Source organism: Kitasatospora sp. NPDC038210 (genome assembly GCF_055600605.1).
The window spans coordinates 114893-170190 of the sequence record NZ_JBVJYK010000009.1 but is presented as its reverse complement, the minus strand read 5'-3'; the positions used below and the strand labels follow the sequence as shown (position 1 = coordinate 170190).

Sequence of the window (55298 nt, the reverse complement as noted above, 5' to 3'; positions counted from 1 at the left end):
AGGTACTGGGCGAAGCGGTCGTTGCCCGGCGAGTGCACGTACACCACCTGGACGCGGTTGCCGCTGCTGCCGTCACCGTCGCAGAGGACCTTGGACCCGGCGGGCGCGGTGGGCGCGGCCGGCGCGGCGTCCGCGGCGGCGCTGCCGGAGCCTCCGAGCAGCGTCTTCTGGGTGGCGTCCAGGACGGGCGCGCCGCCCTTCAGCAGGTCGGCGGCGGCCGGCGGCTGGGCGCCGGCCGACGGGGTGAGCGCGGGCGCCTGCGCGGCCGGGGCCGCGACCGGGGCGACGTCCTGACGGATGTCCACGCCCTTGGGCGGCACGTCCGGGCCGTGGCTGCACTGGGTGCTGCCGGTGACCTCCAGGGTGCCGCCGCAGCGGTCGCTGCTGGGCAGGCTCAGTCCGGCGTAGACCAGTCCGCGGTCGGGCTCGTCCTTGGGTATCGCCTTGAGCGGCGCGGCCTTCTGGTCGCGCTTCGGGGCGGGCGCCTGGGTGGCGCCCTCGGCGGTGCCGGTCTCGCCCGGCCCGCCGTCGTCGCCGACCAGTCCGGCCTGCGACCCCGAGTTGTCGACCGCGTCCGCCGCGGCCGTGACGGCGCTGTTCGCGCCCGTCGGCTCCAGCGCGGTGCGGATGCCGAGCGTCCCCGCCACCAGTCCGGCCGCCACTACTGCGGCGACCAGGACGCTCCTGCGGGTGAGCCTGCGGCGCTTGCGCCGACGAAGCTCGCTGCTCCGGTGTCCCATCGCGTTCCTTTCCTCGTGCGACGACCCGCGCCCTGTGGTGAAGAGGGGCTCGGGCCTTCCGACACTCAGGAGAGCCAGTGGGACTGGTGGGAATAACAGAAACCTCTTGCGAATTTCTTCGACCAGTTCGACCGGGCCGTCGGCTCGGCGCGGTGGCATGCGAAGCACCGGGCGCGGGCCCGGCCGGCGGCGGGGATCGTCCGGTGCGGGTCAGGAGCCGGGGAGCACGCCCGGGGCGTGTGACGGTCGACACATGACGTGCGGCGGGTGACGGCCGGCGTGACGGCCGGTGTGTGACCCGCGGTGTGACGGCCGGTCACCCCGACACGGGATCAGGCCGCGGCCTTCACGGGCCCCGGGCCGAAGGACGCCGCGACCGCGGCGGCGCCGCAGCCGCCGTGCAGCCGGGCCAGGGCGCCCGCCAGGACGACGCGGTCCCCGGTGAGCCAGAGCCGCAGGGCCGCGGAGAGCGCGGCGCTGGCCGACCCGGCGAGCGGCCCGCCGGTACGGGCGAGCCGCTCGCCGAGCAGCGGCAGCAGGTCCGCGACCGGCGCGGGAAGCCACAGGGTCAGGGCGAAGGGCGCGGGCCGGGCCAGGACGCGCTGCAGCGGCAGGACGGACGCGTCGTCGTGCAGGGCGGGGACGATCTCCAGCAGGCCGTCCACCGCCACGTCGGACACGTCACCGCCGTGCCCGCGCGCCAGCTCGCGCAGCAGCGCCCGCTCGGCCGCGGTGATCCGGACGGTCAGCATGACCTCGTCGCAGTCCATGGTCCCGGTCCCCTGTCGTGGAGTTCGTGGAGTGGAGTACTGGCGTACTGGGAAGTTCGTGGAAACCCGTGTGCGGTGGTGCCGTGCCGTTGTCGTGTCAGTTCCGTGCCGACAACAGGGTTCCTGCCCCGATCCGGCCGCCCGACACCGGCTCGATCAATCCGTAATGGCCGTCATAGCGGCGGTAGAGCACCCGGACCCGGTCGTCGCCGGGCCCGGTGTAGCCCACGAAGGGGCGGCCGCCGAGCCAGAGCCGGCGGGCCGCCTCGGCGAGTTCGAGCCGCGGCAGGGGCCGGCTGCCCGCGGCCCACGCCTCCACGGCACCGCTCGACGGGCAGCGGTGCACCAGGCCGTCCTTTCCGGTCGTCACGTCCGCGAAGAGGTGGAACCGCCGGTCCAGCGCGAGCAGTTCGCGCGCGGCCTGCCCGGGGGTGCGGCGGGCGAGCAGCACGGTCTTGTGCCGGGCGATCCGCCGCCGGGCCAGCGGGCGCTCGACGTACTGCGGCCGGTAGGCGCTCTCGTACGTGACGGCGAAGCCGATGTCGCCCTGCTCGCGCAGCCGGACGGCCCGCCCCGCGAGCGTCCCCAGCACCAGGTCGACGGCTTCCCGGGCCGTTCCGGTGGCCAGCTGCACCCGCAGCGGCCCGGCGTCGTCGAGTCGGACGTCCGCCTGCGCGAGCGCGGGCCGGCTGATCGACCGGTCGCGCGTCCGGGTGAGCCGCAGCCGCAGCGCGCGGGCTCCGGGACCGAGCGCGGCGGCCGTGTCCAGCGCCCGGGCCCTGGCGTACTCGGCGTCCTCGCGCGGCAGCTCGCCGCGGATCTCCACCCGGACGTCGAGTGCGGGCCGGTGGCGCAAACGGGTCATCAGGCTCCTCCTTCTCCGCCACCATGCTGGCCCTCGCACGACCCCGCGGCGAGGGTCCAAAGACCCTGCGGCCGGGCCCCGTCGGGGACCTTCCGACCCGGGCCATCCGCGCAGGTCAGCCCGGATCTCCGGACGGGCCCGGACGACACGGTGGGATCGGCCGTTGGAGTGATCCCCGCGCGTTCGGCGCAACGCCCGTGGAACCGGCGCGTTTGCCATGGCGAGCGCCCTGGTGCGCGCGGGGTCCGCGCTGGCCGGGCCCCGAGCCGCGGTCGGCCCGCCGGTGCCCACCCGCACCGCCCGGCGCCTGCCCCTCTGTGGAAGGTTGTGTCATGACCCTGCTGACCGAGTCCCGGAAGCGGATCGTCCCCCCGAGAAACGCGCCCCGCCCCTCCCCCCTGGCCCGGTCCGCCGTCCCGCCGCTCGCCCCCGGCGCGCTCCCCGGCCTCGGACACGCCGCCGCCCTGCTCCGCGACCCGCTCGGCTTCCTCGGCTCGCTCTCCCCCCACGGCGGCGTGGTCCGCATCCGCCTCGGTCCGCGGACCGTCTGCGTGGTCACCGACGCCCGGCTGGTCCACACCCTGCTGGTCGCCCTCGCCCACGACTGCCCGCGCGGCGCCGTCCAGGACACCCTCAAGACGGCCTTCGGCGACGGCCTGCTGATGTCCGAGGGCCAGGCCCACCGCGACCGGCGCCGGATCATCCAGCCCGCCTTCGGCCCGGACCGGATGGGCGAGTACCTGGCCGTGATGCACCGCGTCACCGAGGAGCGGGCCGCGTGCTGGCACCCCGGCCAGGTCCTGGACGTGGCCAAGGAGATGAACCACCTGGCGCTGGAGATCGTCACCCGCTCGCTGTTCGGCGCCCGGCTCAGCGAGGACGCCACCCTGGCCTTCCACCGGGCGCTGCCGGACATGGTGAAGGGCCAGATCGTCCAGTCCCTCTACCCGACCCCGTCCCTCGCCCGGCTGCCGCTGCCCGTCAACCGGCGCTTCGACGCCGCCGTGCGGGTGCTCAACCAGGTCGTCGACCAGGCCGTCAACGGCCCCACCGAGAGCCCGGGTCCGGACGAGGGACCCGGCCCTTCGCAGGAGGGACCCGGCACCCTGCCCGCCCTGCTGCGCGCCGCGACCGACCCGGCCACCGGCTGTCCGCTCACCGAGGCCGACGTCCGCTCCGAGGCGATCACCATGTTCGGCGCGGGCACCGAGACCGTTTCCACCACCCTCACCTGGCTGCTCGACGAACTGCTGCGCCACCCCGAGGTGGAGGCGCGCGTCCTGGCCGAGCTGGACGAGCACCTGCCCGCCGGCGCCGTCCCCACGCCCGCGGCGCTGGCCCGGCTCACGTACACCAGGAGCGTCACCCAGGAGGTGGTGCGCCTGCACGCGCCCAACGCCTTCCTGATGCGCACCGCACGCGTCCCGGTCGAGCTCGGCCCGTACCGGATCCCGGCCGGCACCGAGCTGCTGTACAGCCTCACCGCGCTGCACCGCGACCCGGTGCGCTACCCAGAGCCGCTCGCCTTCCGCCCCGAGCGCTGGCAGGACGGCGGCGGCGCCGGCCGGCCGTCCTTCCTGCCCTTCGGCGCGGGCAAGCACAAGTGCATCGGGGAGGCCTTCGCCTGGGCGGAACTGACCGTCGCGGCGGCCGCGATCCTGCGCCGCTGGCGGCCGGTGGCCGTGCCGAACTCACGGGCCCGGGAGGTGGTGTGGACGACGGTCCAGGCGCAGGGGCTGCGCGTCCGACTGGCGCCGCGCGAGCAGCGGGCGGGCGGCTCCCGGCGGGCGGCCCGCGGGGAGCGGACGGCGGACGGCCGGGATGCGGTGGCCTCCTGCGACGAACCTGCGACAGCGGGCCGCTGTCCGTTCACCGGAGCCCCTGTGGCGAGCCCGGTGAGCCGCCCGCCCGGCGAGCTGCACGCCGCCGCACGACGACACGACGACTGGGCGGTCCGCCACGGCCTGCTCACTCCCGCGCAGCTGCCCGGCTACCGCGCCTACGCCCTGCAGGAGCTGATCGGCCAGGCCTTCCCCCGTACCCGGGGCACCGAACTCGACCTGCTGCTGGACATGCTGGGCTGGTTCACCATCCTGGACGACCGCTTCGACGGCACCCCCGGACGCCGCCCCGCCGAGGCGCACGCCCTCGTGGACCCGCTGATCTCCGTCCTCGACGGCGGCGACACCCCGCCGCAGTCCCGACTCCTCGACTCCTGGCGGGAACTGTGGGACCGCCAGAGCGCCTCGATGTCGCCCGCCTGGCGCGCCCGGGCGGCCCGCGAGTGGCGGGAGTGCCTGGCCACCTTCCCCGCCGAGGCCGAGCACCGCGCCCGCGGCACCGTGCCCGCCCACGGCCTCGGCCTGGCGGACACCATGCGGCTGCGCCGACACGGCAGCTGCCTCTACCCGTTCATGAACATACTGGAACGGGTCCACGGCGCCGAGGCCCCCGCCGCCCTGCACGCGGATCCCGCACTGCACCGCCTGCGCGCCCACACCGCCGACGCCGCCACCCTGATCAACGACCTCTACTCGCTGGAGCGGGAGGAACGGCAGACCGCGGCCGCCTTCAACACCGTGCTCACCCTGCAGCGGGCCCGCGGCTGCACCCGCAGCCGGGCCGTCCGCGCCGTGCGGGACCGGGTGGCGGTGCTGCGCCGGGAGAGCGAGGTGCTGCGCCGCGACCTGCAGCGCCGCCACCCGGCCGGGCGCTGGTACCTGGACGGGACCCGGGAGCTCGTCGCGGGCGTGCAGGCCTGGAGCAGCACCAGCGGCCGTTACCTGGCCCCGGACGACGGGCGGCGCCGCTGAGCAACCGGGACGGGCGGCCCCGCTGAGCAGTCGGCGCGCCCGGCCGCGCCGGGCCGGCCGCCCCGGCCGCGCTACTTCCGACCGCCGAGCGCGAACAGCAGCAGCACGAAGCCGGCGAACAGGTGCGTGGCGAAGATGTAGATGCCCGCGCGGATGAGCATCGCCTTGCGGCGCCTCTTCTCGTCGCTGGTGCCGTCGCTCGTGCTGTCGCTCATGGTGGGTGGTTCTCCTCGGATCTGTCGGACGGGCCGGGCGCGGCTCAGCGGAGCTGCCGACCACCGGACGCGCGCAGCTCGGTGAGCAGCGCGCCCTGGTCGGTGATCAGCTCGGTGAGGATCCTGCGCGCCGCGCGCAGCAGGTCGGCGACGTCCGGGGTGCTGAGCGCGTACACCACGGTGTTGCCCTCGCGGGTGGCCGTGACGAGCTGGGTGCGGCGCAGCACCGCGAGCTGCTGGGAGAGGTTCGACGGTTCGACCTCGATCTCCGCCAGCAGCTCGCGCACCGGCCGGGGTCCGTCCTGGAGCAGTTCCAGGACCCGGATCCGTACGGGGTGGCCGAGGGTGCGGAAGAACTCCGCCTTGGCCTGGTACAGCGGGACCGGCATCGTCCGCGCGCCTCCCTCGGGGCCGGATCGGGTCCGGCTCGGTGGTCGTCCTGGCCGGGCGGTCCGTGCCGCGGCCGGTAGCATCATCGCGGACAGATGAAGACTTCTTCAAGTCGTCACAGCTTGACGACTCCCGGTCACCGCGCGCACGGGCGGCCCACCCCGCACCGGCGCCCGCGCCGGGGCATGCCGACGCCGAGCCCGGGACGCTGCCAACTCCCGGGCTCGGCAGTCACGGTGACGAGCCGTCAGCAGACTACAGGCACATCGACCGTGACCGGGGCCGGTCCTCGCCACATCGCCTCGACGGAGAAGGATGCGTGCACGGTCGAGCCGCACGGCACCGTCGCGGTGATCCCGTCGACGCGCACCGTGCTGACCGTGAAGACGGTGCGCCCGTTCACCGCGCCGAGCGAGTTGCCGCCGGCCACGTCGGCCGACAGCCGGGTGAGCAGCTCCTGCGGCGCCGGCGGCCACGGGGTACCCGGGGACGGCGGGCCGGCCAGCCCGATCTGCCCGTAGAGCACGACGCTGTCGCCGGTGACGTCGGCGCAGACCTTGGTGGACAGGCCGGCCTGGAGGCCGGACCACCCGCAGGTGGTGACGGTGCCGGTGGTGGCGGGGGCGGCAACAGGGGCGGCGGCCGTCTGGGTCGCGGCGAGTGCGGGCACGGGCGTCGCGAACAGGGCGACGGCGCCGGCGGCGCCCGCCGTGATCCTGGCGATGCGGTTCATGGGCTGCTCCTTGGGAGACGAGGACGGTCAGAGACAGGTGGCGTGGTACATATGACATTTCATAGGCCCACAGACAGAAACTCTGCCATGCGATTCCTATGCCCAAGCGCGTTTCACCCTTGGAACTGCCGCCTCGACCGAAACCAGACCTTCGATGGCGCGATCCCCCTCGGACGGGCGAACACCCATAACCCGCCGGGCAACGCCCGCGTTGACCCCAGGTGAACCGACTCCGCACCGCCGCCGCAGCCGTCCTCGCCACCGTCGCCCTGCTGGCCGCCGCCCCGCCGCCCGCGGCACTCCTGGGCGCCGAGATCCGTCGGCTCCCCACCGACGAACGCGTCCTCGCACTGACCTTCAACGCCGCCTGGAACGAGACCGGGCTCGACGCCGTCCTCGCCGTCCTGCGCGACCGCGGCGTCCCGGCCGCGTTCTTCCCCACCGGCGACTTCGCCGACCGCCACCCCGGGGCGGTCCGCGCCATCGCCGCCGCCGGGCACGGCCTCGGCAACCACTCCTACAGCCACCCGCACTTCTCCGCCCTCACCGCCGACCGGGCCCGCTCCGAGGTCCGGCGGGCCGACACCGCGATCCGCCGCGCGGCCGGGACGGAACCGCTGCCGTTCTTCCGCTTCCCGTACAGCGAGACCACCCCGCAGGGCATCACCACCGTCAACGAACTCGGCTACGCCGACCTGGAGTTCACCACTGACACCAACGGCTACCTGGGCCCCGGCCACGGGATGACGGCGGACCGCGCGGTCGAACGCGCCCTCGCCGCGCTCACCCCGGGCGCCGTCCTCCAGCTCCACGTCGGCGCCACCGACGAGGGCGGGCCGGACACCTGCCTCGACGCCGAAGCGCTCCCGCGCATCATCGACGGAGCACTGGCTCGCGGCTACCGCATCATCGACCTGCGGACGCTGCTCGACCGGTGAGCCGCGCCGGCGGGCGGGCCGGGCGTCGGAGCACCGGCGCCGCCGCCCGTAGTCCGTCCCGACGGTCAGCCGAGCGAGGCACGCAGGGCGTCGACCCGGGAGACGGCGGCGGTGAAGGCGCGGCGGTCGAGCCGGCCGTCGTCGAGGGCGGCGGCCAGGGCCACGGCGGCGTCCTCGGCCTGCTGCGGGTCACGGGCGGAGCAGAGCATCAGGTCCATCCCGGCCTCGGCGGCGGCCACCGCCCGGTCCCCGGTGTCCCCGTACGGGGCGAGCGCGCCGGCCTCCATGGCGTCGGTGACGGTCACGCCGTCGAAGCCGAGCCGCACGCGGAGCTCGCCCTGGATGACGGCGGGCGACAGCCCGGCCGGGCGCTCCGGGTCCAGCGCCGGGTACACCGCCCAGGAGGCCATCACCAGCCGCACGCCCGCCGCGATGGCGGACCGGTAGGGGGCCTCGTCGTGGGCCCGGATCCGCGCCACCGGGGCGGTGAGGGTGACCGGGCCCTCGTCGGTGTTGGCCCCGCGGACGGCGGCGCCGAGGCCCGGGAAGTGCTTGGCGGTCGCGGCCACGCCGAGACCCTGCTGGGCGGCGAGGAAGGCGGTGCCCAACTCGGCCACCGTGGAAGGGTCCTGGCTGTAGGAGCGCTCGGCGTGGTCGATGAAGTTGTCCGGGGTGTCGTAGACGTCGAGCACCGGGGCGAGGTTGACGTTGAGGCCGGCGTCGGCCAGGTTCCGGGCGGCTCCGATCCCGGATTCGACCGCGGCGGCCGGCGGGTTCGCAGCCGACCCGGTGCGGCGGGCGGACAGTTCGGGCGCGCCCGGCAGCCGACGGACCTTGCCGCCCTCCTGGTCGGTCATCAGCAGCAGGGCGCGCGGCTTCGGTGCCTCGGCAGCGGCCTGCTTCAACGCGGTGACGGCCTCGGACAGTTGCTCCGGGCCGGTGATGTTCTCACCGAACAGGATGACCCCGGCCGCCCGGCCCTCCCGGATCGTCTGCAGCACCCCGGGCGGTGGCGTCGGCCCCGCGTACGAGAGCACGATCCGCCGTCCGGCGAGCACCCGCGAGTCCTCCTGGTCCTGGGTGGCCACGGCGACGGTCCTCTCCGGGTGGGTGCTGCCGGCCACGGAAGCCGATCCGACCGGTACGGGGCCGAGCGCGGCCCCCAGGGCCGTCAGCACCACTCCGAACCGGGCGGCTCGTCGGAAGGCGGCCATCACGTCTCCTGGATCGATGGGAGTGACTGGAGCGATGCAGCGTCGGAGCGATGCAGCGTCGGGAGCGGTTCGGTCGACGGCGGACCACGGCCCGTCAGCGTACCCGGGCCCGACCCGCCGGTTCCCTCCCCGCACCAGCTTCGTCCGGTACTCCGATCGGCGCTACACCGCAGGGCCATAGGGTGGACGCGTGTTCGACCGACTGGAGATCAGGATCCTGCCGCCGGGCCGGCGCCTCACCGCCGAGCTGCGGGTCCGCGTCAACGACGAGGACCTGGTGGCCGAGGCGGCCGGGCCCGACGGCCAGGGGCCCCGGGCCGGTCTGCTGTTCCCCGACGGCCGCCCGAGCCCGCTGCACGCGACCGGTGAGCCGCGCCGCGTCCGCCTGGGCGAACCGGAGTGCACCGGCGGGTGCTGCGGTTACCTCTCGGCCGAGGTGCAGTGCTTCGGGAACGTCGTCCGCTGGTCCGCCTGGGAGGTGCCGGACCAGCAGTCCCGCCCGCCGGAGTTCGACTTCGAGGCGGAGCAGTACGACGCCGAACTCGCCCGTGCCGCGGCCGACCCCTGGTGGCACGACGCCCGGCCCGCCGCGGCGAGGGCCGTCACGACCGACGGAGCTGCGCCGGGAGCGTGAGGGCGGGCAGGCCCTCCGGCTTCCCCTCGTAGTCCACCCGGGTGTCCTCGGGGTACCGGGCGCACTCCGCGCCGGCGCTGAGGTGGAGGTAGCCGTTCGCGTAGTCCACGGTGGCGGAGACACTGGCCGGGACCGCGACGGCGGACCCCGCGGACACGGCGCCACCCGGCTTCGGCGGCTCCAGGACGAGCCGGACGCGGTCGGGCTCCCGGGACGCGGTGACCGTCCACCCCTGGTCGTTCAGCGTTCGCTCCGCGCTCCGGACGGCGGCCTCCGCCTGCTCGGCGGTGAACCCCCGGACGCTGAAGCCCGCGTGGATCGCGGCGGTGCGGGGTTCGGGCGGAGCGGAGTCGTCGATGCCGTCGAGGGCGTGGGCGAACCCCCGGCGGTGGCAGTCGTAGACGTCGGCCTCGACGGCCGGGGTGACCTGCGGGTCGAGCTCCGGAGCCGGCGACAGGCCGAACGCGTCGTAGGCGGCCAGGAGCCGGCCGTTCACCTGCGTCGCGGTGGCGGCCGGATCGGCCGTCGGGTACGGCTCGCCCTCCCAGGCCCGGCGGAGGCTCTCCCCGCCTGACACCACCCCGAACACCAGGGTGGTCGCCAGGCCGAGGCCGATGAACAGGTAGGCCGCGTTGCGAGCGCGTCGAGGGGTCGGGGATCCGTTCTCCATGATCGCCATGGTGCCCGGAGCCGGCCGGCCGGCGCCTGAGTAGCCCTCCGCTTCCGCTCTGAGTACGCGTACTCGTTTGCCCGCCCGGCGCCGGGCGGGCGTCCGGGCCGCCCGCTCACCCCGACCGGCGGAGCAGCCGGCCGAGGACGGCGACGCCCTCGGTGATCTCGGGCGGTGAGCCCGCCGCGTAGCCGAGGACCAGACCGGGCGGGTACGGCAGCCGGGTGTGCCAGGACAGCGGCTGGACCTTCACGCCCAGGGCCAGCGCGGCGGTGGCCAACTCGGTGTCGGTGCAGCCGGGTTCCTCCGGCAGGGTGAGCATCAGGTGGAGACCGGCCGCCGCGCCGTGGACGGTGGCGCCGGGGAGGTGGGTGCGGATGGCGGCGATCATGGCGTCCCGGCGGCGCCGGTGGCGGCGGCGCAGCAGCCGCAGGTGGCGGTCGAGTTCGCCGGATTCCATCAGCCGGGCGAGGACGAGCTGCGGCAGCACCGGGTTGCCGAGGTCGGCGAAGCGTTTGGCGTCGAGGACGGCGTCCCGGAGGCGGGCGGGCACCAGCAGCCACCCGGTGCGCAGGGCGGGGGCGAGCAGTTTGGAGATGCTGCCCGCGTAGCAGACCCGGTCCGGCAGCGCGGCCCGCAGCGCCGGGACGGGCGGGCGGTCGTAGCGGTGTTCGGCGTCGTAGTCGTCCTCGATGACCAGGCCGCCCTCGGCCGCCCAGCGCAGCAGTTCCCGGCGGCGGTCGCCGCCGAGGACGACACCGGTCGGGTACTGGTGGGCGGGGGTGAGCAGGACGGCCGGCGCTCCGGTGGCGCGCAGGGCGTCGACCCGGATGCCCTCGGCGTCGACCGGCACGGGCGGGGTGGCGGCGAGCCAGTGGGCGAGGTGCTGCCGGGCGCCGAGCGAGCCGGGGTCCTCGACGGCGACCTCGGTGATGCCCGTCCGCCCGAGGGCGCGGCCGAGCAGGGCGAGGGCCTGGGCCGTGCCGGCGACGACCAGCACCTCGTCGGGGTCGGCGCGGATGCCCCGGTTGCGGGCGAGCCAGTGGGCGACGGCCCGGCGCAGCGCCGGGGTGCCGCGGACGTCACCGTAGCCGAGGTCGGGCGCGGCGAGGCCGTCGAGGACGGCGCGTTCGGCGCGCAGCCAGGCGGCGCGGGGGAAGGCGGCGAGGTCGGGCACGCCGGGGGTGAGATCGATCCGGGCGGGGGTGCCCCGCAGCAGGTCGAACACCTCGGGGTCGGGGTCGTCCCGGAAGAGGGCGGGCGCCGTCGGCGCCGGAGGGCGGAGCGGTTGCGGGACGGGCACGGCGGGCGGGGCCGGGGCGGCGACCACGACGGTGCCGCCCCGGCCCCGTCCGGCGATCTGCCCCTCCTCGGCGAGGCGGCGGTAGGCGTCGGTCACCACGCCGCGGGAGACGCCGAGTTCGACCGCCAGCACCCGGCTGGCGGGCAGTCGGCTGCCGGTCGGGAGCCGGCCGTCGGCGACGGCCTCGCGCAGTCGGCGGGCGAGCCAGTCGGTGAGGCCGCCCGACGGGGCGTCGGCGGTGTCGAGCTGCAGGAAGTCGGCACCGGTCTCCCGAGGGCCTCCGGGCTCTTTGGACCTGCCGGTCGAGGCGGTTTTGGACCTGTTCACCGGACCATGATGGCGCGAGGGTGGTGACCATGACCACGGAAACGGCCCGGCCGACACACCGGAACGAGAACGAGAACGACAGCACGACCTACGTCCACGGCTACTCGGACACCGAGGCGCGGCGCCTCGGGGACCAGGCCGACACCCTGGCCGAGTTGCTGCACGCGGGCACGGCGTACCCGGCGGGCAGCCGGGTGCTGGAGGCGGGCTGCGGGGTGGGGGCGCAGACGGTGCACCTGCTGGCCGCCGGCCCGGGGATGCTGCTGACCGCGATGGACCTCTCCGCGGACTCGCTGGCGCAGGCCCGCGACCGGGTCGCGGCGCAGGCACCGGACGCGGACGTCAGCTGGCACCACGGCGACCTGCACCGGATGCCGTTCCCGGACGGCGCGTTCGACCACGTCTTCCTCTGCTTCGTGCTGGAGCACCTGCCCGACCCGGCGGCCGGGCTGGCCGCACTGCGGCGGGTGCTGCGGCCGGGCGGGACGATCACGGTGATCGAGGGCGACCACGGCTCGGCCTTCTTCCACCCGCGGAGCCCGGCCGCCGGCCGCACGATCGACCACCTGGTCCGCCTCCAGGCCGCGGCGGGCGGCGACGGTCTGCTCGGCCGCCGCCTGCACCCGCTGCTGACGGCGGCCGGGTTCACGGACGTGACGGTGCGCCCGCGGACGGTCTACGCCGACGGCGGCCGCCCCGAGCTGGCGGAGGCCTTCACGCTGCGCACCTTCGTCGCCATGGTCGAGGCGGTCCGGGCGGAGGCGCTGGCCGCCGGGCTGACCACGGCGGAGGACTTCGACCGGGGCATCGCGGACCTGCGCCGCGCGGCCGAGCCGGGCGGGACCTTCCACTACACCTTCTTCAAGGCGGTCGCGGTCAACCCGTGAGGATCCGTCAGTCCGGACTGTCCCCGAGGGTCGCCAGCAGGGTGCGCATGGCGTCGACCAGCGCGGCCGTGCGGGCGTCGTCCAGTCCCTCCAGGAGGCCGAACTCGGTGGCGAGGTGGTCGGGCAGGGCGCGGTCGATCAGGGCGTGGCCCTCGGGCGTGAGGGCGACCTCGCGGCTGCGGCCGTCCTGGTCGCTGCGGGTCCGGGTGACCAGGCCGCGGGCCTCCAGCCGGTCCAGGCGCTGGGTGATGGCGCCGGAGGTGACCATGGAGGACTGCATCAGGCCGGTGGGGGTGAGGCGGTAGGGCGGGCCGCTGCGCTTGAGGGTGGCGAGGACGTCGAAGGAGGCGGCGTCCAGGCCGTGTTCAGCGAAGGTGCGGTTGAGCGCCGCGTCCACCAGGCGGTACAGGCGCTTGAGCCGGCCGAACACCTCCATCGGGGAGACGTCCAGGTCGGGACGCTCGGCGGCCCACTGCGCGACTACGCGGTCCACATGATCTGCCACGGCACCAGGGTAGGCGATCGGACCCCGGTCCCTTAGCGATGAGGTAACTGTGAGCCACGTCACCCACGGGCGACGGTGAAGAATGTCTTAGCGCTGAGATACATTGGCTTAGTGCTAAGACATCGCCTCGCCATCGTGCTGGTGACGGCCCTCGCCCCCGCCGTCTGGGGGACGACGTACCTCGTCACCACCGAGCTGCTGCCGCCCCACCGCCCCCTGCTCGCCGCCGTCATCCGCTGTCTGCCCGCCGGGCTGCTGCTGATCGCCCTCACCCGCCGACTGCCGAAGGGCAGCTGGTGGTGGCGCTCCCTGGTCCTCGGCGCGCTCAACATCGGAGCGTTCCAGGCCCTGCTCTTCATCGCCGCCTACCGCCTGCCCGGCGGCATCGCCGCCACCGTCGGCGCCGTCCAGCCGCTGCTGACCGCCGGCCTCTCGGCCGCCGTCCTCGGCGACCGGCTCACCCTGCGCACCGTGCTGTCCGGCATCGCAGGCGTGGCGGGCGTGAGCCTGCTGGTCCTGCGGGCCGGCGCCGAACTCGACGCGCTCGGGGTCACCGCCGCGCTCGGCGGCGCCGCGGTCATGGCCGCCGGCGTCGTGCTCTCCAAGCGCTGGGTGTCGCCCGCCCCGCTGCTCGCCACCACCGGCTGGCAGCTCACCGCCGGCGGCCTGCTGCTGGTACCGCTCACGCTGCTCACCGAAGGCGCGCCGCCGACCCACTACACCGCCGCCAACGTGCTCGGCTACGCCTACCTGTGCCTGATCGGCGCGGCCCTCACCTACGCGCTCTGGTTCCGCGGGCTCCGCTCGCTGCCGCCGACCTCGCTCTCCTTCCTCTCCCTGCTCAGCCCGGTGGTCGCGACCCTGATCGGCTGGCTGGCGCTCGGACAGAACCTCAGCCCGCTGCAGGCGCTCGGCGCCCTGGTCGTGCTCGGTTCGCTCGTCGTCGCCCAGACCCGGCGGACCGGCGCCACCGCCGGGTCGACGCCGGTGGCCCGCTCGGCCGCCGCGCCGCCGGTGCGCGAGAACGTCTGACCCTCCCGGTCGGAGTCCCGCGCGTCCCGGGATCCCCACCGGTGCCCCGGACCCGGCGCCCCCGGGCCTGCGTCCCCGATCTCCCGTTCCCGATCCCGCATCCCGCGTTCCCGATCCCGCATCACGCATCCGGTCCGGACCCGGTCCGGCCCCCGTCCGAGGAGAACTCCCCATGCGCATCACCGTGTTCGGCGCCACCGGAAACGTCGGCAGCCGGGTCGTGGCCGAGGCGATCGCCCGCGGCCACGAGGTCACCGCCGTCGTACGGGACCCGGCCAAGCCGCACGGCCTGCCCTCCGCCGTCACCCTCGCCGTCGCGGACGCCCGCAACCCCCAGGACGTCACCCGGGTGACCGCGGGGCAGGACGCGGTGATCACCGCCACCCGCCCGGTGCCCGGCAGCGAGCACGAACTGGCCGTCGCCACCGAGGGGCTGCTGGCCGGCCTCGCCGGCACCGGCGTACGACTGCTGGCCGTCGGCGGCGCGGGCAACCTCGTCGTCCCGGGCACCGACGGCACGACCCTCGTCGAGACCCCCGGCTTCCCCGCCGAGATCCGGCCGATCGCGCTGGCCTGCGGCGAGCAGTTCGACCTCTACCTCGCGGCCGACGCCGACGTCGACTGGACGTACCTCAGCCCGGCCGCGCTGCTCGAACCGGGCGTGCGCACCGGCCGGTTCCGGCTCGGCCGGGACGAGCTGCTGCTCGACGCCGACGGCAACTCGGCGATCTCCATGGAGGACCTCGCCGTCGCCCTCCTCGACGAGGTCGAGACGCCCGCCCACCGCCGCGCCCGGTTCACCGCCGCCTACTGACGGCCGGCGGCGGCCTCCACGGGGGTGGGGCCGCCGCGGGCCACCCCCGCCCGGAACTGGAGCCTTCCTCCGGGCGGGGGTGTAGCCAGCACCACCCCGAAGACGGCAGCACGGGTGATCGATCGTCAGGCCCGGCTCGGACAGGATCATTCCCGTGACGAACACCGCATCGACGAACACCGCATCGACGAGCCTCGCCCCGACCGCCGCCGCACCGGCCGCCACCTCCCCGGCCCGCACCGCTCCGGCCGCCACCAGGCCCCGCACCCGCCGTGCCGCGCTGGCCATGGCCGCCGCCCTGCTGACCGGCCTCGCCGTTCCCGCCACCGCCAGTGCCGACACCGCCCGCGATCCGGGCGACGCGGACCCCGCACCCGCCCGCTACACCCACCAGACGCTGAACTGGCAGCCCTGCGCCACGCAGCCCGCCCTGGACTGCGCCACCATGAGCGCCCCGCGCGACTGGCACCACCCCGGTGTCGGGGCCGACCTCACCATCGCCGTCTCCCGGCACAAGGCGACCGCCGACCCGGCCGAGCGCAAGGGCACCCTGCTGATGGCGGCCGGCGGCCCCGGCGGCTCGGGCCTGCTGCGCCCGGCCGGACTGGCCACGGCCGCCCCGGCCGTCGGCGCCGCGTACGACATCGTCGGCTTCGACCAGCGCGGGGTCGGCGCGAGCACCAAGGCCGTGTGCCAGACCCCGGAGGAGTTCCAGGAGTTCCTGGCCGGCGACTACCGCGACCAGTCCCCCGCCGCGGTCGACCACGTGATCGCCGAATCCACCAAGCTGGCCGCCGATTGCCAGGAGCGCAGCGGCGACCTGATCCCCTACCTCACCACCGAGCAGACCGCCCACGACATCGACCTGTTCCGCTCCCTGCTCGGCGAGCGCAAGCTCAGCTACTACGGCCCGTCCTACGCCACGATGATCGGCGCCTACTACGGGACGCTCTTCCCGCACCGGGTCGAGCGGATGGTGCTGGACAGCAACATCGGTTTCGACGGCACCTGGGAGAAGTTCCAGCTCGGCCAGCCCATGAGCTTCCAGCGCCGCTTCGACGAGGACTTCGTGCCCTGGCTGGCGACCCAGGACGCCACGTACCACTGGGGCACCACGCCGGAGCAGGTGCGGGCGCACTGGGAGCAGCGGCGGGCCGCGCTGCACGACTCCCCCATCGTCGAGGGCTCGCTGACGATCGGCCCCAACCAGCTGGACAACATCGCGATCTCGGCGATCTACTCGGCGTCCCACTTCCCCGACCTCGCCCGCCTGCTGGCCGTCCTCGACAACTGGCAGACCACCGACGCCGCCACCCGGGCAGCGATCGCGACCACGTTCAACAGCTACCTCAGCCCGGACTTCCTCGCCGAGTACTTCTCGGTGACCTGCAACGACACCGCGTGGACCAGGGACATGGACACCTGGGTGCGGCTCGGCGCCGAGAACACCGCCCGCTGGCCGCTGGTCGGCGCCCGGACGCTGGCCTTCAGTGCGGTCTGCGCCGCCTGGCCGGTCGCCCCGGCGCCCAAGGTCAAGGTCACCGGCGCCCACCTGCCGACCACGCTGATGCTCAACTCGGTGCACGACCCGGCGACGTACTACGAGGCGGCGCTCGGCGCCCACCGTGCGCTGCGCGGCTCGAAGCTGGTCACCGTCACCGGGAACGGCGACCACGGCCAGTACCCCGGGACCAACTCCTGCGTCACCGACGTGGTCGAGCGCTACCTGCTGGACGACAAGGCGCCCGCGCACGACCTCACCTGCGCCTCGCCGCAGGCGGGTTGACCGCCCGGGTCAGTTCCGGGGCTTGGCGCCCAGCCGGGCGCGGAGCCAGCCGAGGCCGACGGCCATCGCGGCGAAGCCTCCGACGGCGAGCTTGATGCCGGCCTTGGCGACGAGCCAGCCGATCCCCGGGACGGCCCACCCCAGCCAGTGGAACACGGCCAGCAGCACCGCCGCACCGCACAGCGCGGCCAGGACGGTGACCACGACGGCGGCGGCCCGCGACAGCTCCTGCGGGCCGTCCGCGTCGGAAGCGGACGCCGGAACCGGGCTCGACGTCGCGCCGTCCGTACCGTCGCCGGGCTCGTTCACCATGTCGTTCGTACCCCCCTCAGCCATGGGGTGATGATACGACTTCAGCGCCGGACGTGGTGGGTGTCCCCGAGGTGCTCGCCGGTCTCGTCGTCGGGGAAGCTGACGGCCAGGGTGACGCGGTACTCGTGGACGTCGTCGCGGTGCCCCGGCACCCGGGCCCAGGCCAGCGAGTGCACCTCGGCGCCGGGGGCCTGGCGGCACCAGGCGGCCGCCTCCTCCAGGGCGCGGGCGGCCGACAGTCCGGTGCACACCACGGCGGTGTACGCGGCGACCGCGACGTCCCCGCCGGAACGGCAGGTCCGCGACACGGCCCGGACGGCGGCGGCGGCCTGGGTCAGGTCACGGGCCAGGTCGTCCACCACCCGAGGGGGCGCCGGCAGGACGACTGCTCCCTCGGCGACGGTCTCCGGCAGGTTCGGGCTCACGGTCTGGACCTCCATCCGCATCATCACGCGGCACAGCATGCCGGGCGGTGATTCCTGGCATGCCCACTTTCACCAGAACGTCACCCGTCCAGGGGCGAGTTGGGAGGGCGCCCTGGTGTCCGGGGGCCCGTCCTGCTAGGGGAGGCCGACCGGGGCACCGGGCGTTCCGGCAGGTCAGGGAGGTCGGGGGCGGGCGCCGCCGGGGAGCCCGGAACACCGCGCACGTACCACCCCCGTGCTCCGAACCGCCGGTCCGGCGCCCGGGGCGTCCGTCCCACTGCCGTTGGGCCCTTGGTCAACTCCCGGTACCGGAAGGGGAGATGCCGCCGAACGCGAGTGACGCGACCGACGGCCACGGGACCGCCCCGGGGTACGGTCCGCGGCATGCCCCGCGGACCCGGGAGCGGCGCACCCCCGCTGAAGTGCCGGGTCAACCCCTCGGAGGGCCTCGGGCCGCCTCCCGGTCACCCTGTCCCTGTCAGATCGTCGTGATACTAATCGTGCGGTGGCGGGCCCCGTATCAGGTGGACGGGCACGATGACGACAGCTCAACCGTTCCGGGATCGTCCGGGCGGTGACGGGGAGGGGAATCGGATGACGGCGAGGTTCGGCAGCAGCCAGGGCGGGCGGAAGCTCCGGGTCGGCAAGCGGGTCACGGGGACGGCGGCGGCCTTCGCCGCGCTCGCCGCGCTGACCGGCTCTCAGGTGACGGGAATCGGGCTCGCCCCCGGCGCGGCCGCGGACACCGGCCCGACGAGCGGTGCCAGCGCCCCGGACGCCGACCACCAGGGCACCGGCTCGCCGTTCGGCACCCCCGCGCCCGGCACCGGCATTCCGGCCGACGGCGGCGGCACCCTCCAGCTCCCGCAGCCGCCCGGCACGCTGCCGGGCGCGCCCGACGCCGGCCTGTTCGCGGCCACCGGGCCCGCCCTGCCCGCCACGGTGCTCGCCGCCTACCGCCAGACCGAGGCCTCGCTGGCGCAGCGCTCCCCCGGCTGCCACCTGCCCTGGCAGCTGCTGGCGGCGATCGGCCAGGTCGAGTCCGGCCAGGCCAACGGCGGCCAGGTGGACGCCTCCGGCACGACGCTGACCCCGATCCTCGGCCCGGCGCTGGACGGCAACGGCTTCGCCGCGATAGCCGACACCGACGGCGGCCGCTACGACGGCGACTCCCGCTGGGACCGCGCCGTCGGACCGATGCAGTTCATACCGTCCACCTGGGCCACCTCGGGCGTGGACGCCAACGGCGACGGCAAGGCCGACCCGAACAACGTCTTCGACGCCGCCGAGGCCGCCGGGCGCTACCTGTGCGCGGGCGGCCGCGACCTCTCCGACCCGGCGCAGCTCGACCGCGCGGTGCTCAGCTACAACAACTCGGGCGAGTACCTGCGGACCGTCCGCAACTGGATGGCCCACTACGGCAGCGGCACGGTGACGACCGTCCCGAACAGCCCCGGATCCTCGATACCCTCGCCCTCGCTGCCCTCGCCATTCCTCCCGGTCCTCGGCGGCCCGACGGTCGGCGGCGGATCGGGCACCGGCGCGACCGGCACCACGCCCGCCCCGGCTCCGACCCAGCAGCCGACCACGCCGACCACGCCGGTGACGCCCACCCCGGACCCGTCGCCGACGGCGCAGCCGACGCCCACCACGACGCCGACGCCCACCGGCTCGCCCTCGCCGACCGCGACGCCGACGACCACCCCGACCGGCACCCCGACGGCGACGCCCACGGGCACCCCGACCGGCACGCCCACGGCCTGCCCGGACCCGACGGCCACCGCCACCCCGACCGGTACGCCCACGGGCACGCCCACCGGGACGCCGACGGCGACGCCCACCCCGACGGGTTCCCCGTCCCCCACCGCCACGCCCACGGGCACGCCGACGGCGACGCCGACCGGCCTCCCCGGCTGCCCGACCCCGGCGCCGACCGCGACGGGCACCCCGAGCGCGGCGCCCAGCACCACCCCCAGCGCCTCGTTCTCGCCCTCGGCGGCCCCGAAGAAGTGACCTGACGTCGTGCCCTGACGACGCGCCCGACGGGGGCGCGGTTCCCGCTGCGGAACCGCGCCCCCGTCGTGTCCGGTCCGGTCGTGTCCGGCCCTGTCGTGTGTCCCGTCGGGCAGGTCGGGCGGGCGCACGGGTCGGGTGGACGCACGGGTCGGGTGCGTACCCGCGGGAGCATCAGAGGTGCTTGACCAGCTCCGGCATCAGGTCCTGGAAGGTCCGCCCGGTGGCGGGCTGACCGATCGCGGTCATCTGCCAACCCGTCCCCGTGCGCTGCACCTTGGCCATGATCTGCGCGGTGTACGGGCCGCCGCCGGTGAGGGTGTAGCGCGCCAGCTCGGCGCCGGTGGTCTCGTCCACCAGCCGGCAGAAGGCCGCCTCGACCTCCTGGAAGGTCTGCCCGGTGAAGGAGTTGACGGTGAAGAGGATCTGGTCGACCTCGGCCGACACCGTCGACAGGTTGACCGTGATCGACTCGTCGTCGGTCGCGTTCCCGGAGCCGCCGACCAGGTTGTCCCCGCTGTGCCGCACCGAGCTGTCGTTGCTGGTGAGGTGCTGGAAGAAGACCACGTCGACCGGACGCCCCTGGGCGAACAGCACCGCCGAGGCGTCCAGTCGATCTCCCGGCCTGCGGCGAGCAGCTTGGCGAGGAAGCCCTTGCGTTCCGCCGCCTTCCAGCCCAGCCCCATCCGGACCAGGCTCAGCTGACCACCGCCCGGCTTCTCCAGGCTGATCTTCTGTCCCTTGGCCAGCGAAACGCTCATCGCGCCCTCCTCGTTCTGCCACCGCCGCGTGCCGCGAATCTACAGCACTGTAGAAAGTTTGTGATCATCCGACGGCGTCCTGGGAGCACCCCTACCCCGCACGCCCCCGCGCCTCACCCCCGGCACCAGTCCGCACACCGAGGAAGCAGCAACCAGAGGCCCTGCGTCCGGCATCCGGCATCCGGCATCCGGCACCCCGCTCAGCCGCCGGACCGGGAACGCCGTCACCCGGCGCCGCGCTCCAGGCGCACCAACGCGTCCACCGCGACGCCACCCGCACCCCCGCCCTTGTGCCCGGACCCGCCGCCGACCGTACGGTGCACGCGCTCGGCGCGGACGGTGCGCAGTCCGAGGTCGGCGAGGTCCGCCAGGACGTCCTCCGGGGTGAAGAGCACGGCCGGGTCCTGCGGCCCGCCGACGCCCTCGGTGAGGTTGCTCAGGTCATGCCCGACGACCAGCAGGGTGCCGCCGGGTGCGAGCGCTTCGGCGGCGCGGCGCAGCGCCGTGCGGCGGTCCCCGGCGGGCAGCTGGAGGTAGGCGACCAGGACGAGGTCGTAGCCGCCGACGGGGGCCTCGACGGCGCGGGCGTCGCCGTGACGCCAGGTGAGCCGGTCGGCGACCTCGTCGGGCAGGTCGGCGGTGAGCCGTTCGGCCCGCTCCAGCGCGACGGCGGAGAAGTCCAGTCCGGTGACCTCCCAGCCCTGGGCGGCCAGCCAGATGGCGTTGCGGCCCTCGCCGGCGGCCAGGTCGAGGGCGTGGCCGGGGGTGCGGCCGGTCAGTTCGCGGACCACCCACTGGTTGGGTGCCGTGCCCCACACCAGCTCGCTCGCGGCGTAGCGGTCGTCCCAGTCCTGGCTGTCCATCGCGCGTCCTCCGTTCGGGGCCTGCCGGTACGGGTCAACCTACCGGGCGGCCGCAACCCGGGCCGGGGGGCGTCCGGCGGGCGGACACCCTTGACAGCACACAGTGGTCCAGCCCGATCCGTTGGATCGTGACGCGGCCGGGCCGCCCGCGCGCGGGCCGCGGGACGGCAAGCTTCGCTGACGATCCACCAGTTCGACGGAGAGTCGGCGGGCGGACGGTCCGTGTGGGCCGTCCGCCCGCCCGGATTCTCCCGATGCCCGGGAGCACCGGAGCCGGCCCGCCCCCGGAGGGGATCAGCCCTTGAGGTTCAGCGACGGGAAGAGGTCCTCGAACGGCTGGGTGGTCACCGAGACGCTGCGGGCGAACGGGTCGTCGAAGTCCCAGATCATGAACAGCAGGAAGGCGATCAGCACGCTGAAGCAGAGCGCCAGCGTCAACTCCCGTGGTGTGCGCCGGATCTGCAGGGCGAACAGCATGCCGACGGTCACCACCGCACCGCCGATCAGCCCGAACCAGACGATCCCCGGCATCGTCGAGCCGGCGTTCTGACCACGCGCCTGGCGGGCCTCGGAGGCCTGGCTGATCCGGTCCATGATCGGCTGGTAGGCCTGGGACTCCAGGTCGGAGGCCGGCGGCCGGGTGGCGACGTCGGTCTGCAGCTTCTGCAGCAACTGGTCGCCCTTCTCGGAGATCCCGCCGTTCTCGCGCATGTAGTCCCACTCGGTGTTCACCACGTACGTGACGTAGGCGTCCACGTCGGCCCGGACCTGGTCGCGGAACTCGACCGGGTAGACCACCGCCCGGTCGCTCACCTCGCGCAGGGACTGCGCCTCGCGGAACAGGTCGTCCTGGGCGACGCCGCGCGCCTCCCAGACGCCCGCGATGGCGAGGCCCAGGACGATCGCGTAGACCACCCCGATCATCATCGTGATGTACTCGATGACGTCCGGGGTCTCGTCGGTGTTCTCCTCTGCGGCGCCCACCCGGCGGTTCCTCAGCAGGACCACCGCCACCACGACGGCACAGGCCGACGCCATGGCGATGGTCAACGCCACCCACTCGGACATGGGAACTCCCTTCTCTGGCTTGGCTTGTGACGGAACGAAAAAGGTCTGGGGAAGCCCCGGGCCGACGGACGTCGCAGGGTCGGACGGCGGGCGGCGGGGCCGCGACCGGTCAGGACCGGCCCGAACCGCCTCGGCCCTGGCCTCGACCCGGGCGGAGGGCCGCAGCCGCGAGCACACCGGGCACCATGATCAGCAGCAGCGTGGTGGTCATCGGGGCGCCGTGGTGGCGCTGCGGCATCGCCACCGGCAGCGCCGCCGGGGCGCGGAACGCCGGTCGCGGCGTGGGGGCCGGCCACGGCGCGCTCGGGCGTGCCGGGCTCGACGGGGCGGGGCTCGGGGCCGCCGGGACCGGGGCCGCGGGAACGGCGGGCGGCGGCGGAGCGGCAGGCGCGGGCGGCGGCGGGGCCGGGGCGGGCGGCGGCGGAGCGGCAGGCGCGGGCGCGGGTGGCGGCGGCGCGGGGGGCGACGGCGGGGTCGGCGTGGGGGTGGGTGTCGCGGTCGGCGACGGCGTCGGCGTGGGGGTCGGCGTCGGCGTACGCGTTGGCGTGGGGGTCGGCGTGGGGGTCGGACACGGGTGCGAGTGCCAGTCGTGCCGGCCGTGCCCGTCGTGATCGCCGCGCTCGGACTGCCCGTCGTCCCCCTCGTCCTCCGGCCGCCCGTGCTCCGGCCGGACTCCCGCCGGGGAGGAGGGCGCCGCCGGACGGGGCGTGGCCCGGGGCGTGCGGCACGGATGGTGTCCGGCCGGCGGCTTGTGGTCGTCGTGGTGTCCGGTGCCGGCGTTCGGGGCGACGCTGACGCCGACCTGGACGTCCACGCCCACCCCGACGCCCACGCTCCCGCCCGGCCCCACCGACACCGACACGTCGGTCCGGGTGCAGACGCAGGTGTCGACGGACGTGCCGTGCGGGTGCCCTCCGTGGCGCTCGGCCCCGGACGCGGTCGCGCCGGTCACCAGTGCGCACATCGCGACCACGCCGACCGCGGCACCGACCAGCCGCGCCCGCCGCCCGGAGGCCGCCGCCCCACCGCCGTGCAGCGGTATCCGTCGTAACTGCCGACGCTGGGACATGGGCTCCACGCACCTCTCGGATCACCTGGGGACGGAACGGGCGGAACGCATCGGGACCGGACCGGTAGGGTCCCGGCCGGCGGATCGCCGTAGGACCGGCGGAACGGCCGGCAGCGGTCACTCCCCGATCGGAAGTCGATCGGGCACGACCAGAAACGATCGGACGCGATCAGCCGGACGGCCCGCCTTCCGGGGGGCGGGCCGTCCGTCATCAGGTCAAACGATCATCGAGCCCGGCCGGTTACGGCCCGCGCCCGTTGTTGTGCGCGATCAGTGGCGGCGGTGCGCGATCTCCACGTTCTCCAGCACGCCGACGGCGTCCGGCACCAGGATCGCGGCCGAGTAGTAGGCGCTGACCAGGTACGAGATGATCGCCTTCTCGTCGATCCCCATGAAGCGGACCGAGAGCGACGGCTGGTACTCGTCCGGGATGCCGGTCTGGTGCAGACCGATCACGCCCTGGTTGTCCTCACCGGTACGGATCACGAGGATCGAGCTCGTGTTCTCCTTGGTGATCGGGATCTTGTTGCACGGCAGGATCGGTACCCCGCGCCAGGCCGGCACCTGCTGCCCGCCGAGGTCGACGTGGGTGGGGTACAGACCGCGGGCGTTGAACTCGCGACCGATCGCGGCGATGGTCCGCGGGTGGGCCAGCAGGTAGTCGGGGTCACGGCGGCGGTTGAGCAGCTCGTCCAGGTCGTCCGGGGTGGGCGGCCCCGAGTGGGTCTGGATCCGCTGGTCGAAGTCGGCGTTGTTGAGCAGGCCGAACTCCGGGTTGTTGACGATCTCGTGCTCCTGCCGCTCGCGCAGGGCCTCGATGGTCAGCCGCAGCTGGTGCTCGGTCTGGTTCATCGGCTGGTTGTACAGGTCCGCGACCCGGGTGTGGATCTTCAGGACGGTCTGCGCGACGCTCAGCTCGTACTCGCGCGGCCTCAGCTCGTAGTCCACGAAGGCGCCGGGGAGCTCGAACTCGCCGTGGTGGCCGGCCGACATGGCGATCTCGGCCTCGCCGCGCTCGTTCTGCGCCTGCAGCGGCAGGGCCAGGAACGCCTGCAGGTGCTCCTGGAGGCTCGGCGCGTTGTCCCGGATGGCGACGAAGTCCGCCCGGGACAGGGTGAGGGCGACACCGGAGGTGGCGGTCTTGGCGGTGAAGTCCCAGGCGGCGTCCGGGTTCAGCAGCGCGTCGTCGCCGAAGCGGTCGCCGTCCGCGGCCACGCCGATCTCGGTCTCGTCGCCGTACTTGCCGGTGCCCACCAGGTTGACCCTGCCGTGCGCGATCAGGAAGATCCGGTCGGCCGCCTCGCCCTGGGTGGTGAGCACCTCGCCGGGGCCGAAGTCCCGCTGCTGGCAGCGGTCGGCGAGGGCGGTGAGCACGTCCTCGTCCTCGTAGCCGCGCAGCAGGGCCAGCTCGCCCAGCTCGGCCGGGATCACCCGGACCTGGGAGCCGGTCTTGATGAACTCCACCACGCCGTTGCCCACGGCGTAGGTGAGCCGGCGGTTGACCCGGTACGCGCCACCGGCGGCCTGCACCCAGGGGAGCACCTTGAGCAGCCAGCGGGAGGTGATCTCCTGCATCTGCGGTGCGGACTTGGTCGTGGTGGCAAGGTTGCGGGCAGCGGCCGTCGCAAGGCTCTGCTGCTTGACCTGCTCTGTCTCCGGGCTCGTGTCCACGGGCATCGGCAGGGTCTCCATTCCTGTGGTCGGGTCACGCGGCCAGGGCCATACGAACCGCCCTGGGGCACATGCCGTGACGGATCATCAGATCCGTAGACTGGTGGGGGCGTTGGCGAAGTATCGCGAGTGAGGCCACCGTCCGGCGGCGACCCCTCCGGAACCCTAGATCACCAGGACCCGGCCGAGCCCGTACGGACGCCCAGTACCCCCCGATAGGGTGAATCTCGCGCGGTCCGCCCTCATCGCGCCGAGGACCGTAGGAACATCCGTTCACCCCGGCGGTTCCCCGCTCCGCCAACGACTCCCCCGTCCCGCCCACGACCCCGCAGGCCGGCTCGGAGCCCACCGCCCGGCGTCAACCCGGCACACCGGTGGACCTGCTCCGGGGCTTCTGCGGCCGGTGCCGTACGGGGTCGAACCGAACCGCCCGGCCCACCCGGGCCGTCCGGGCGCCGGGCCCGCCACCGCCGTACGGAAGAGCCCGTCATGTGCCGACACGGGGGGCCGGCACCTGACGACGGTACGGGGATGCGCAGCAACCAGGGAGGGACGCCGGGGCCGGTCGGGGTCGCTCGTGATCAGGCGCAGGCGACCCTGGTGCCGGGGACGTCGACGATGCCCGAGTTGTTGTTCAGTCCCCCGTTGTACTCGTAGTACAGGTAGGAGTAGAAGTCGATCCGGGTGGCGTCGCCGCAGGCCGAGTCGGGGGCGATGGCGTAGGTGACCGTGAAGGTGCTGCTCGCGCCCGGTCCGAGCGGCACGTCGTACCGGGCGATGCCGCCGTGGACGTTGTCGCTGCAGCCGTTGGTCTGGGTGCCGCAGGCCGTCTCGGTGAACCTGAGACCGGTCTCCAGGCTGGTCCCGTAGGTCTCCTGGACGCTCTGGTAGACGAACTGGATGGGGGTGTCGTACGGGTTGCTGAGCGTCAGGGTGAGCGTGAACTCGCCGCCCCGGACGGTCGTCTGCCGGTCGGAGACGACCGTGAGGGGCAGCGGGGAGTCGGCCCGGGCGGGAGCGGCGGAGAGGAGCAGACCGACGACGAGGGCCGGGCACGCGACGAGCGCGGCGCGGATCTGATGTGTTCTGCGCATGACCATGGAGCGTAGGCCGGGGCACCGCCGGGGTTGCCCGCCTCTGCCCGGTTCCGTACCGACGCAGGAGCGGCGAGCGGACGCGGCGGACCGGTCCGTGCGGTCACGGCCCCGCCCGGACGTCCGGGGGCCTATGCTTCGCGCCGCCCGGCCCGGCCACCGGCCCCGGCGCCTCACCTCTCCACCGGTCCCCGGCTCCTCCGCTCCCCCGTCACCGGCCGCCGCCTCCGGCCGCGTTCAGGCCGACGGCGGCAGGATGTCGCAGAGCGCCGCGAGCGCCGCCGGGTAGGCGTGGTCGGGCGGAGTGGCGTAGCCGACCACCAGTCCGTCGACGACGGGCATGGCCGCCGGGCCGACCGCCGGGTGCCGGAATTCGGCGAGGCCGTCGACGGCCAGGCCCCGGTAGGCGGCGGCCTTGAGCACCGAGCGCTCGGTGCCCGGCTCCAGCCGCAGCACGGCGTGCAGGCCGGCCGCGATGCCGGACACCTCGACGTGCGGGGCTCTCGCCGCCAACGCGGCCACCAGCTGGTCGCGGCGGTCGCGGTAGCGGCGGCGCATCCGGCGCACGTGCCGGTCGTAGCCGCCGGAGTCGATGAACTCGGCGAGGGTCAGCTGGTCCAGCGCGCTGGCCCAGCCCTCGCGCTCGCCCTTGGCGGCGAGCACCCGGTCGACCACGTGGTCCGGCAGCACCATCCAGCCGAGGCGCAGCGCGGGGCTGAGGCTCTTGCTGGCGCTGCCGAGGTAGACCACCCGCTCGGGGTCGAGGCCCTGGACGGCGCCGACCGGCTGGCGGTCGTAGCGGAACTCGCCGTCGTAGTCGTCCTCCAGGACGAGCCCGCCGCGGCCGCGCGCCCAGTCGATCACCGCGGCGCGGCGGCCCGGGTGCAGCGGGCCGCCGGTGGGGAACTGGTGGGCGGGGGTGAGCAGGGCCGTGCGGACGTCCCCGTTCTGCGTCAACTCGTCGACGAGGGCGCCCTGTTCGTCGATCGGCAAGGGGACGGCCGCCACCCCGGCGGTGGCCAGCAGCCCGCGGTGGAAGCCCAGTCCGTACGCCTCGACGGCCAGCGGGCCGTTCTCGGCGGGCGGCAGGACGGGCCGCGCGCCGTCGAAGAGCAGTCGCAGGGCGTGGGCGAAGCCGGAGCAGATCACGATCCGGTCCGGGTCGGTGCGCACCCCCCGGGCGCGGGCCAGGTAGTCGGCGAGGACGGTGCGCAGCTCGCGCCGACCGTGCGGATCGCCGGGCCCGAAGGCCTCGTTGGGCGCGGCGGTGAGGGCCCGGCGGGCGGCGGCCAGCCAGGCGGTGCGGGGGAAGGAGGCGGCGTCGGGCTGGCCCTGGCGCAGGTCGTGCCGGGGCCCGGGGCGGCGCGAGGGCCGGCGGGCCCGGGTGGCGGGGACGGGCTCGGCCCGTTCGGCGACGGCGGTGCCGGATCCCTGACGGGCGGTCAGCCAGCCCTCGGCGACGAGTTCGGCGTAGGCCTCGGCGGCCGTGTTGCGGGCGAGGCCGAGGTCGGCGGCGAGGGTCCGGTAGGGCGGCAGCCGGGTGCCGGGCGCCAGTCTGCCGCTGCGGATCGCCTCGCGCAGGGCCGCCATCAGCGCGGCGCGGCGGCCGCCGGTGGCGGGGAGGTCGAGGTGCAGGTCGCTGCCGGTCGGGTGGGCGGGCTCGGAGAGGTGCGTGCCCCGCGTGTCCGTCATGTTCACGCACCCTACCCGGCGCCCCGCTCCCGCCCCGCGGCCGGTCGGCCCGGGGCCCTCCGGCCCCGGTTCCACCGGGTCCGGAGCCACCGACGTCCGGCAGTTCCCTACCTAGGGGACGACGGTCACCGGCCAGCGGCCCGCCTTCACCAGTCGGACGGCCACCGATCCGATCACCTTGTGCCCGGCCTGCTCGGAGACGCCGACCACCACGGCGTCGGCGCGCAGCTCGTCGGCGAGCTTGGCCAGGCCGCCGTACGCGTCGCCGCGCAGGGTCAGGAACCGCCAGTCCACCTTCCACACCTCGCGCACCCGCAGCTCGGCCTCGCGCAGGGCTGTCAGCAGTTCCTCGGCGACCTCCTGGGTGGTCTCCTCCACCGCGGCCCCGGCCAGGGCGGTCGCGGCGGCGAGGATCGGCTGGATGTAGGCCACCGCGAGGACGGCGCCCTGCCGGCGGGCCAGTCCGGCGGCGTAGGCGGTGGCGCGCCAGGAGGAGTCGGAGCCGTCCAGTCCCGCCAGGATCACCTTGGGCCCGTCGGTCCCCAGCTCGAACCCCTGCGGTGCGGCCGCGGCCTCGTGCTCCCCGGCTCCGAACGGTCCGGCCGATCCGAACGGTCCACCTGATCCGGCCGGCCCGGTCGGCACCGCGGCCCAGCCCGTCCCTCCCGCACCGGCGTCCGCAGCCCCCGCGTCCGCCGCACCCGTTGCATCGCTCTCTTTGCTCATGGCCACGAGGCTAGGCGCGGCACCGTGCGTGAGCGCCGGGGGCACTCCGGGTGAGCCGTGTGGTGCGGGCCACCCGGGGCGGCGGCGGGCACGGCGGATCCGGCACCGGCGGCGGGCGGGCCGTCACGCGCTGTCGACGATGTGCGCGGCCTCACAGCACTTTCGCTGTGGCCCGGGCCACTTCACCGGGGGGTTTGATCTTGGAAATGGGTGCAAATCGGTCCAAATCGGCACAATTCCTTGATCCTTACTTCCGGTAACAGGCCTCTGACGTGCCCAAACCTTCGAATCCTTGAATCGGCCCCGACCGGACCCGTAACTTCGAACCCGTTGCACCGAGCGATCCGCTCCGGACGGGCCCCACCGCCCGCCCACCGAGCAGGAACGGTGCCGAACCACGCGAGTGACGTGTCCCCGAAACCACCGGCCTTCCGAGGGCCTGGTTCCGCGTGCTCGCAACCCTCCGAAAGGAACTCCATGACCTTCCGTAACGAGACCGCCGCTGCCACCACCACTGCCACCCCGAAGCGCCGCAACCGCGTCCGGATGGCTCTGATGGCCGGGGCGCTCACCGCCCTGCCCGTGGCCGGCCTCGTCACGGCCACCAGCGCCTCCGCCGCTCCGGCCGGCGTCTGGGACAAGGTCGCCGCCTGTGAGGCCACCGGCAACTGGGCCATCAACTCCGGCAACGGCTTCTACGGCGGCCTGCAGTTCACCTCCAGCACCTGGGCGGCCTTCGGCGGCACCTCCTTCGCCCCGCGCGCCGACCTGGCGACCAAGGACCAGCAGATCTCCATCGGCGAGAAGGTCCTCGCCGCCCAGGGCCCGGGCGCCTGGCCGATCTGCTCCGTCAAGGCCGGTCTGGGCAAGTAAGACCACCACGCTGCCGCCGCATCCCCCACGGGACGCGGCGGCTTCGTCGTCCCCGCGCCACGGCGGGGTCCGTGTGCCGCCCCCGGGAAGCCGATGCTCCCCGGCAGCGGAACCGGCTGACGCCCGCGCCGGCCGGCCCCGTCAGGCGGGCCGGGCCGGGAGCGGCAGCGGGAGGGCGGGCAGCCCGTCGAGGCTGGTCCCGACGAGCGGCTTGCGCTCGCAGTAGGCGCCGAACTCCTCCTCGTCCTTGCGGTCGAAGTACTGCGCGTGCAGGTCGCGGTCGGCGCGGTAGTCCATGAACGGCACCGCATAGCCACAGGAGTCGCTCACCCGCTCCGCCTTGACCAGCACGATCGCCCGCAGGCCCGACCCGTCGGCGGCCGGGTCGAAGTGGCCGAGCAGCCCGGCGAAGCGCGGGTCGTCCCGGAAGATCGCCTCGCCCGTGCCGTGCACCCGCACCACGGTCGGCGGCCCCTCGAAGGAGCACCACATCAGGGTGATCCGGCCGTTCTCCCGCAGGTGGGCGACGGTCTCGGCCTGCGATCCGCCGAAGTCCAGGTAGGCGAGGGTGAGTTCGTCGATCACCGCGAGGGTGCCGGAACGGCCCTTCGGCGAGAGGTTGACGTGCCCGTCGGCGGCCAGCGGGGCCGTCGCCACGAAGTAGACCGGCTGGCGCTCGATGAAGGCGCGCAGTCGGCCGTCGATCGATTCGTACTGCTTTCCCATGTGCGCAATTGTGCACGCATCTCGACTGGCGGGAAAGAAGAATCCGTTCCGTGAGACCCATCTGACCTGCCGTCGGCCCGCCCGGGGAGTTCGGTGACGGGCCTAGAATGGTCTGCGTACATGTCACCCACCCCGCCCAGCACGGGAGTCGATATGTCCCGGAGCACCGTCCCGCCGACCGCGCCGGGGATGGTCCTCGGCACACCCGCCGTACCGCTTCGCCGGTACGTCCTCGGCTACCGCGGCTACCGGCTGGACCTGCGGCAGCCGCGCCGCCGACTGGAAGTGCCGACCGACGTGGTCACGGTGGCCCTCGCCTTCGAGGGCAGCATGCGCCTCACCGATGCCGTCTCCCCCGCGCCCGCCGCCTCCTTCGGATCGGTCGTGGCAGGGCTGCGCCGCACCGCGACGATCGCCCAACACTCGGGTGTCCTGCACGGGTTGGCCGTCTCGCTCACCCCGCAGGGCGCCTTCCGGGCGTTCGGTCCGCTGGCCGGCGACCTCGGCGGGCAGTGGGCCGAACCCGGGGACGTCCTGGGCCCGCGGCTGCGTGCGCTGACCGACCGACTGGCCGACACCCCGAGCTGGTCCGCCCGGTTCGCCATGCTCGACGGCTACTTCACCGCCCTGTTCGCGTACGGCCCGGACTGGGAGCCGTCCGTCCGCTGGGCCTGGCACCGACTGCGGCGCTCGCACGGGATGGTCCCGATCCACGCCCTGGTCGAGGGCACCGGGTGGAGCCGCCGCCGACTGGAACTGCGCTTCCGCGAGCACCTCGGGCTGGCCCCCAAGCAGGCCGCCGGGATCCTCCGGCTCCAGCACACCCTCGGCGTCCTGGCCGCCCGCGCGGACCGCCCCACCGGCGCCGACCTCGCCGTGCTCTGCGGCTACTACGACCAGTCCCACCTCGACCGGAACTTCCGCGGCATGGTCGGCTGCTCGCCGCGCGAGTTCCTGGCCTCCCGCACAGGCACCGGCACCCTGCCCGAGCCCACCGACCGGGTGGCGGGGCGGGTGACCAGCGCCCTGCTCGACCCCGGCGCGGCCTGAGCAGGGCCCCCGGCCCCGCTCCGGAGCGCGTGCGCATTCTTACAAGACGCGCGGCGGCCCCGTCCGGCACCTTCGAAGAGCCCGGCCGGCACGGGGGGCCGGCCGGTCACGCTCACGGGCGCGGACGGGGCCGGGGCTCGACTCGGTGGCGGCCGAGCCCGGTCACTGCGTCAGGTTCGTCGCGTCGGGTCGCCACGACGCATCACCGCGACGCATCACGGCGGCGGGCCACCGGGGCGGGTCACTGCTTCATGTAGACGCTGTCCATGAAGTCGATGATCTGCTGGTCCGTCAGCCGCTGGCCGTCGCGGTGGCCCATCGCCAGGTCCGCCTCGCTGATCATGCCCACCAGCCGCTCCCCGTCGATCACGGGGATGCGCCGGATCTGGTGCTGCTCCATCTTGCGCAGCACCATGTCCATGCTGTCGTCGGCGCGCACGCAGTGCAGGTGGCCGGACAGGTCCATGGCCGTCATCTTGGACGGGTCCTTGCCCTCGGCGATACACCGCAGCACGATGTCGCGGTCGGTGATGATGCCCTTCAGCTTCTGGTCGTCGCCGCAGATCGGCAACGCGCCCACGTTCTTGTCGCGCATCATCATCGCGGCCTCGGCCAGCGTCTGGTGGGCGCCGATGCACTGGGCGCCGGTGTGCATGATGTCTCGGGCAGTGGTCACGGGGACTCCTTCGTCGGTGGTTCCCCCCGCATCCCCCCGGAACGGCGCGCCCCCGCGCCCGACACGGGCGCGAACGGGGTGACCGCGCCCTCACCATAAGCAACGCCGCGCCGGTCCGCGACCGCGCCGGGGCGCCGGCCGCGCCGGGCCGGCGACCCGGCGACCCCGCGGGAGCGCCGATACTGGGGAGGTGACCACGGACACCGCAGGGCCCGGCGCCGGGACCGTCGACGAGGCCGTCCGGGCCCGGCCCGCGACCGCGCTGCGCCCGTACGTGGCCTGGTACTCCGGCTACCGGCAGCGCGGCCTCGCCCCCGCCGTCCACCGCGGCCTGCCCTCCCCCCACCTGACCTTCATCCTCACCCTCGACGAACCCCTGGTGATCGCCGGACACCCCGACCCGGCACAGCCGCCCGGCAGCTACCCGACCCTGCTCGGCGGCCTGCACACCACCCCCGCGCTGATCACCCACGAGGGTGCCCAGTCCGGCGTGCAGATCGCCGTGCACCCGCTCGCCGCACGGGCGCTGTTCGGCCTGCCCGCCGGGGAGTTGGCCGGGATCGACGTCCCCGCCGACGAGGTGCTCGGCGGGCTGGGCCCGCAACTGCAGGACCGGCTGCGGGCCGCACGGACCTGGGAGGAGCGGTTCGCCGTGCTGGACGGGGCGCTGCTGCGGGCCGCCCGGCCGTCCGGGCAGGTGCCGCCCGAGGTCGGCTGGGCCTGGCGGGCCCTGCGGCGCAGCGGCGGCGCGCTGCCGGTGGCGGCGCTGGCCCGGGAGACCGGCTGGAGCGCCCGGCACCTGCAGGAGCGGTTCCGGCGGGAGACCGGGCTGACGCCGAAGGCCGCCGCCCGGGTGATCCGCTTCGACCGGGCCCGGCACCTGCTGGCCGCCCCGGGCCCGCCGTCCCGGTTGGCGGAACTGGCCGCGCGCTGCGGGTACTTCGACCAGGCGCACCTGGCCCGCGAGTTCCGCGCGCTGGCCGGGGCGGCGCCGAGCGCCTGGCTGGCGGCGGAGGGCCCGGACGCGGCGAAGTTCCGAAACGTCCAAGGCGGCGCGGTCGGGCCGGTCGCAGAGTGGGAGGCGTAGCGGATTCCCGCACCCACCCGAGCCGATCCCGAGGAGAGAGCCATGGACGCCACCGAGACCCCCGCCCCGCAGGTCTGGCCCAGCCTGCGCGCCACCGATGCCCGGGCGCTGATCCGCTTCCTGGTCGAGGCCTTCGGCTTCCGGGAGGTCGTCGCCCACGGTGAGGGCGAGTTCGTCGCCCACGCCGAGCTGGCCTGGCCCGAGGGCGGCGGCGTGATGCTCGGCTCGGACCGCGAGACGCCCGACGGCGACTCGCCCTGGCCCGGCAAGCCGGGCGGCTTCACCGCCTACGTGGTCACCGCCGACCCGGACGCCCTGCACGCCCGCGCCGTGGCCGCCGGCGCCCGGATCACCACCGGGCTCCACGACACGGACTACGGCTCGCGCGACTTCGCCGCCACCGACCCCGAGGGCAACCGCTGGTACTTCGGCACCTACCAGGGCGCGCCGCGGCCCGCCGCGGGGTAGCGCCGTGCCCGGGACGGCCCGCGGGCCGGTGGACCGGCTGCGGGCGCTCTGCCTGGCGCTGCCGGAGGTCGAGGAGCGGGTCAGCCACGGGGAGGCGACCTGGTTCACCGGCTCCGGCCGCCGGGCCCGGGTGTTCGTGACGCTCTCGGACCACCACCACGACGACCGGCTCGGCTTCTGGTGCGCGGCGCCCGGCGGGGCGCAGGAGCGGCTGGTCGCGGAGGCCCCCGACCGCTACTTCCGGCCGCCGTACGTGGGGCACCGGGGCTGGCTCGGCGTGTACCTGGACGGGCCGGCGCCGGACTGGGCCCGGATCGAGGACCTGGTCGCGGAGGCCCACGCGCTGGTCGGCCCCGGAGGGTGACCGCCGGCCCCGGGCGCCGGCCCCGGGCGGTGACCGCCGAACCGCGGCAGACTGACTGCGGGGGCCACCCACCGGAGGCTTCGGAGACGGACCGTGCCGCAGATGACGGTGGACGGGCGCACCCTCGCGCTCTCCCACCTCGACAAGGTGTACTACCCGCGCACCGGCACCCCCAAGGGCGAGGTGCTGCGCTACTACGCCGCCGTCCACACCGCGCTGCTCCCCCACCTGCGCGACCGCCCGGTCTCCTTCCTGCGCTGCCCGGACGGGGTCGAGGCGGAGGTCTTCGTCGCCAAGAACCCGCCCCCGGGCACCCCCGACTGGGTGCGCACCGTCGAGGTCCCGAGCAACACCGGGGAGCTGCGGCAGGTGGTGCTGGAGGACGGCGCGGCGCTGCTGTCCGTCGCCAACCTGGGCTGCCTGGAGCTGCACGTCCCGCAGTGGCACGCGGCCGCGCCCGCCCTCGCCGACCGGCTGGTCCTGGACCTCGACCCGGGCGAGGGCGCGGACGTCCTCACCTGCCGGGCGGTCGCGCTGCTGCTGCGCGAGCGGCTGGCGGCGGACGGCCTCACCGCCTGGGTGAAGACCTCCGGCTCCAAGGGCCTGCACCTGCTGGTCCCGATCGAGCCCACGCCCAGCACCCGGGTCTCCGCGTACGCGAAGGAGCTCGCCTCCGCCCTGGAGGCCGAGCACCCGGAGCTGGCGGTGCACACCATGGCCAAGGCCCGGCGGCGGGGCCGGGTGCTGGTCGACTGGTCACAGAACAACGCCAAGAAGACCACCGCCGCGCCGTACACCCTGCGGGCCCGGCCGCTGCCGACGGTCTCCACCCCGCTGTCCTGGGCCGAGCTGGAGCGGGCCGGCCGGGAGCGCGACCTGACCTTCACCCTCGCGGAGGTCCCGGACCGGCTGGCCGCCGACGGCGACCTGTTCGCCCCGCTGCTGGCCCCGGAGCAGGCCCGCCCGCTGCCGACCACCCCCGCGGCCGCGCCGCGGCAGTCGGCACACGGCAGGACGGGGCAGCCGGCAGCCCGGCGGACGCGCGAGGTGCGGCAGGTCCTGCAGCCGCCCGTCGAGGTGATGCGCCCCGCCGCCGTCACCGCCGTGCCGCCCGCCGACGGACTGGGCGGCGGTGGCGTGCAGTACGAACTGAAGCTGGACGGCTTCCGCTGCGTCGCGTTCGCCCGCGGCGACCGCCCGCCGGTCCTGCAGTCCCGCAGCGGACGCGACCTCGCCCCCGAGTTCCCGCCGATCGCCGACGCCGTCGCCCGGCTGCCCGAAGGGCTGGTGCTGGACGCCGAGCTGGTCGCCTGGCGCGGCGGCCGGTTCGCCTTCGGCGAGCTGCTGCGCACCCGCCGGGCCCGCGCCGCCGCCACGGACGTCGCGCTCGGCCTGATCGCCTTCGACGTGCTGGCCCTGCCCGGCCGCGACGTCCGCCGGCTCCCGCTCACCGACCGCCGCCGGCTGCTGCTCGCGGCGCTCGCGGACGTCCCGCCGCCGGTCCAGCCGGTGCTGGCCACCACCGACCGGGCGGAGGCGCTGGAGTGGATGGAGCAGCTCGCCGACACCGGGGTGGAGGGCCTGGTCTGCAAGGCCGCCGCCTCCCCCTACCGGCCGAGCGGCGCCGGCCGGGTCTGGGTCAAGTACCGCCGCAGCGACACCCTGGACGCCACCGTCAGCGCCGTCACCGGCCCTGCCGCCCACCCGCACGCGCTGGTCCTCCGGCTCGACGACGGCCGGGTCTTCCTGACGACCCCCCGGCTCACCCCCGTCCAGTCCCGCGAGGTCGCCGACGTCGTCCGCCCGCTCCTCGGCCCGGCCGGCACCGACCCCGACCACGGCCCGGTCCATCCCCTGACCGCACCGCTGCGCGCCGAACTCACCCTCACCGGCCGCCCGCCCAGCGCCACCTTCGTCCGCCTCCGGGGCGACTGAGACCGCTCCCCCGCCGACGGGGCCGCCTGCGGTCCCTCCGCCCGCTGCCCCGCCGCTTCTGCGCCGGTGCCGCTGCTACCTGTGCCGCCTGGTCGTGGCGTGGGCGAACTCCGTGACCAGCGCGTCCTCGAAGAGCGGCAGGTCGCCCGGCTTGCGGCTGGTGACGAGCGGCCCGGGTCCGTCGTGGCAGACGTGGACCGGTTCGTCGACCCAGTGGGCGCCGGCGTTGACCAGGTCGGTGCGCAGGCTGGGCCAGGAGGTGAGGGTGCGGCCCCGGACGGCGTCGGCCTCGATCAGGGTCCAGGCCGCGTGGCAGATCGCCGCGACCGGGCGGCCGCCGGCGCAGCAGGCGTACACGAAGGCGACCGCCGGGCGGTCCAGGCGCAGGTGGTCGGGGTTGGCGACGCCGCCGGGCAGGATCAGGCCGTCGTAGTCGGCCGGGTCGGCCTCGGCGACGAGGGCGTCCACGGCGAAGGTGTCGCCCGGGGCGCGGTGCCGGACGGCCTGGACCCGGCCCTTCGCGGTGGACAGCAGGCGCGGCGTGCCGCCGGATTCGGCGACGGCCTGCCAGGGGGAGGTCAGTTCGGCCTGCTCGACCCCGTACGGCGCGGCCAGGAAGGCGATCGTCCGGCCGGTGAGCGTGGTGGACGGCCAGGGCATGGCACCGGGCCTCAGCTCGGGCGGGGGGCGGTCAGGTCGACGGCGGCGGCGGGCGGAGCCGAGCTGAGCCTGGCCCGCGGGCAGTCGAGGTGAACGGCGAGGACGAGGTGGTCTACCCGGGCGACCGCGCCGACCGGGACGAGCACCCGGGTGCCCGGCACCCAGGGCTCGGCGTCGACCAGCAGGTGGTCCCCGGTGTCCTGCTCGACCGTGCCGACCGGGCCGTCGGTGGCCTGCACCTCGTACCCGACCAGGCCCGGGTCGGCGGCGGGATGGGAGCCCGGGCGGTGCTCCCAGAGGTCGGTGGTCATCGCGTCACGCCTCCGGCCGGTCCCAGGGCCGCCGTTCACGGCGTTCGCGGCGTTCCTCCGCCTCGGCGGTCTCGATCCGTCCCTCGCGGGCGGCGCTTCGACGGCGCAGCAGCTCCGAGGTGGCGACCGCGGCCGCCACGGTGGCCGCCCAGACCACGGCGAGCGCGGCAAGCACGGCGGTGGTCGGGGTCCGCGCGCCCACGCCGAGGCAGATCGCCGTCATCACCAGGACGGTCAGCACCACCCCCGCGGTGGCCCGGCGCCCGACGGCGCGGAGCACGCGCCGGACCCGGCTGGGCCGCTTGGCGCCCATCGTGCTCAGCTTCCGGTCGAGCCGCGTGTCCTGGCGCAGATCGGACTCGATCTCCTCAAGGAGCCGCCGCTCCCATCCGCTCAAAGCGGGACCGTCCATCTCGGTCACCTCCGACACTTCCGGTGACGTGCTCGCACCGGCTCGGTTTCCCGGTGCGGGCCGGCGCTAACCGTTCCGGGCACCGCCTGTTCCGGCGCCCACCGGTCCGAAGGCCCGGGGACGGGCCAGCAGGCTGTCGTCCAGGACGCGCAACAGGGCGGCGGCGTCGCGATGGACCTCTGCCGCGCCCGCCGCCCGCAGCTCCGGACCGGCGTCACCGCCGGTCTCCAGGGCGACGCACGGCACTCCGGCCCGCCACGCCGCCCGTACCTCGCGCACGCTCCCCGCGACGGCCACCGCGTGCGAGGGCGTGCCGTCCAGCAGGTCCAGCGCGGCCCGGACCGGATCGATCCCGGGGTCGGCCACGGTCAGGGCCGGGGCCCCGGCGGGTCCCGGCCCGGTCAGCACGACCGTCCAGCCCCGGGCGGCGCACTCACGCAGCAGGTCCGCGCCACCGGGCGGCGCGGGCCGCCAGTCGGTACCGAAGAGAGCCGCCGAGATCACCGTCATGGCCACCGCTTCCGTTCGCAGGCCACGCGCCGTATGCGCCCTTCCAGGTTAGGCCGCTCCTCCGCCCGGCGCGCTGCCTGCCGGGCCGGTGCTTCCGGGAGCGGTGGAACGGGCACCGTGGTGGAACCGGCACGGCAGGACGGAAGCGGCCGGACGGGAACGGCGGGACGGGAGCGACCGCGCCCGGATGGGCGGCCCTAGTCGGCGAAGGGGTCCGAGGCCAGCCGGGCGTGCAGGTGTTCGTCCTGGTAGTCGCGCCCTTCGAAGCGCCACGAGGCGCGCAGGGTGCCCTCGTACGGGAAGCCGGCGCGTTCGGCGACCCGGCAGGAGCCGTCGTTGCCGACGGCGTGGAACAGTTCGATGCGGCGGGCGTCGGCGGTCTCGACGGCCCAGCGGGTGACGGCGGTGGCCGCGCGGGTGGCCAGGCCCCGGCCGCGGGCGGCGGCGAGCAGCCAGTAGCCGATCATGGCGACGCCGTCGGCCTGGTTGCTCCAGCGCAGGAAGGCGTTGCCGAGGAGGGTGCCGTCGGCGGCGTCGGTGACCGCGAAGGCGGCCATGGTGCCGTCGGCCCAGTGGACGTCGCAGCGGTCCAGGTAGGCCTCGGCGGCGGCCGGATCGGTGGCGCTCAGCGGGTTCCAGCGGGCGATCTCCGGGTCCGTCGACGCGGCGACGAGCGCGGGGACGATCCCGCCGGGCACGTCGAGGGCCCGCCCCCAGGGGCGCAGCAGGGCGTCGCCGAGGTCGAGGACGGCGGGGCGGAAGACGCGCCGGTCGATGGTGGGGTCGCTGGTGGTGGTCACCCGCTCTTCCTATCGTCCGCTCGCCCGGGGCCGCCAACGATTAATCCGGGTCGGCGCCGGGCGGAGTGCACGGGCGCCGACGGACGGGGTGACCGCGCGGCGCGGGGCGCGGGCCCGCGCCGAGCGGTCATGACGGTGGTTCAGATCCGGGTCAGGTAGCCGTTCTCCACCAGCCAGAGGACGTTCAGCTTGGCCGGGCCGGCGGGCAGCAGGGCCGCGTCGAGCTGGTACTGCAGGCCCCAGCCGGGCTGGTCGAACCAGGGCGCGATCGGGCCGGCGTGCACCGTGAACGCCTTGACCACCTTGTAGTCGTGGTAGTTGCAGGCGGCCGGCGGATTGCCGTCCAGGCTCTGCGGCGGTATCGCACGGTTGGCGTAGGGCAGGCCCTCGGGGGCGAGGAAGGAGCCGTACTCGCTGCCGTAGCGGTCGATGTTCTGGTTGGGGTGGAGCGTGAGGTCGAACTCGATCGGGCTGCCGTCGGGCAGGGTGACGTAGCCGTCGGCGGGCGGGTAGATCCAGCCGCCCTTGCCGCCGTTGGCGGTCGCGTCGTAGTACTGCGCGAGGAAGGCCTGCTCGCTCGCGCCGCCGGTGCGCCGGTAGCCGGTCAGCTGGCGGCCGACCCGGCCGGTGGTCGGCAGGTCCTGCGGGCCGAGGCGGGCGTCGTCGTGGTGGAAGGCTGCGGAGCACTGGTCGGAGGGGGCGGCTGACGGGGCGGCCGCGGCGGCGGGGATGCTCGGGGCGAGCACGGCGGCGGCCGCGGCGAGGGGTGCGACGAGCAGGCGAAGGCGAAGGCGCACGGTGTCTCCGTCGGACGGGTCGGCGGTCGGGTGGGAGCCGCGGAGGGGTGCGCGGAGGGGCGTTCCGCTCACTCTTCGTGACTGATTCGACACCAGGCAATCGGATCATCTGATCATTCGTCAACATGACTCTGACGGAAGCCCGTTCACCTCTGCCGATTCGGCCGAACCCGTGACACGACGACCGCCCACCCGCGAGGATGGGCGGTTCGGCGGTCCGCCGTCAGCGCCCCGGCGCGACCCGCCCGAGCAGGTGGAGCAGCCGGTCGAGGGAGTCCTTGGAGTTGGGCTCGGTCAGGTTGACCATGAGCCGGAACGCCACCTTCAGCAGCGCCGGGCGGCCGAGTCCGGCCACCCCCGCGGCACCGAGCAGCTTGGGCCGCCCGAGCAGGTCGGCGGCCAGGCGGCCGAGCGCGAAGTAGCCGGCGTAGGCGGAGTGCAGCGCCCGCGGGTAGGCGCGCAGGGCCAGCTCCCGGCCGCGGTCGGTGCGGCGGGCCAGGGCCTGGACGATGGTCTCGGCGGCGTACCGGCCGGATTCCATCGCGTAGGCGATGCCCTCACCGGTCCCCGGGCTGACCGTGCCGCCCGCGTCGCCGACCAGCAACAGGCCGTCCGCGTAGTGGGGCCGGCGGTTGAGGCCCATCGGGAGGGCGGCACCGCGGATCGGCTCGGTGACGCCGTCGGGGCTGTAGCCGTACCCGGGCGGCAGCTCCTCGCACCAGCGGCGCAGCAGTTCCCGCCAGTCGACGTCGGTGCCGGCGGTGTCCAGGACGCCGAGGCCGACGTTGGCGGTGCCGTCGCCCATGCCGAACACCCAGGCGTAGCCGGGCAGCAGGCGCCGGGTCGGGTCGCTCGGGTCGCGCAGGTCGAGCCAGGCCTCCAGGTAGCGGTCCTCGTGGCGCGGGGTGGTGAAGTACGTCCGGTAGGCGACGCCCATCGCGCGGTCGGTGCGGCGGTAGCGCTTCATGGCGACGGACAGCCGGGTGGAGTTGCCGTCGGCGGCGACCACGACCGGGGCCCGGTAGGCGACGGGCCGGCGGTCCTCGCCCAGCCTGGCGGTGACTCCGGTGATCCGGCCGGTCCGCTCGTCGACCAGGGGGCCCGCCACATTGGCGCGTTCGATCACCCGGGCACCGTAGGAGGCGGCCTTCAGCGCGAGCAGGTGGTCGAAGTCGGCGCGGCGGCGCACCAGTCCGTACCCGGGGAAGGCGGAGAGCTCGGGCCAGTCGAACTCCAGCGAGCGCCGGCCGGCGATCAGCCGCAGGCCCCGGTTGTGCAGCCAGCCGGCCTCCTCGGAGACGTCGATGCCGAGGTCGGTCAGCTGCTTGACGGCGCGCGGGGTGAGGCCGTCGCCGCAGACCTTCTCGCGCGGGAAGGCGGACTTCTCCAGCAGCAGGACGTCCAGGCCGGTCCGCGCCAGGTGGGCGGCAGCGGTGGAGCCGGACGGGCCGGCGCCGACCACGATGACGTCGGCGCTCTCCTCGGCGGTCTGCTCGGGGCCGGGCATCGCACTCTCCCACGGGTCGGCTCGGCTGCACGTGCAACGGAGTCAGCGGACTGGGCGGTTCCAGACGGACGATAGAGAAACCTGACGCCCGCCCGCCGCCCCGACACGCAGGCCGCGCCCGGGGACCGGTCAATACCGGCCACGTCGGTGTCACGGGTTCACCCGCCGGATCGGGGCCCGGAGTTGACCAGCGCCGACCGCCTCACCGACTGGAGCGCACACGATTCCATGACAACCGGGTGATCGGATCGTTGTAACGAACTAGTTGGGACCAACCGACCAGAGCAACGCATTTCGGCCAAACCCCCCTTGCGTCACGTTTCTCTCTGCGGGAACTTTTGTGCCCCTCACGTCGTACGGCACCGGCTCCGGCCGAACGGCCGACCAGAGGCTCCCTCCCACCGCGCAGGTGCGTCCCGGCCTGCCGTACCCGATGGAACACCCATGCACATCCGCTCCACCGCCGCGCGCTCCCTGGTGGCCGTCCCGACCGCCGCCGCCCTGATGCTGCTCGCCCCCGCCGCCGCGCACGCCGTCGCCGGTGGCGGCGGCAAGGGTGGTGCCCCCGGCAACAACGGCACCGTCAAGATCCACGACGCCGCCACCGGGCAGGAGGACGTCCGCAACGAGCCCAAGGTCTGCACCTTCTACCTGGACTCCTTCGGCTTCGACGCCAACCAGGACGTGATCTGGGCGATCACCACCGTCGGCGGCGGCCCGCACGAGAAGCTCGTCGCGTACGGCGACATCCCGGTCGACGGCCACGGCCACGTCCGCACCGAGGACATCCACCTGCCGGACGGCCACTACAAGCTGTACTGGCAGTCCGTCGAGCTGGTCGACGGGGAGCTGCCCGAGGACACCAAGCTCAACAACCCCAAGCAGAAGGTCTTCAAGGTCGACTGCGGCGGCGAGACCCCGGCCCCGACCGGCAAGCCCTCGCCGACCGGGATGCCGACCCCGACCAAGACGCCCACCAAGGCCCCGACCGGCAGCCCGACCTCCGTGCCGACCACGCCCGCGCACAGCCCGTCCGCTCCGGCCACGCCCTCGGTCCCGGCCACGCCGACCGCCACCGCGAAGCCGTCGGAGACCCCGACCGCCACGCCCACCACCCCGGCGGCCACCGCCCCGGCGACCGGCGAGCCGACCGCCGCCCCCACCGACGTCCCGAGCGCGGGCCCGTCGACCCCGCCGACCGCCACCGTGCCGGTGCACACCCCGACCACCGACACCCCGGTCAACCCGGACGCGCCGCTGCCGCTGCCCAAGAAGGTCAGCGTCCCCACCCCGATCCCGGGCGCCCCCTCGGACGGCAAGAAGCTGGCCACCACCGGTAGCGACGGCACCCTGCTGTACGCGGGCGCCGGCACCGTGCTGCTGGCCGCCGGCGCGGGCGCGGTGGTCTTCGCCCGCCGCCGCCGCACCTCGGCCTGAGGCACCTCCGCCTGAGGCGCGCCCGTCCCCGGGCATGCCTCAGGCGAGGCGCCGATGCACCTGGCGCCGGGGCAGCTGTTGCCCCGTGACACCGAGCCCGCCCGGGGCGCTGACCCCGCCCCGGGCACCCGCCGCGTCTGAGCCGCGGCACCACGGAGCCCCTGACCCCGCGAGCAGCCGCGGGGCCAGGGGCTCCGTGTCGTACGGCGGCGCCCGTGGCCCGCGCGGGCCACGGCCGACGGCGCAGCCGACGACAACGAGGGCCCCGGATCACGGGGGTGGGACCAGGGGCCCTCGATCTGACCTACGGCCGGCCCGCCGTCCGGGGTTCACCGCCGGCACCACGATTGCCACCGGTTCCACGAGCGCCGCCGGCTCCACGCACGCCACGGGCTCCACGGCCACGGTTCCGGAGGGGCGGAAGCCCCCGGCCCCATGGGGGAACCGGCCAGGGGCTTCCGCCCTCCAGAACGGACGACCTGCCGTCGGCGGTTCACCGCCCGCTGCGCCCACTCAACCGACGCCGACGCCGACGGCGGCTCCGGCTCCGGCTCCGGCTCCGGCTCCGAAAGACCGGAAGCCCCTGGCCCACGGGGGAACGGGCCAGGAGCTTCCACCCCGGACTACGGCCGACCGGCCGTCACGGGTTCACCGCCAGCACCACGTACCCCGCCAGCACCGCCAGGTGCACCGCGCCCTGCAGCGGCGTCGCCCGGCGCGGGATCACTGTGAGGATGCCCACCACGACCGTCAGCGCCAGCAGCACCATGTGCGCCGGGCCGAGGCCGAGGACGAGCGGGCCGGACAGCCAGGTGGAGGCGATCGCGACCGCCGGGATGGTCAGGCCGATGCTGGCGAGCGCGGACCCCAGGGCCAGGTTGAGGCTGGTCTGCACCCGGTTGCGGACGGCCGCGCGCAGCGCCGCGATGGTCTCCGGCAGCAGCACCATCATGGCGATCACCACGCCCACGACGGAGTGCGGGAGTCCGGCGTCGTCCACCGCCTTCTCGATGGTCGGCGAGACGCCCTTGGCCAGGCCCACCACCGAGACCAGCGCGACGGCGAGCAGCAGCAGGCTGACCCCGGCGGCCCGGAGGGTGGGCGGGCTCGCGTGGTCCTCCTCGTCCAGCACCCGGCCCTCGGGGGTGACGGCCAGGAAGTAGTCCCGGTGCCGCACCGTCTGGGTGGTCACGAACAGCCCGTAGAGCACGAGCGAGGCGGTGGCCGCGTACGCCAGCTGGGTGGTCGAGAACTGCGGGCCCGGCGAGCTGGTGGTGAAGGTCGGCAGCACCAGGCTGAGGGTGGCGAGGGTGGCGATGCAGGCCAGTGCGGCGCCGGTGCCCTCGGCGTTGAAGACGGCGGTGCGGTACTTGACCGCGGCGACCAGGATGGACAGGCCGAGGATCCCGTTGCAGGTGATCATCACGGCGGCGAACACGGTGTCCCGGGCCAGGGTCGCGGACTTGTCCCCGCCGTCGGCCATCAGCGTCACGATCAGCGCGACCTCGATCACGGTGACCGCCACCGCGAGCACCAGCGATCCGAACGGCTCCCCCGACCAGTGCGCGATGACCTCGGCGTGGTGCACGGCGGCCAGCACGGCGCCCACCAGGAAGCAGGCGACCACGCCCACCACCCAGCCGGGCAGGTCCTCGTGCCAGGTCAGGGCGAGGACGACGAACGACACCACCGGAACGACGAGGGTCCATTGCACGGCTGCCGCGCGGAGCTTCGTGATCATGCCGCGAGGATCCCAGACCGCCGGCCGGTCGCCCGGGTGCCCGCGCCGGGATGCGTATGGATGTGGCACAACTCGTCCCGGTCCGCGCCATCACCCTCCGTAGTCGGCGAGGTAGCGGAGCACCTTGTCGACATGCGCGCGGACCCGGTCCGGGACTCCCCCGGCCGATTCCACCGTCTTGTCGCTGGTCCGGTAGGCGGCCGAGACCAGCGCGGGCAGGTCGCGGGTGAACCCGGCCCGTTTGAGCTGCTGGTCCAGCCAGCAGACGTAGTTTCCCATCGCGGCGATGGCGTCGCCCGGGTCCAGGTAGGACTTGGGGCCGGCGTGGGTGGCCGCCTTGGCCCAGGCGTCGAAGACGGCGGGCGTCCACATGGCGATGCCGTACTCGCCGGTCTCCGGGCGGGCGGCGTTCGGGTCGAAGCCGCTCTCGGCCTTCAGCATCGCGGCCAGCAGCACCGGGGTGACCTCCCGCTCGGGGCAGCGGCGGGCGGCGTTCAGGATCATGTCCCGGTAGGCGACCGGGACGTCCGAGTCCGCCGGGATCGCGCCGGGCAGCGGGGGCGGGCCGCGGTGGGCGCCCGGGCCGGCGGGTTCCGGCCCCCCGGTCAGTGCGAGGACGGTGAACGCGCAGGCCAGCGCGCCCGCACCGGCCCGCAGCGCGGCGCGGCGACGCCGGGCCGGACCGGCGGTCGCCCGGGCGACCAGCGCGGCGAGGTCGACGCGGGCCCGCTCCTCCCGCCCGGGGGCCAGGCAGGCGGCGACCACGGGCCGCCAGGGTGCGGGCAGCGCCTCGTCCAGCCGCAGCGGCGCGGAGCCGCGCGCGTACGCCTGGGCGGCCAGCGAGCGGGCCCGGGCGGTGGCGCCGAGGAAGGGGTGCAGCCCGCCGGTGAGCAGCTGGTGGGCGATCACCCCGAAGGCCCAGACGTCGGCACTGGGGCGCACCGCGACCCCGCGCGCGCCGGTGCGCTGGGACCACCACTCGGGCGGGACGTGGTCGGGCGAGCCGAGCGGCGGGGCGTACGCGTGGGTGCCCTCCAGCTCGGCGGTGAGGCCGAAGTCGGCGATCCTGGCGCTGCCGTCGGGCATCAGGAGGATATTGGCCGGTTTCAGGTCCCCGTGCACCCAGCCGGCCCGGTGCATGTGGGTCAGGCCCGCACAGACCTCGGCGAGGACGCGCTCGGCGCCGGGCACCGCCGTGCCCGGTCGGGCGGCGGCCAGCACGTCCTGGAGGCTGCGGGCGGCGCGCTCCATCACCAGGGCGACGGCACCGTCCAGGGCCGGGTGGTCCGGGTCCTCGACGGTGACCACGGCGAGGGTGCGGATCAGGTTCGGGTGGTCGGCGCGGCGGCTGAAGCGCTGCTCGCTGCGGGCCATCTGCGCCACCGTCCGACGCTGACCGGGGCTGAACCGGGCGGCCCCGAGCAGCTTGACGGCGGCCCGGGTGCCGTCCGGGCCCTCGGCGGCGTGGACGCTGCCCCACGCGCCCGCGCCGAGGAACGCACCGAGGCGGTAGCCGGCGATCGGGTAGCCGTCCGGGACGTCGAAGGGCAGGCCGCCCTCCGGCCCACGACTCTCCGACCCACGGCTCTCCGGCCCACGGCTCTCCGGCGGGCGCGCTTCCGAGAGCTCGGGCTGTTCGGACGGCCCCTGCGCCCCTGGCCGCTCGGACGGCTCCGGCCCGGGCCCGGCGGCGGGCTTCACGGCCGGGCGGCCGCACGCCGGGGCGGGAGCAGGGCCAGGTGCTCCTCCCGGACGAGGTCGAACTTCAGTGCCAGGGCGGCGAGTTCCTCGCGCTTTCCGCCACCCGGGCCCTCCTCGTACGGCTCGCGGAGCCGCAGCTTGGTCTCCACCAGGTAGTCGATGTGGTAGTTCACCGCCGAGCGGGTCAGCCCGCGGCAGGAGGGCAGGGCGCGCAGCCGGGCCAGCACCTCGGTCACGCCCGGGACGACGGCGGCGGAGGGCGAGCGCAACCGCGGCTCGCACAGCGCGAGCAGCACCAGGAAGTACTTGGCGGTCGGGTCCAGGGCGAAGGGGCTGACGGTGTGTTCGCCGTCGGCCCCGCCGGGCCGGCCGTCCAGGTAGGCGTGCTGCGGGGCGAAGACCTTGAAGGAGGCGGGTTCGCCCAGCGCGGGCAGCAGCACCCGGGAGAGCTCGAACGGCACGGGCGCGCCGAGCCGGCCGGGGGCGACCTTGATGTGCTCGCCCGCGCCCTCCAGGTTCTCCACGACGTAGGTGGCGGAGCCGCTGAAGTTGGACAGCCGCCAGTAGTCCTCGGCCGCGACCACCTCGCCCGCACGGCGGGAGACACCTTGGTCGGGCAGTGGGATGGCGACCGGCCGGCCGGGCTCGCCGCGGCCGAACACCGCGGCCTCGCCGGGGCCCATCCGCACCAGACCGGGCGCTTCGCGGGGCGCCATCTCGGGCCCCGGACAGGGAAGTTGCACGATGACCGTGTCCACGCAGCCACCTCCGTGGGATCGGATCGATGGTATCCGCCCGATTCGCCCCGGAGGCAAACCGCCACCCGGACGAGTGAAGGGACACCGCCAACCCCGCCCGGCCCGCCGGGAGTTGCCGCCCACTCACCGCAAGGACCAGGCCGGCGACGCGCTCCGGCGACCGTTTCAGGGGACGTGCCGCACCGAGCACCCACGTGACCACAGAGGCAAAGGGTGGTCCAAGAGACGGTCAAGGAGGCGTGGAGGGCACGCCGATCCGCCGGCCTCCGGACCGCACGGACCCCTCCGGCAGCACGGGCACCGTGTTCGCGCACCCCCGTACGGCAGCCCGGGCGCCATCCGGCGACGGTGCGGGACGGCCCGCAGGCCGCGACGCGCCGGGGAACGGTTCCAGCCGGGCGATCCCGCGCGGTTCACCCGGGAGAACCGTCGCCGAGCTGGGGAGATGTCGCGCACCGGACCGGCATACCGGCACCGCCGGGCGGCGGGCCGGAGGCAGAACGCCGACCCGTGCCGTCGCGCACGAACTGATCATCCGCCAGATCGGCAGCTGTCCGGATTCCGAACACTCGGTGAATGGTTGCAGCATGTAGTTGAATGGTCACCATGAGTGTGACGCAACGCACACACGCGACGTCCACAATGTGTGCAACACTCATCCCAAGGAGTGAGATTCCCTTAATTTCCAAGGAGGTTCGCATCATGCGCACTCGGATCGCAGCTGTGATGATGACGGTGGCAGGGATCGCCGGGCTGACGGCGGGCCCGGCCCTGGCTGCCACGGCAACGTCCGAGACCGACGCCGTGGCCTGCGCCACGGTGCTCAACCGCCCCTGCGTCTCGCACCAGACCGACGGCGAGGGCTTCGTCGGCGTCGCCCAGGTCACCGCCGACCCGGGCCAGTTGACGATCGTGAAGGTCGAGGTCCGCACCCAGGCCGCGTGGGGCAGCCCGTGGGAGACCGCCGCCTCGGCCACCACCGTACGGTTCGGCTCCGCCAAGGCCGTCACCCCGCGCGTCGTCACCACCGACCTGCACATGATCTGCGCCACCGCCGGCCCGGCGCTGGACGCGGCCAAGCAGGTCACCACCTGTACCAACCCGTTCTGATCACGGGGCCCTTGACGGGCAGCACGCGCGCCGCCGTCGGCACGACCGGACGGCAACGGTGACGACAGGACGAGCCGGGGCGCCGCCCCGCTCGGGGCCGGTCGCCGGGACCCCCGTTCCCGGCGACCGGCCCGTCGGCGTTCGGGCCCGTCGGGACTGGGGCCGGTCCGACGCCCGGGCCCGGTCCAGGCCGACACGCAGACCCCGCGCCGGGGCCCGGCCACCCACCATCCGGCCACCACCACCCCCACCACCCGGAGTCCACACCCCGGAGTCCGGAGGGAGAACAGCAGGCCACGGACCGGCTCCGACCAGGCCCCGGGTGGACCTGGGGCACCCGTTCACGGCAAACTGGTCTAGACCTCGGAGGTCTAGACCTCAGACGCGCCTCAGAACGGTGGACCCAGTATGGAAATCGTGATCGTCCCAGACGCCCGGGCGGCCGGCGAACTCATCGCCGCGGCGATCACCGATCTGCTGACCGACAAGCCCGACGCCCTGCTCGGCGTGGCGACCGGTTCGACCCCGCTGCCGATCTACCAGTCCCTCGCCGCCCGGGTCGGCGACGGCCGGCTGGACGCCTCCCGGGCGCGCATCTGCCAGCTGGACGAGTACGTCGGCCTGCCGGCCGGCCACCCGGAGTCCTACCGCTCCGTGGTGCTGCGCGAGGTCGTGGAGCCGCTCGGCCTGACCGAGGACTCCTTCCTGGGCCCGGACGGCAATGCGGCGGACATCGCCGGCGCGGCCGCCGCCTACGACCGTGCGCTCGCCGAGGCCGGCGGCGTCGACCTCCAACTGCTCGGCATCGGCACCGACGGCCACATCGGCTTCAACGAGCCCTGCTCCTCGCTGGCCTCCCGGACCCGGATCAAGACCCTGACCCGGCAGACCCGCGAGGACAACGCGCGCTTCTTCGACAGCATCGACGAGGTCCCGCACCACGTCATCACCCAGGGCATCGGCACCATCCTGGAGGCCCGCCACCTGGTGCTGCTCGCCACCGGCGAGGCCAAGGCCGAGGCCGTCGCCCTCGCCGTCGAGGGCCCGCTGTCCGCCGTCGTCCCCGCCTCGGCGCTCCAGCTGCACCCGCACGCGACCGTGGTGGTCGACGAGGCCGCCGCCTCCCGCCTCAAGCTCGCCGACTACTTCCGCGACACCTACGCGGCCAAGCCGTCCTGGCAGAAGCTCTGAGCGCTCCCGCGGCGCAGCCGTGACGGCCGGGGTGCCGGCCACCGATCCCCTCGGTGGCCGGCACCCCGGCTCGTTCGCACGCGGACGCCGGTGCGGGGCGCGGCGGTCCGCCGCGCGCCGCCCGCCGGGGCCCGAGCCGGTCAGCGCTCGCGGAGCCAGCCGGCGAAGGCCTCCAGGGCCGGGCCCGGGTCGCGCCGGCCGATGCCGAGGCGGAAGCGGTCGGTCGGGGTGGGCGTCAGTTCGGAGCGGAAGGTGCTCGCGGGCAGCAGGATGACGCCCGCCTGCTCGACCAGCCCGGCGCAGAAGTCCTCCACGCCGTCCGCCCCGAGGTAGCGCGGGAAGGCGACGCAGCCGCCGTCCGGGGCCCGCCACTCGAAGAGGTCGGCGAACTCGGCGAAGAAGGCGTCGAAGAGCGGCAGGTTCTCGGCGATGATGCCGCGGTTGCGCGCCAGGATCCGCTCGCGGGCCGTGATCGCGATCCGGGCCAGCACCTCGCTCGGCGCCGAGTTGCAGATCGTGGTGTAGTGCTTGGCCCGTTCCAGGCGGGAGCGCACCTCGCGGTCCCGGCAGGCGATCCAGCCGATCCGCAGGCCGGGCAGGCCGAGCGACTTGGAGGTGACGTTGAGCGAGAGGGCCCGCTCGGAGAGGTCGGCGGCCTGCGGCAGGGTGCGGGTCGGATCCCGCTCCAGGCCGCGGTAGACCTCGTCCGAGAAGAGGCGGATGCCGCGCTCGTCGCAGAGTTCGACGAGCCGGGCGAAGTCGGCGGCGTCGATCAGCGCGCCGGTGGGGTTGTTGGGGAAGTTGACCGACAGCACCCTGGTGTTCGGGCGCAGCGCCGCCTCGACGGCGTCGAGGTCGAGCGCCCAGTCCCTCCGGTCGTCCAGGGCGACGCCGGTGACCTCGCACAGGGAGAGCGGGACGGTCTCGGCGGACTGGTAGCCGGGGGTCACCACCACCGCGTGGTCGCCCGGTTCGAGCAGCACCTGCATGGCGAGGTTGAGCCCCTCCTGGGCCCCGGCGAAGCAGATCAGGTCGTCCTCGTCGACCCGCTCGTACGTCCCGGCGATCGCCCGGCGGAGCCCGGGGTCACCGAAGGTCTCGGTGTAGCCGAGGGCGAGGGTGTCCCAGGCCTCGCGGTCCTCGGGGCCGGCCAGGGCGAGCAGCTCGGCCATCGTCATGGTCTGGGCGTCGGAGGCGGTGAGGTGGTGGGGGGCGGTGAACTCCCAGCGCGAGAGGTGGGTTTCGAGCCGGAAGTCGGGGAGCTGGGGCATGGGGGCCGTTCCTTCCTGGGGCCTGGGGTGCTGCGGGGCCGTCGGGCCTTGCGGTCCTACGGGCCGGCGGGGTGCTTGAGCTCGGCGAGCAGGCTGTAGGCGGTCGAGCGGGATATCCGCAGCGCGGTGGCGACGACCGGGACGGCCCGGCGGACGGCGAACACCCCGGCCTGGTCGAGTTCGCGCAGCACGGCCAGCCGGTCCTCGCGGGTGAAGCGCTCCAGCGGGCGCCCCCGGGCGCGGGCGTGGCCGGCGATCACGTCGTTCATCCGCTCCGTCCAGTCGCGTTCGAAGAGCGGCTCGGGGCGCGGTGCGCTGGGGGCGGCGAAGCCGGCGAGGAGGGCGGCGGCCTGCTCCAGCGGGCCCCGGTCGAGGTTGACGCAGAGCACCGCCGAGGGCTGTCCGGCGTCGTCGCGCAGCACGGCGCTGACGGCGGAGAGCCGGCGGCCGTCGGGCAGCGCCTTCTCGTACGGGCCGTAGACGTCGGGGGCGGTGGGGTCGACCTCGTCCAGTTCACCGAGCATCGACGGGTCGCCCGGGGCGCGGGGGGTCATCGGGTTCCAGATGGCGAGCACCCGGTCGGTGGCGATGTCGTGCAGCACCACCTCGGCGTACGGGCCGAGCAGCAGGGCCACCGCGCGGCAGGCCGGGGCGAAGGTCCGGACGCGCGGGTCGGGGTTCTCCGAGGGCATGTTCGGACTGTACGTCCGGCCCGGACACTTCGTCCAGGACCGCCGACGACGGAGGCCCCGCCGGACGGGCCGGGGGTCCGGCAGGACTCCCGGGTTCCGGCAGGGCCTCCGCGCCGCGGTCCGACGGCGGGTACCGGGTGCAGGCTGGTGCTACGTGCAGGTGATCGACAGTCCGAGGACGGAGGAGCAGCTGCGGGTGTCCCGACTGGTGGTGGGCGACGGGTCGGCGGGGGCGCCCGCGGTGCGGGCCACGGTGACGTCCCAGCTGCGGATCAGCGAGAGCACTCCGACCTGGATCGTGAAGTGCCGGGTGACGGTCGCGCCCTTGGCGAGCGGGGTGGCCAGCGTGCAGGTGAGCTTCCCGACGGCCACGGTGCAGTCGGTGGAGGTGGCGGTCAGGCCGCTGGGCAGGCCGGCGGTGACGGTGGCCGCGGTGATCGGGTCGGGGCCCTGGTTGGTGAGCGTGACCGTGTAGTCGACGCGGCTGGCGAGCAGCTGGGTGACCGGGGTCGCGGTGAGCGCCACGGCCAGGTGGGCGCTGGGCGCGGCGTAGGTGAAGCGGTCGGCGGCGACGGCCGCGCTGGTGCCGCCGGGTGTGGTGACCCGGACGTCCACCGGTCCGGTCACGGCCGTGGCGGGGGCGGTCGCGGTGCAGCTGGTCCTGGTGCAGCTGAACGCGGTGGCCGGGCCGGCCGCGCCGAAGGTCACCGCGGTGGCGCCGTTCAGGTCGGTGCCGGTGATCGTCACCACGGTCCCGCCCGTCCCGGAGCCGCTGCTCGGGGCGATCGCGGTCACGGCCGGTACGGGCAGCGGGAAGTTCAGCACCTGAACGGCGCTGCCGGCGAAGTCGGCCAGGTAGCCGTGCCGCCCGTCGGCGGCCAGCGCCAGGGTGTACGGGCTCGCGCCGACCGGCACGGTCGCGGTGACGGTGCGGGTGGCGGTGTCCACGAGGCTCAGCGTGTTGTCGGCGTAGTCGGACACGTACGCGGTCGCGCCGTCGGGGGCGACGGTGACGGCGTACGGGCCGGATCCGACCTGGACGGTGCCGAGGAGCGCGTTCGCCGCGGTGTCGATCACGGCGGCCGTGCTGTCGTCGCCGTCGGCCACCCAGAGTCGGCTGCCGTCCGGGGCGAGTGCCAGGCCGAAGGCGCTGTGGCCTACGGGAACGGTGGCGCTCACCGCGCTGCCCGCGATGTCGACGACGTTCACCGCCTTGTCGCCGGAGGCCGCGACGTACAGCCGCTTGCCGTCGGGCGAGAGGGCCAGCCCGTGCGGCTCGGCGCCGACCGGGACGGTCGCGGTCACGGCGTTCGAGGAGGTGTCCAGCACGCTCACCGTGTTGGCGGAGGCGTTGCTCACGTAGGCGCGCGAGCCGTCCGGGGAGAGGGCGAGGCCCCAGGGCTGGGTGCCGACCGGGACGGTCGCGGTCACCGTGTTCGTCGCGGTGTCCACGACGCTGACCGTGTTGTCCAGGTGGTGCGTCAGGTAGGCGCGGTGCCCGTCCGGCGAGAGGGCGACCGCGTAGGAGCCGGTGCCGGCGGTGAAGCTGCCGGACACCGTGTTGTTCGCGGTGTCCAGGACGCTCACGGTGCCGCTGCTCTGGCTGGTCACGTAGGCGTGGCCGCCGTCCGGCGTCAGGGCGACGCCCGCCGGGTAGGGGGCCACCGGCACCTGGGCGGTGACGGCCGGCGGCGGTGCGGCGGCTCCGGCGGTGGTGGCGGGCAGGGACAGCAGTGCGGCCGTGGCCGCGGCTATCGCGGTCACGGCCGTCGGGGTTCGACGGGGTGCTCGTCGTGTTCTCACGGTCTCTCCGTTCGGTCGGCGGTCGGCGGTCGGCGGTCGGCGGTCGGCGGTCGGCGGTCGGCGGCAAGGGTGCTGCTCGGTACGGGTGGTGCGGTACGGGTGGTGCGGCTGTGCCGTGCGTCACGCGCGGGGCGGGCCCCGGGCCGCACGAAGCGTAGAAGCCGCCCTGACCACCCGTCAGGGAGTGACCGCTAATGTCGCCAACTGTTCAGATTCGACCGGTTCTTCGGGCAGCTTCCGGACCGCCCCGGTCGGGGTCGTGCAGAAAATTGGAATTGTGGAGTCGCATTCGATAGCGTTTCGAACGTGAGGCTGACCAAGAGCACCGACATCGCCCTCCGCATCGCCATGCGGCTGGCGGTCCTCGGCGAGGGCGACACCCCGACCACCCGCGAGGTGGCCGAGTCGGTCGGCGTGCCGTACACCCACGCGGCGAAGGTGGTCAGCCGCCTGCAGCACCTCGGCGTGGTGGAGGCCCGGCGCGGTCGCGGCGGCGGGCTGATGATCACCTTCGCCGGGCGGACCGGTTCGCTCGGACTGCTGCTGCGGGAGCTGGAAGGCGTCGGCGACGTGGTCGGCTGCGAGGACGACCCGCCGTGCCCGCTGCGGGCCGCGTGCCGGCTGCGCGGGGTGCTGCGCAACGCCCAGGAGGCGTTCTTCGCCACGCTCGACCCGTACTGCATCGACGACCTGGTGGCCGCCCCCACCGGACCGGTCCTGCTCAGCCTCACGATCCGCCCCACCGACTGACCCACCCCACCGGCCGATCCGCGCCCCTGCGGTCGCTCGGTACCGTACGGCCTTAAATACGAATCTCAGATACCAGTTAGGAGCCCGACCGATGCTGTCCGCGAAGTCCGCCGAGGTCATCGAAGCCACCCTGCCCGCCGTGGGCGCCGCCATCGGCGACATCACCCCACGCTTCTACGACCGGCTGTTCGCCGCCCACCCCGAGCTGCTGCGCGACCTCTTCAACCGCGGCAACCAGGCCAACGGCACCCAGCGTCAGGCGCTGGCCGGGTCGATAGCCACCTTCGCCACCGCGCTGATCGCCCACCCGGACCAGCGCCCCGACGCGATGCTCGCGCGGATCGCCCACAAGCACGTCTCGGTCGGCATCGCCGACGATCAGTACAAGATCGTCCACGAGCACCTGTTCGCCGCGATCGTGGAGGTCCTCGGCGAGGCCGTCACCCCCGAGGTCGCCGCCGCGTGGGACGAGGTCTACTGGCTGATGGCCAACGCGCTGATCGCCGTCGAAGGCCGGCTGCGCGCCGAGGCCGCCGCGGGCGGCGACCCGGCCGACCTGTGGCGCCCCTACACCGTGGTCACCCGCTACCAGGAGACCGACAGCGTCACCAGCTACCTCGTCCGCCCGGCCGACGGCCGCCCCGTGCCGGCCTTCCGCCCCGGCCAGTACGTCTCCGTGCGCACCGAACTGCCCGACGGCGCCCGGCAGATCCGCCAGTACAGCCTCTCCGGCGGGGCCGACGGCGCGCTGCGCTTCACCGTCAAGCGCGAGGCCGGCGGCGAGGTCTCCGGCCACCTCCAGGACCACCTGCGCACCGGCGACACCGTCGAGCTCTCCGCCCCGATGGGCGACGTCTTCCTCGCCGAGGGCGACGGCCCGGTCCTGCTCGCCTCGGCCGGCATCGGCAACACCCCGATGACCGCGATGCTCGACCACCTCGCCGCCACCGGCTCCACCCGCCGGATCGTCTCGGTGCACGGCGACCGCGACCAGCTCAGCCACGCCTTCCGCGCCGACCTGGAGCAGCTGACCGCCAAGCTGCCGAACGCCACCGCCCACGTCTTCTACGAGCAGCCGCTCGGCGAGTGGCCGGCCGAGCGCACCGGACTGGTGAACCTCGCCTCCGTCGAGATCCCGGCCGGCACCACCGCCTACCTCTGCGGCCCGCTGCCCTTCCTGCGCGCCGTGCGCGAGCAGCTGCTGACCGCGGGCGTCCCGGCGGCGGACATCCACTACGAGGTGTTCGGCCCGGACCTCTGGCTCGGCGCCTGATCCCGGGAACCCCGGCCTGACCGGGGCTCCCCGCACCGGCGCCGGTCCGCCCGTACGAGCACGGGCGGGCCGGTGCCGCAGTGCTGCGGGTTCCCTGCGGGCTTCGGGTTCCGTACCGCTCCGGGTTCCACACGGCATCAGACCCTGCCGGGCCGGTTCACGCGGGGGCCGGGGCCGGCCTGAGCTCCAGGGTGCAGCACTTGGCCCCGCCGCCGCCCTTCAGCAGCTCGGAGACGTCCACCGGGATCGGCTCGTAGCCGTGGTCGGCGAGCCGGCCCGCCAGGTTCTTGGCCGTCTCCGGCAGCAGCACCCGACGGCCGTCCGAGACCGCGTTGAGCCCGAACGCCTCGGCGTCCGCGCGGTCGGCGAGGACGGCGTCCGGGTAGAGCGTGCGCAGCGCGGCGCGGCTGTCGGCGTCGAACGCCTCCGGGTAGTACATGACGTGGTCGTCCGCGAGCACGGCCAGCGCGGTGTCCAGGTGGTAGAAGCGCGGGTCGACCAGGGTCAGGCTGATCACCGGGACGCCGAACAGCTCGCCCGCCTCGGCGTGCGCGGCGCGGGAGCTGCGGAAGCCCGTCCCGGCGAGCACCCGGCGGCCCACCACCAGGTGGTCGCCCTCGCCCTCGTTGACCTGCCCGGCGCGGCGCACCTCGCGGTAGCCGCGCGCCCGGAACCAGGCCTGGTAGGCGTCCGACTCGGCGGCGCGCTGCGGGTGGCAGAAGGTCGCCACCAGCACCCGGCCGTCCAGCACGGTCGCGCCGTTGGCGGCGTAGACCATGTCGGGCAGGCCGGGCAGCGGGTCGATCAGCTCGACGGTGTGGCCGAGGCTGCGGTACGTCCAGTACAGCCGCTCCCACTGGCGGAGCGCGAGCGCGGTGTCGGTGGGCCGGGACGGATCCATCCACGGATTGATCGCGTAGTCCACGGTGAAGTGCGTCGGCCTGCACATCAGGTAGCGCCGCGGCCGGGCGGTGCGCTCCGGGGTCTGCGTGGGCATGGCTCAACCGTCCTTGGATCGCGGGGAGCTCGGGGTTCCGCCGGTACGGAACACCTCTCTGTTGCAGA

54 protein-coding genes and 2 pseudogenes (1 of these 56 cut by a window edge) are annotated in these 55298 nt (G+C 74.8%); 20 read left to right on the top strand and 36 right to left on the bottom strand.

Features of this window, described 5'->3' with window-relative positions; all coding sequences use genetic code 11:
• From ACZ7KX_RS20215 to ACZ7KX_RS20205, 3 genes are all read right to left on the bottom strand, one after another.
• Nucleotides 1–740 carry the 5' portion of an RICIN domain-containing protein gene (locus ACZ7KX_RS20215; RefSeq protein WP_470327606.1) on the bottom strand. Its footprint begins 1480 nt before the window's first position, so 740 of the gene's 2220 nt are visible here — the first part of the coding sequence; the start codon lies at nt 738–740; its stop codon lies off the left edge, out of view.
• A 332-nt stretch (nt 741–1072) separates the two neighbouring features.
• Nucleotides 1073–1510, bottom strand: a complete 438-nt coding sequence (locus ACZ7KX_RS20210; protein WP_470327605.1) for a hypothetical protein — start codon at nt 1508–1510, stop codon at nt 1073–1075.
• 97 nt (nt 1511–1607) lie between these two features.
• The gene (locus ACZ7KX_RS20205) at nt 1608–2375 is read right to left on the bottom strand and encodes a sigma 54 modulation/S30EA ribosomal C-terminal domain-containing protein (RefSeq protein WP_470327604.1); all 768 of its coding nucleotides are present in this window, start codon (nt 2373–2375) and stop codon (nt 1608–1610) included.
• A gap of 332 nt (nt 2376–2707) precedes the next feature.
• On the opposite strand from ACZ7KX_RS20205, the gene ACZ7KX_RS20200 reads away from it, so the two are divergent.
• A complete protein-coding gene (locus ACZ7KX_RS20200; RefSeq protein WP_470327603.1) occupies nt 2708–5188 on the top strand; it encodes a cytochrome P450 in 2481 nt (826 codons plus the stop codon).
• A 71-nt stretch (nt 5189–5259) separates the two neighbouring features.
• On the opposite strand, the gene ACZ7KX_RS20195 is transcribed toward ACZ7KX_RS20200, so the two are convergent.
• The 3 genes from ACZ7KX_RS20195 to ACZ7KX_RS20185 form a co-directional block, all read right to left on the bottom strand.
• A complete protein-coding gene (locus ACZ7KX_RS20195) occupies nt 5260–5403 on the bottom strand; it encodes a DUF6126 family protein (RefSeq protein WP_350520916.1) in 144 nt (47 codons plus the stop codon).
• Nucleotides 5404–5447: 44 nt separating this feature from the next.
• On the bottom strand, nt 5448–5792 hold the full coding sequence (locus ACZ7KX_RS20190) for an ArsR/SmtB family transcription factor (protein ID WP_350520917.1): 345 nt from the start codon (nt 5790–5792) through the stop codon (nt 5448–5450).
• A gap of 248 nt (nt 5793–6040) precedes the next feature.
• A complete protein-coding gene (locus ACZ7KX_RS20185; RefSeq protein ID WP_470327602.1) occupies nt 6041–6526 on the bottom strand; it encodes a hypothetical protein in 486 nt (161 codons plus the stop codon).
• 221 nt (nt 6527–6747) lie between these two features.
• On the opposite strand from ACZ7KX_RS20185, the gene ACZ7KX_RS20180 reads away from it, so the two are divergent.
• Nucleotides 6748–7464 carry a polysaccharide deacetylase family protein gene (locus tag ACZ7KX_RS20180; RefSeq protein WP_470327601.1) on the top strand — a complete coding sequence of 239 codons (717 nt, stop codon included), beginning with the start codon at nt 6748–6750 and terminating at the stop codon, nt 7462–7464.
• Nucleotides 7465–7529: 65 nt separating this feature from the next.
• Here ACZ7KX_RS20180 and ACZ7KX_RS20175 read toward each other — a convergent pair whose 3' ends face one another.
• The gene (locus ACZ7KX_RS20175) at nt 7530–8678 is read right to left on the bottom strand and encodes a glycoside hydrolase family 3 N-terminal domain-containing protein (protein ID WP_470327600.1); all 1149 of its coding nucleotides are present in this window, start codon (nt 8676–8678) and stop codon (nt 7530–7532) included.
• A gap of 190 nt (nt 8679–8868) precedes the next feature.
• Between ACZ7KX_RS20175 and ACZ7KX_RS20170 the strand changes: the two genes are divergently transcribed.
• Nucleotides 8869–9312, top strand: a complete 444-nt coding sequence (locus tag ACZ7KX_RS20170; protein WP_470327599.1) for a hypothetical protein — start codon at nt 8869–8871, stop codon at nt 9310–9312.
• Here the strand turns inward: ACZ7KX_RS20170 and ACZ7KX_RS20165 are convergent.
• Both ACZ7KX_RS20165 and pdxR (ACZ7KX_RS20160) read right to left on the bottom strand, forming a co-directional pair.
• A complete protein-coding gene (locus ACZ7KX_RS20165; protein ID WP_470327598.1) occupies nt 9281–9982 on the bottom strand; it encodes a hypothetical protein in 702 nt (233 codons plus the stop codon). The genes ACZ7KX_RS20170 and ACZ7KX_RS20165 overlap by 32 nt on opposite strands.
• Nucleotides 9983–10097: 115 nt before the next feature.
• On the bottom strand, nt 10098–11612 hold the full coding sequence (gene pdxR / locus ACZ7KX_RS20160; RefSeq protein WP_470327597.1) for a MocR-like pyridoxine biosynthesis transcription factor PdxR: 1515 nt from the start codon (nt 11610–11612) through the stop codon (nt 10098–10100).
• Between the two features lie 29 nt (nt 11613–11641).
• On the opposite strand from pdxR (ACZ7KX_RS20160), the gene ACZ7KX_RS20155 reads away from it, so the two are divergent.
• Nucleotides 11642–12499, top strand: a complete 858-nt coding sequence (locus ACZ7KX_RS20155; RefSeq protein ID WP_470327596.1) for a methyltransferase domain-containing protein — start codon at nt 11642–11644, stop codon at nt 12497–12499.
• A gap of 7 nt (nt 12500–12506) precedes the next feature.
• Here the strand turns inward: ACZ7KX_RS20155 and ACZ7KX_RS20150 are convergent, their stop codons facing one another.
• Nucleotides 12507–13004 (bottom strand): MarR family winged helix-turn-helix transcriptional regulator, encoded by a 498-nt coding sequence (locus ACZ7KX_RS20150; protein ID WP_350520925.1) that lies wholly within the window; start codon nt 13002–13004, stop codon nt 12507–12509.
• A gap of 111 nt (nt 13005–13115) precedes the next feature.
• On the opposite strand from ACZ7KX_RS20150, the gene ACZ7KX_RS20145 reads away from it, so the two are divergent.
• The 3 genes from ACZ7KX_RS20145 to ACZ7KX_RS20135 all read left to right on the top strand — a co-directional run bounded on the left by ACZ7KX_RS20145 (nt 13116) and on the right by ACZ7KX_RS20135 (nt 16636).
• On the top strand, nt 13116–14036 hold the full coding sequence (locus ACZ7KX_RS20145) for an EamA family transporter (protein ID WP_470327595.1): 921 nt from the start codon (nt 13116–13118) through the stop codon (nt 14034–14036).
• Nucleotides 14037–14208: 172 nt separating this feature from the next.
• On the top strand, nt 14209–14850 hold the full coding sequence (locus ACZ7KX_RS20140; RefSeq protein ID WP_470327594.1) for an NAD(P)-dependent oxidoreductase: 642 nt from the start codon (nt 14209–14211) through the stop codon (nt 14848–14850).
• A gap of 154 nt (nt 14851–15004) precedes the next feature.
• Nucleotides 15005–16636: an alpha/beta hydrolase gene (locus ACZ7KX_RS20135; protein WP_470327593.1), complete on the top strand. Its 1632-nt coding sequence runs from the start codon at nt 15005–15007 to the stop codon at nt 16634–16636.
• A 9-nt stretch (nt 16637–16645) separates the two neighbouring features.
• On the opposite strand, the gene ACZ7KX_RS20130 is transcribed toward ACZ7KX_RS20135, so the two are convergent.
• Entirely contained in the window at nt 16646–16972 is a 327-nt protein-coding gene (locus ACZ7KX_RS20130; RefSeq protein ID WP_470327592.1) for a hypothetical protein, read from the bottom strand.
• A 17-nt stretch (nt 16973–16989) separates the two neighbouring features.
• Nucleotides 16990–17400 (bottom strand): hypothetical protein, encoded by a 411-nt coding sequence (locus ACZ7KX_RS20125; RefSeq protein WP_470327591.1) that lies wholly within the window; start codon nt 17398–17400, stop codon nt 16990–16992.
• A 567-nt stretch (nt 17401–17967) separates the two neighbouring features.
• Here ACZ7KX_RS20125 and ACZ7KX_RS20120 point away from each other — a divergent pair.
• A complete protein-coding gene (locus ACZ7KX_RS20120; RefSeq protein ID WP_470327590.1) occupies nt 17968–19386 on the top strand; it encodes a lytic transglycosylase domain-containing protein in 1419 nt (472 codons plus the stop codon).
• Between the two features lie 174 nt (nt 19387–19560).
• Here the strand turns inward: ACZ7KX_RS20120 and ACZ7KX_RS20115 are convergent.
• The 8 genes and pseudogenes from ACZ7KX_RS20115 to ACZ7KX_RS20080 form a co-directional block, all read right to left on the bottom strand.
• Nucleotides 19561–20147: pseudogene (locus ACZ7KX_RS20115) on the bottom strand (TerD family protein).
• Between the two features lie 224 nt (nt 20148–20371).
• Nucleotides 20372–21010, bottom strand: coding sequence for a class I SAM-dependent methyltransferase (locus ACZ7KX_RS20110; RefSeq protein ID WP_470327589.1), 639 nt, complete (start codon nt 21008–21010; stop codon nt 20372–20374).
• A 294-nt stretch (nt 21011–21304) separates the two neighbouring features.
• Nucleotides 21305–22078: a bestrophin-like domain gene (locus ACZ7KX_RS20105; protein ID WP_470327588.1), complete on the bottom strand. Its 774-nt coding sequence runs from the start codon at nt 22076–22078 to the stop codon at nt 21305–21307.
• Nucleotides 22079–22187: 109 nt separating this feature from the next.
• Nucleotides 22188–23147: a hypothetical protein gene (locus ACZ7KX_RS20100; protein WP_470327587.1), complete on the bottom strand. Its 960-nt coding sequence runs from the start codon at nt 23145–23147 to the stop codon at nt 22188–22190.
• A gap of 270 nt (nt 23148–23417) precedes the next feature.
• Nucleotides 23418–24824, bottom strand: coding sequence for a family 2B encapsulin nanocompartment shell protein (locus ACZ7KX_RS20095; protein WP_470327586.1), 1407 nt, complete (start codon nt 24822–24824; stop codon nt 23418–23420).
• Between the two features lie 575 nt (nt 24825–25399).
• Entirely contained in the window at nt 25400–25912 is a 513-nt protein-coding gene (locus ACZ7KX_RS20090; RefSeq protein ID WP_470327585.1) for a hypothetical protein, read from the bottom strand.
• Between the two features lie 237 nt (nt 25913–26149).
• Entirely contained in the window at nt 26150–27604 is a 1455-nt protein-coding gene (gene pdxR / locus ACZ7KX_RS20085; RefSeq protein WP_470327584.1) for a MocR-like pyridoxine biosynthesis transcription factor PdxR, read from the bottom strand.
• A gap of 111 nt (nt 27605–27715) precedes the next feature.
• Nucleotides 27716–28150 carry a universal stress protein gene (locus tag ACZ7KX_RS20080; RefSeq protein ID WP_470327723.1) on the bottom strand — a complete coding sequence of 145 codons (435 nt, stop codon included), beginning with the start codon at nt 28148–28150 and terminating at the stop codon, nt 27716–27718.
• 657 nt (nt 28151–28807) lie between these two features.
• Here ACZ7KX_RS20080 and ACZ7KX_RS20075 point away from each other — a divergent pair.
• Entirely contained in the window at nt 28808–29203 is a 396-nt protein-coding gene (locus ACZ7KX_RS20075; protein ID WP_350625143.1) for a transglycosylase family protein, read from the top strand.
• Between the two features lie 141 nt (nt 29204–29344).
• On the opposite strand, the gene ACZ7KX_RS20070 is transcribed toward ACZ7KX_RS20075, so the two are convergent.
• Complete coding sequence (locus ACZ7KX_RS20070; RefSeq protein ID WP_470327583.1) at nt 29345–29929, bottom strand: pyridoxamine 5'-phosphate oxidase family protein; 585 nt, start codon at nt 29927–29929, stop codon at nt 29345–29347.
• Between the two features lie 153 nt (nt 29930–30082).
• On the opposite strand from ACZ7KX_RS20070, the gene ACZ7KX_RS20065 reads away from it, so the two are divergent.
• Nucleotides 30083–30979, top strand: coding sequence for a helix-turn-helix domain-containing protein (locus ACZ7KX_RS20065; RefSeq protein ID WP_470327582.1), 897 nt, complete (start codon nt 30083–30085; stop codon nt 30977–30979).
• A gap of 241 nt (nt 30980–31220) precedes the next feature.
• On the opposite strand, the gene ACZ7KX_RS20060 is transcribed toward ACZ7KX_RS20065, so the two are convergent.
• Nucleotides 31221–31655: a CBS domain-containing protein gene (locus ACZ7KX_RS20060; protein ID WP_350520940.1), complete on the bottom strand. Its 435-nt coding sequence runs from the start codon at nt 31653–31655 to the stop codon at nt 31221–31223.
• Between the two features lie 190 nt (nt 31656–31845).
• Here ACZ7KX_RS20060 and ACZ7KX_RS20055 point away from each other — a divergent pair, with 190 nt between their 5' ends.
• The 5 genes and pseudogenes from ACZ7KX_RS20055 (at nt 31846) to ACZ7KX_RS20035 (ending at nt 35509) form a co-directional block, all read left to right on the top strand.
• Nucleotides 31846–32742 (top strand): AraC family transcriptional regulator, encoded by an 897-nt coding sequence (locus tag ACZ7KX_RS20055; protein WP_470327581.1) that lies wholly within the window; start codon nt 31846–31848, stop codon nt 32740–32742.
• Between the two features lie 42 nt (nt 32743–32784).
• On the top strand, nt 32785–33210 hold the full coding sequence (locus ACZ7KX_RS20050) for a VOC family protein (RefSeq protein ID WP_470327580.1): 426 nt from the start codon (nt 32785–32787) through the stop codon (nt 33208–33210).
• A gap of 4 nt (nt 33211–33214) precedes the next feature.
• A complete protein-coding gene (locus tag ACZ7KX_RS20045; protein WP_470327579.1) occupies nt 33215–33574 on the top strand; it encodes an MmcQ/YjbR family DNA-binding protein in 360 nt (119 codons plus the stop codon).
• A 102-nt stretch (nt 33575–33676) separates the two neighbouring features.
• Nucleotides 33677–34546: pseudogene (gene ligD / locus ACZ7KX_RS20040) on the top strand (non-homologous end-joining DNA ligase); the annotation flags it as partial.
• Nucleotides 34547–34654: 108 nt separating this feature from the next.
• Nucleotides 34655–35509: an ATP-dependent DNA ligase gene (locus ACZ7KX_RS20035; RefSeq protein WP_402803162.1), complete on the top strand. Its 855-nt coding sequence runs from the start codon at nt 34655–34657 to the stop codon at nt 35507–35509.
• 75 nt (nt 35510–35584) lie between these two features.
• Here the strand turns inward: ACZ7KX_RS20035 and ACZ7KX_RS20030 are convergent, their stop codons facing one another.
• The 7 genes from ACZ7KX_RS20030 to ACZ7KX_RS20000 all read right to left on the bottom strand — a co-directional run bounded on the left by ACZ7KX_RS20030 (nt 35585) and on the right by ACZ7KX_RS20000 (nt 40506).
• The gene (locus ACZ7KX_RS20030; RefSeq protein WP_470327578.1) at nt 35585–36169 is read right to left on the bottom strand and encodes a type 1 glutamine amidotransferase domain-containing protein; all 585 of its coding nucleotides are present in this window, start codon (nt 36167–36169) and stop codon (nt 35585–35587) included.
• An 11-nt stretch (nt 36170–36180) separates the two neighbouring features.
• On the bottom strand, nt 36181–36480 hold the full coding sequence (locus ACZ7KX_RS20025) for a PRC-barrel domain containing protein (RefSeq protein WP_470327577.1): 300 nt from the start codon (nt 36478–36480) through the stop codon (nt 36181–36183).
• A 4-nt stretch (nt 36481–36484) separates the two neighbouring features.
• The gene (locus ACZ7KX_RS20020; protein WP_396546231.1) at nt 36485–36892 is read right to left on the bottom strand and encodes a DUF3040 domain-containing protein; all 408 of its coding nucleotides are present in this window, start codon (nt 36890–36892) and stop codon (nt 36485–36487) included.
• Between the two features lie 66 nt (nt 36893–36958).
• Nucleotides 36959–37402, bottom strand: coding sequence for an HAD family hydrolase (locus tag ACZ7KX_RS20015; protein WP_350520947.1), 444 nt, complete (start codon nt 37400–37402; stop codon nt 36959–36961).
• A gap of 197 nt (nt 37403–37599) precedes the next feature.
• Nucleotides 37600–38202, bottom strand: a complete 603-nt coding sequence (locus ACZ7KX_RS20010) for a GNAT family N-acetyltransferase (RefSeq protein WP_470327576.1) — start codon at nt 38200–38202, stop codon at nt 37600–37602.
• 140 nt (nt 38203–38342) lie between these two features.
• A complete protein-coding gene (locus ACZ7KX_RS20005; protein ID WP_470327575.1) occupies nt 38343–38999 on the bottom strand; it encodes a TNT domain-containing protein in 657 nt (218 codons plus the stop codon).
• A 223-nt stretch (nt 39000–39222) separates the two neighbouring features.
• Nucleotides 39223–40506 (bottom strand): geranylgeranyl reductase family protein, encoded by a 1284-nt coding sequence (locus ACZ7KX_RS20000; RefSeq protein WP_470327574.1) that lies wholly within the window; start codon nt 40504–40506, stop codon nt 39223–39225.
• Between the two features lie 444 nt (nt 40507–40950).
• On the opposite strand from ACZ7KX_RS20000, the gene ACZ7KX_RS19995 reads away from it, so the two are divergent.
• The gene (locus ACZ7KX_RS19995) at nt 40951–41943 is read left to right on the top strand and encodes an LPXTG cell wall anchor domain-containing protein (RefSeq protein WP_470327573.1); all 993 of its coding nucleotides are present in this window, start codon (nt 40951–40953) and stop codon (nt 41941–41943) included.
• 640 nt (nt 41944–42583) lie between these two features.
• Here the strand turns inward: ACZ7KX_RS19995 and ACZ7KX_RS19990 are convergent.
• The 3 genes from ACZ7KX_RS19990 to ACZ7KX_RS19980 all read right to left on the bottom strand — a co-directional run bounded on the left by ACZ7KX_RS19990 (nt 42584) and on the right by ACZ7KX_RS19980 (nt 46143).
• Nucleotides 42584–43684, bottom strand: coding sequence for a calcium:cation antiporter (locus tag ACZ7KX_RS19990; RefSeq protein WP_470327572.1), 1101 nt, complete (start codon nt 43682–43684; stop codon nt 42584–42586).
• A 90-nt stretch (nt 43685–43774) separates the two neighbouring features.
• Nucleotides 43775–45385, bottom strand: coding sequence for a serine/threonine-protein kinase (locus tag ACZ7KX_RS19985; protein ID WP_470327571.1), 1611 nt, complete (start codon nt 45383–45385; stop codon nt 43775–43777).
• Nucleotides 45382–46143 carry a serine/threonine protein kinase gene (locus ACZ7KX_RS19980; RefSeq protein ID WP_350520954.1) on the bottom strand — a complete coding sequence of 254 codons (762 nt, stop codon included), beginning with the start codon at nt 46141–46143 and terminating at the stop codon, nt 45382–45384. Before ACZ7KX_RS19980 ends, ACZ7KX_RS19985 begins: the two co-directional genes overlap by 4 nt.
• A gap of 702 nt (nt 46144–46845) precedes the next feature.
• Here ACZ7KX_RS19980 and ACZ7KX_RS19975 point away from each other — a divergent pair.
• The gene (locus ACZ7KX_RS19975; protein ID WP_470327570.1) at nt 46846–47253 is read left to right on the top strand and encodes a hypothetical protein; all 408 of its coding nucleotides are present in this window, start codon (nt 46846–46848) and stop codon (nt 47251–47253) included.
• A 408-nt stretch (nt 47254–47661) separates the two neighbouring features.
• The gene (locus tag ACZ7KX_RS19970) at nt 47662–48444 is read left to right on the top strand and encodes a glucosamine-6-phosphate deaminase (protein WP_396546223.1); all 783 of its coding nucleotides are present in this window, start codon (nt 47662–47664) and stop codon (nt 48442–48444) included.
• A 140-nt stretch (nt 48445–48584) separates the two neighbouring features.
• Here the strand turns inward: ACZ7KX_RS19970 and ACZ7KX_RS19965 are convergent, their stop codons facing one another.
• The 3 genes from ACZ7KX_RS19965 to ACZ7KX_RS19955 form a co-directional block, all read right to left on the bottom strand.
• The gene (locus tag ACZ7KX_RS19965; protein ID WP_470327569.1) at nt 48585–49715 is read right to left on the bottom strand and encodes an aminotransferase class I/II-fold pyridoxal phosphate-dependent enzyme; all 1131 of its coding nucleotides are present in this window, start codon (nt 49713–49715) and stop codon (nt 48585–48587) included.
• 56 nt (nt 49716–49771) lie between these two features.
• The gene (locus tag ACZ7KX_RS19960) at nt 49772–50407 is read right to left on the bottom strand and encodes a helix-turn-helix transcriptional regulator (RefSeq protein ID WP_350520958.1); all 636 of its coding nucleotides are present in this window, start codon (nt 50405–50407) and stop codon (nt 49772–49774) included.
• A 150-nt stretch (nt 50408–50557) separates the two neighbouring features.
• Nucleotides 50558–52171 (bottom strand): beta-propeller fold lactonase family protein, encoded by a 1614-nt coding sequence (locus tag ACZ7KX_RS19955; RefSeq protein WP_470327568.1) that lies wholly within the window; start codon nt 52169–52171, stop codon nt 50558–50560.
• Nucleotides 52172–52516: 345 nt separating this feature from the next.
• Here ACZ7KX_RS19955 and ACZ7KX_RS19950 point away from each other — a divergent pair, with 345 nt between their 5' ends.
• A complete protein-coding gene (locus ACZ7KX_RS19950) occupies nt 52517–52960 on the top strand; it encodes an RrF2 family transcriptional regulator (protein WP_470327567.1) in 444 nt (147 codons plus the stop codon).
• Nucleotides 52961–53051: 91 nt separating this feature from the next.
• Nucleotides 53052–54233: a globin domain-containing protein gene (locus ACZ7KX_RS19945; protein ID WP_470327566.1), complete on the top strand. Its 1182-nt coding sequence runs from the start codon at nt 53052–53054 to the stop codon at nt 54231–54233.
• A gap of 157 nt (nt 54234–54390) precedes the next feature.
• Here the strand turns inward: ACZ7KX_RS19945 and ddaH are convergent, their stop codons facing one another.
• Nucleotides 54391–55230: a dimethylargininase gene (ddaH, locus tag ACZ7KX_RS19940; RefSeq protein WP_470327565.1), complete on the bottom strand. Its 840-nt coding sequence runs from the start codon at nt 55228–55230 to the stop codon at nt 54391–54393.
• Nucleotides 55231–55298 lie beyond the last annotated feature (68 nt).

Bases quoted from the DNA above. Each gene is read 5' to 3' on its own strand.
- ACZ7KX_RS20110 (WP_470327589.1), bottom strand. From the start codon at position 21,010: ATGGACAGCCAGGACTGGGACGACCGCTACGCCGCGAGCGAGCTGGTG.
- ACZ7KX_RS19970 (WP_396546223.1), top strand. From the start codon at position 47,662: ATGGAAATCGTGATCGTCCCAGACGCCCGGGCGGCCGGCGAACTCATC.
- ACZ7KX_RS20065 (WP_470327582.1), top strand. From the start codon at position 30,083: ATGTCCCGGAGCACCGTCCCGCCGACCGCGCCGGGGATGGTCCTCGGC.
- ACZ7KX_RS19990 (WP_470327572.1), bottom strand. From the start codon at position 43,684: ATGATCACGAAGCTCCGCGCGGCAGCCGTGCAATGGACCCTCGTCGTT.
- ACZ7KX_RS19945 (WP_470327566.1), top strand. From the start codon at position 53,052: ATGCTGTCCGCGAAGTCCGCCGAGGTCATCGAAGCCACCCTGCCCGCC.
- ACZ7KX_RS20030 (WP_470327578.1), bottom strand. From the start codon at position 36,169: ATGCCCTGGCCGTCCACCACGCTCACCGGCCGGACGATCGCCTTCCTG.
- ACZ7KX_RS19975 (WP_470327570.1), top strand. From the start codon at position 46,846: ATGCGCACTCGGATCGCAGCTGTGATGATGACGGTGGCAGGGATCGCC.
- ACZ7KX_RS19960 (WP_350520958.1), bottom strand. From the start codon at position 50,407: ATGCCCTCGGAGAACCCCGACCCGCGCGTCCGGACCTTCGCCCCGGCC.
- ACZ7KX_RS20025 (WP_470327577.1), bottom strand. From the start codon at position 36,480: ATGACCACCGACCTCTGGGAGCACCGCCCGGGCTCCCATCCCGCCGCC.
- ACZ7KX_RS20105 (WP_470327588.1), bottom strand. From the start codon at position 22,078: ATGTCCGAGTGGGTGGCGTTGACCATCGCCATGGCGTCGGCCTGTGCC.
- ACZ7KX_RS20155 (WP_470327596.1), top strand. From the start codon at position 11,642: ATGACCACGGAAACGGCCCGGCCGACACACCGGAACGAGAACGAGAAC.
- ACZ7KX_RS20120 (WP_470327590.1), top strand. From the start codon at position 17,968: ATGACGGCGAGGTTCGGCAGCAGCCAGGGCGGGCGGAAGCTCCGGGTC.
- ACZ7KX_RS20165 (WP_470327598.1), bottom strand. From the start codon at position 9,982: ATGGAGAACGGATCCCCGACCCCTCGACGCGCTCGCAACGCGGCCTAC.
- ACZ7KX_RS20200 (WP_470327603.1), top strand. From the start codon at position 2,708: ATGACCCTGCTGACCGAGTCCCGGAAGCGGATCGTCCCCCCGAGAAAC.
- ACZ7KX_RS20190 (WP_350520917.1), bottom strand. From the start codon at position 5,792: ATGCCGGTCCCGCTGTACCAGGCCAAGGCGGAGTTCTTCCGCACCCTC.
- ddaH (WP_470327565.1), bottom strand. From the start codon at position 55,230: ATGCCCACGCAGACCCCGGAGCGCACCGCCCGGCCGCGGCGCTACCTG.
- ACZ7KX_RS20100 (WP_470327587.1), bottom strand. From the start codon at position 23,147: ATGTCCCAGCGTCGGCAGTTACGACGGATACCGCTGCACGGCGGTGGG.
- pdxR (WP_470327584.1), bottom strand. From the start codon at position 27,604: ATGACGGACACGCGGGGCACGCACCTCTCCGAGCCCGCCCACCCGACC.
- ACZ7KX_RS20140 (WP_470327594.1), top strand. From the start codon at position 14,209: ATGCGCATCACCGTGTTCGGCGCCACCGGAAACGTCGGCAGCCGGGTC.
- ACZ7KX_RS20210 (WP_470327605.1), bottom strand. From the start codon at position 1,510: ATGGACTGCGACGAGGTCATGCTGACCGTCCGGATCACCGCGGCCGAG.
- ACZ7KX_RS20075 (WP_350625143.1), top strand. From the start codon at position 28,808: ATGACCTTCCGTAACGAGACCGCCGCTGCCACCACCACTGCCACCCCG.
- ACZ7KX_RS20000 (WP_470327574.1), bottom strand. From the start codon at position 40,506: ATGCCCGGCCCCGAGCAGACCGCCGAGGAGAGCGCCGACGTCATCGTG.
- ACZ7KX_RS20020 (WP_396546231.1), bottom strand. From the start codon at position 36,892: ATGGACGGTCCCGCTTTGAGCGGATGGGAGCGGCGGCTCCTTGAGGAG.
- ACZ7KX_RS20185 (WP_470327602.1), bottom strand. From the start codon at position 6,526: ATGAACCGCATCGCCAGGATCACGGCGGGCGCCGCCGGCGCCGTCGCC.
- ACZ7KX_RS20195 (WP_350520916.1), bottom strand. From the start codon at position 5,403: ATGAGCGACAGCACGAGCGACGGCACCAGCGACGAGAAGAGGCGCCGC.
- ACZ7KX_RS20205 (WP_470327604.1), bottom strand. From the start codon at position 2,375: ATGACCCGTTTGCGCCACCGGCCCGCACTCGACGTCCGGGTGGAGATC.
- ACZ7KX_RS20050 (WP_470327580.1), top strand. From the start codon at position 32,785: ATGGACGCCACCGAGACCCCCGCCCCGCAGGTCTGGCCCAGCCTGCGC.
- ACZ7KX_RS20070 (WP_470327583.1), bottom strand. From the start codon at position 29,929: ATGGGAAAGCAGTACGAATCGATCGACGGCCGACTGCGCGCCTTCATC.
- ACZ7KX_RS20090 (WP_470327585.1), bottom strand. From the start codon at position 25,912: ATGCGCAGAACACATCAGATCCGCGCCGCGCTCGTCGCGTGCCCGGCC.
- ACZ7KX_RS20175 (WP_470327600.1), bottom strand. From the start codon at position 8,678: ATGGCCGCCTTCCGACGAGCCGCCCGGTTCGGAGTGGTGCTGACGGCC.
- ACZ7KX_RS20015 (WP_350520947.1), bottom strand. From the start codon at position 37,402: ATGACGGTGATCTCGGCGGCTCTCTTCGGTACCGACTGGCGGCCCGCG.
- ACZ7KX_RS20095 (WP_470327586.1), bottom strand. From the start codon at position 24,824: ATGCCCGTGGACACGAGCCCGGAGACAGAGCAGGTCAAGCAGCAGAGC.
- ACZ7KX_RS19995 (WP_470327573.1), top strand. From the start codon at position 40,951: ATGCACATCCGCTCCACCGCCGCGCGCTCCCTGGTGGCCGTCCCGACC.
- ACZ7KX_RS19965 (WP_470327569.1), bottom strand. From the start codon at position 49,715: ATGCCCCAGCTCCCCGACTTCCGGCTCGAAACCCACCTCTCGCGCTGG.
- ACZ7KX_RS20035 (WP_402803162.1), top strand. From the start codon at position 34,655: ATGCGCCCCGCCGCCGTCACCGCCGTGCCGCCCGCCGACGGACTGGGC.
- ACZ7KX_RS20130 (WP_470327592.1), bottom strand. From the start codon at position 16,972: ATGGCTGAGGGGGGTACGAACGACATGGTGAACGAGCCCGGCGACGGT.